Annotated in this window: 55 protein-coding genes and 1 pseudogene (1 of these 56 running past the window's edge); 17 read left to right on the top strand and 39 right to left on the bottom strand. The window is 64.5% G+C overall.

Translation table 11 applies throughout. The features are described 5' to 3' along the window. The 10 genes in view from A5695_RS09220 to A5695_RS09175 are tightly spaced (at most 49 nt apart) and all read right to left on the bottom strand, a layout consistent with a single transcriptional unit that may run on beyond the window. Positions 1–472, bottom strand: partial view of a hypothetical protein gene (locus A5695_RS09220; RefSeq protein WP_231974774.1) — the 5' portion only. Its footprint begins 179 nt before the window's first position; the window shows 472 of its 651 coding nt (coding positions 1–472); it begins with the start codon at positions 470–472; its stop codon lies beyond the left edge, outside the window. A 39-nt stretch (positions 473–511) separates the two neighbouring features. After that, positions 512–1,195, bottom strand: coding sequence for a hypothetical protein (locus A5695_RS09215; protein ID WP_068080194.1), 684 nt, complete (start codon positions 1,193–1,195; stop codon positions 512–514). 35 nt (positions 1,196–1,230) lie between these two features. Further along, on the bottom strand, positions 1,231–2,169 hold the full coding sequence (locus A5695_RS09210; protein WP_197515417.1) for an MlaD family protein: 939 nt from the start codon (positions 2,167–2,169) through the stop codon (positions 1,231–1,233). A gap of 11 nt (positions 2,170–2,180) precedes the next feature. After that, positions 2,181–3,176, bottom strand: a complete 996-nt coding sequence (locus A5695_RS09205) for an MlaD family protein (RefSeq protein WP_082945947.1) — start codon at positions 3,174–3,176, stop codon at positions 2,181–2,183. After that, on the bottom strand, positions 3,173–4,261 hold the full coding sequence (locus tag A5695_RS09200; protein ID WP_197515416.1) for an MlaD family protein: 1,089 nt from the start codon (positions 4,259–4,261) through the stop codon (positions 3,173–3,175). Before A5695_RS09200 ends, A5695_RS09205 begins: the two co-directional genes overlap by 4 nt. Then, positions 4,261–5,241: an MlaD family protein gene (locus tag A5695_RS09195; protein ID WP_068080192.1), complete on the bottom strand. Its 981-nt coding sequence runs from the start codon at positions 5,239–5,241 to the stop codon at positions 4,261–4,263. The genes A5695_RS09200 and A5695_RS09195 overlap by 1 nt, the downstream gene beginning before the upstream one ends. Continuing rightward, the gene (locus tag A5695_RS09190; RefSeq protein WP_068080190.1) at positions 5,229–6,233 is read right to left on the bottom strand and encodes an MlaD family protein; all 1,005 of its coding nucleotides are present in this window, start codon (positions 6,231–6,233) and stop codon (positions 5,229–5,231) included. Before A5695_RS09190 ends, A5695_RS09195 begins: the two co-directional genes overlap by 13 nt. Continuing rightward, positions 6,230–7,309 (bottom strand): MlaD family protein, encoded by a 1,080-nt coding sequence (locus A5695_RS09185; RefSeq protein WP_231974771.1) that lies wholly within the window; start codon positions 7,307–7,309, stop codon positions 6,230–6,232. Before A5695_RS09185 ends, A5695_RS09190 begins: the two co-directional genes overlap by 4 nt. A 49-nt stretch (positions 7,310–7,358) precedes the next feature. Beyond that, a complete protein-coding gene (locus A5695_RS09180) occupies positions 7,359–8,210 on the bottom strand; it encodes an ABC transporter permease (RefSeq protein WP_068080230.1) in 852 nt (283 codons plus the stop codon). Further along, positions 8,210–9,100: an ABC transporter permease gene (locus tag A5695_RS09175; protein ID WP_082945945.1), complete on the bottom strand. Its 891-nt coding sequence runs from the start codon at positions 9,098–9,100 to the stop codon at positions 8,210–8,212. Before A5695_RS09175 ends, A5695_RS09180 begins: the two co-directional genes overlap by 1 nt. A 964-nt stretch (positions 9,101–10,064) precedes the next feature. Between A5695_RS09175 and A5695_RS09170 the strand changes: the two genes are divergently transcribed. The 9 genes from A5695_RS09170 to A5695_RS09130 all read left to right on the top strand — a co-directional run bounded on the left by A5695_RS09170 (position 10,065) and on the right by A5695_RS09130 (position 20,856). Further along, the gene (locus A5695_RS09170) at positions 10,065–11,594 is read left to right on the top strand and encodes a PEP-utilizing enzyme (RefSeq protein ID WP_068080222.1); all 1,530 of its coding nucleotides are present in this window, start codon (positions 10,065–10,067) and stop codon (positions 11,592–11,594) included. Continuing rightward, entirely contained in the window at positions 11,591–12,508 is a 918-nt protein-coding gene (locus A5695_RS09165) for a hypothetical protein (RefSeq protein ID WP_068080188.1), read from the top strand. The genes A5695_RS09170 and A5695_RS09165 overlap by 4 nt, the downstream gene beginning before the upstream one ends. A 60-nt stretch (positions 12,509–12,568) precedes the next feature. Continuing rightward, complete coding sequence (locus A5695_RS09160) at positions 12,569–13,186, top strand: hypothetical protein (RefSeq protein ID WP_068080186.1); 618 nt, start codon at positions 12,569–12,571, stop codon at positions 13,184–13,186. Then, the gene (locus tag A5695_RS09155) at positions 13,183–14,697 is read left to right on the top strand and encodes a pyruvate, phosphate dikinase (RefSeq protein WP_068080185.1); all 1,515 of its coding nucleotides are present in this window, start codon (positions 13,183–13,185) and stop codon (positions 14,695–14,697) included. The genes A5695_RS09160 and A5695_RS09155 overlap by 4 nt, the downstream gene beginning before the upstream one ends. Then, positions 14,694–16,328, top strand: coding sequence for a PEP-utilizing enzyme (locus tag A5695_RS09150; RefSeq protein WP_231974770.1), 1,635 nt, complete (start codon positions 14,694–14,696; stop codon positions 16,326–16,328). Before A5695_RS09155 ends, A5695_RS09150 begins: the two co-directional genes overlap by 4 nt. Before the next feature lie 223 nt (positions 16,329–16,551). Beyond that, the gene (locus A5695_RS09145; protein ID WP_231974769.1) at positions 16,552–17,604 is read left to right on the top strand and encodes a TIGR03857 family LLM class F420-dependent oxidoreductase; all 1,053 of its coding nucleotides are present in this window, start codon (positions 16,552–16,554) and stop codon (positions 17,602–17,604) included. Continuing rightward, entirely contained in the window at positions 17,601–19,202 is a 1,602-nt protein-coding gene (locus A5695_RS09140; RefSeq protein WP_068080218.1) for a PEP-utilizing enzyme, read from the top strand. The genes A5695_RS09145 and A5695_RS09140 overlap by 4 nt, the downstream gene beginning before the upstream one ends. Continuing rightward, a complete protein-coding gene (locus tag A5695_RS09135) occupies positions 19,199–20,230 on the top strand; it encodes a hypothetical protein (RefSeq protein WP_068080181.1) in 1,032 nt (343 codons plus the stop codon). The genes A5695_RS09140 and A5695_RS09135 overlap by 4 nt, the downstream gene beginning before the upstream one ends. Continuing rightward, positions 20,227–20,856 (top strand): TetR/AcrR family transcriptional regulator C-terminal domain-containing protein, encoded by a 630-nt coding sequence (locus A5695_RS09130; protein WP_068080179.1) that lies wholly within the window; start codon positions 20,227–20,229, stop codon positions 20,854–20,856. Before A5695_RS09135 ends, A5695_RS09130 begins: the two co-directional genes overlap by 4 nt. A gap of 72 nt (positions 20,857–20,928) precedes the next feature. Here the strand turns inward: A5695_RS09130 and A5695_RS09125 are convergent, their stop codons facing one another. The 6 genes from A5695_RS09125 to A5695_RS09100 all read right to left on the bottom strand — a co-directional run bounded on the left by A5695_RS09125 (position 20,929) and on the right by A5695_RS09100 (position 26,738). Beyond that, positions 20,929–22,113, bottom strand: coding sequence for a DUF1214 domain-containing protein (locus A5695_RS09125; protein ID WP_068080177.1), 1,185 nt, complete (start codon positions 22,111–22,113; stop codon positions 20,929–20,931). 2 nt (positions 22,114–22,115) lie between these two features. Continuing rightward, complete coding sequence (locus A5695_RS09120) at positions 22,116–23,291, bottom strand: sulfotransferase (protein WP_082945943.1); 1,176 nt, start codon at positions 23,289–23,291, stop codon at positions 22,116–22,118. Next, positions 23,288–23,674 (bottom strand): DUF4286 family protein, encoded by a 387-nt coding sequence (locus A5695_RS09115; RefSeq protein ID WP_068080173.1) that lies wholly within the window; start codon positions 23,672–23,674, stop codon positions 23,288–23,290. Before A5695_RS09115 ends, A5695_RS09120 begins: the two co-directional genes overlap by 4 nt. A gap of 32 nt (positions 23,675–23,706) precedes the next feature. After that, the gene (locus A5695_RS09110; protein ID WP_068080171.1) at positions 23,707–24,837 is read right to left on the bottom strand and encodes an LLM class flavin-dependent oxidoreductase; all 1,131 of its coding nucleotides are present in this window, start codon (positions 24,835–24,837) and stop codon (positions 23,707–23,709) included. A gap of 65 nt (positions 24,838–24,902) precedes the next feature. Further along, positions 24,903–25,529, bottom strand: a complete 627-nt coding sequence (locus A5695_RS09105; protein WP_156749539.1) for a TetR/AcrR family transcriptional regulator — start codon at positions 25,527–25,529, stop codon at positions 24,903–24,905. Positions 25,530–25,733: 204 nt separating this feature from the next. Then, positions 25,734–26,738, bottom strand: a complete 1,005-nt coding sequence (locus tag A5695_RS09100) for a spirocyclase AveC family protein (RefSeq protein ID WP_068080166.1) — start codon at positions 26,736–26,738, stop codon at positions 25,734–25,736. A gap of 113 nt (positions 26,739–26,851) precedes the next feature. On the opposite strand from A5695_RS09100, the gene A5695_RS09095 reads away from it, so the two are divergent. The 4 genes from A5695_RS09095 to A5695_RS09080 all read left to right on the top strand — a co-directional run bounded on the left by A5695_RS09095 (position 26,852) and on the right by A5695_RS09080 (position 30,634). Next, positions 26,852–27,478 (top strand): TetR/AcrR family transcriptional regulator, encoded by a 627-nt coding sequence (locus A5695_RS09095; RefSeq protein ID WP_082945942.1) that lies wholly within the window; start codon positions 26,852–26,854, stop codon positions 27,476–27,478. A gap of 106 nt (positions 27,479–27,584) precedes the next feature. Then, on the top strand, positions 27,585–28,271 hold the full coding sequence (locus tag A5695_RS09090) for a TetR/AcrR family transcriptional regulator (RefSeq protein ID WP_082945941.1): 687 nt from the start codon (positions 27,585–27,587) through the stop codon (positions 28,269–28,271). Between the two features lie 73 nt (positions 28,272–28,344). Further along, complete coding sequence (locus A5695_RS09085; protein WP_068080165.1) at positions 28,345–29,496, top strand: acetyl-CoA C-acetyltransferase; 1,152 nt, start codon at positions 28,345–28,347, stop codon at positions 29,494–29,496. A gap of 1 nt (position 29,497) precedes the next feature. Continuing rightward, positions 29,498–30,634, top strand: a complete 1,137-nt coding sequence (locus A5695_RS09080; RefSeq protein ID WP_068080163.1) for an acyl-CoA dehydrogenase family protein — start codon at positions 29,498–29,500, stop codon at positions 30,632–30,634. Positions 30,635–30,670: 36 nt separating this feature from the next. Here the strand turns inward: A5695_RS09080 and A5695_RS09075 are convergent, their stop codons facing one another. The 21 genes from A5695_RS09075 to fabG all read right to left on the bottom strand — a co-directional run bounded on the left by A5695_RS09075 (position 30,671) and on the right by fabG (position 52,314). After that, positions 30,671–31,807 (bottom strand): acetyl-CoA hydrolase/transferase C-terminal domain-containing protein, encoded by a 1,137-nt coding sequence (locus A5695_RS09075; RefSeq protein ID WP_082945950.1) that lies wholly within the window; start codon positions 31,805–31,807, stop codon positions 30,671–30,673. A 59-nt stretch (positions 31,808–31,866) separates the two neighbouring features. Further along, positions 31,867–33,468, bottom strand: coding sequence for an FAD-dependent oxidoreductase (locus A5695_RS09070; RefSeq protein WP_068080159.1), 1,602 nt, complete (start codon positions 33,466–33,468; stop codon positions 31,867–31,869). Between the two features lie 65 nt (positions 33,469–33,533). Further along, a complete protein-coding gene (locus A5695_RS09065; RefSeq protein ID WP_068080157.1) occupies positions 33,534–33,722 on the bottom strand; it encodes a ferredoxin in 189 nt (62 codons plus the stop codon). Next, positions 33,722–35,098 carry an aldehyde dehydrogenase family protein gene (locus tag A5695_RS09060; protein WP_369830169.1) on the bottom strand — a complete coding sequence of 459 codons (1,377 nt, stop codon included), beginning with the start codon at positions 35,096–35,098 and terminating at the stop codon, positions 33,722–33,724. Before A5695_RS09060 ends, A5695_RS09065 begins: the two co-directional genes overlap by 1 nt. 12 nt (positions 35,099–35,110) lie before the next feature. Continuing rightward, positions 35,111–35,902 carry a coniferyl-alcohol dehydrogenase gene (locus A5695_RS09055; protein ID WP_068080153.1) on the bottom strand — a complete coding sequence of 264 codons (792 nt, stop codon included), beginning with the start codon at positions 35,900–35,902 and terminating at the stop codon, positions 35,111–35,113. A gap of 8 nt (positions 35,903–35,910) precedes the next feature. Next, positions 35,911–37,176 carry a cytochrome P450 gene (locus A5695_RS09050; protein WP_068080151.1) on the bottom strand — a complete coding sequence of 422 codons (1,266 nt, stop codon included), beginning with the start codon at positions 37,174–37,176 and terminating at the stop codon, positions 35,911–35,913. Continuing rightward, a complete protein-coding gene (locus tag A5695_RS09045; protein WP_068080149.1) occupies positions 37,173–38,711 on the bottom strand; it encodes an acyl-CoA synthetase in 1,539 nt (512 codons plus the stop codon). The genes A5695_RS09050 and A5695_RS09045 overlap by 4 nt, the downstream gene beginning before the upstream one ends. Before the next feature lie 8 nt (positions 38,712–38,719). Then, positions 38,720–39,124 carry an SCP2 sterol-binding domain-containing protein gene (locus A5695_RS09040; protein WP_068080146.1) on the bottom strand — a complete coding sequence of 135 codons (405 nt, stop codon included), beginning with the start codon at positions 39,122–39,124 and terminating at the stop codon, positions 38,720–38,722. Between the two features lie 175 nt (positions 39,125–39,299). Further along, positions 39,300–41,021 carry a class I adenylate-forming enzyme family protein gene (locus tag A5695_RS09035; protein WP_068080141.1) on the bottom strand — a complete coding sequence of 574 codons (1,722 nt, stop codon included), beginning with the start codon at positions 41,019–41,021 and terminating at the stop codon, positions 39,300–39,302. After that, entirely contained in the window at positions 41,018–42,622 is a 1,605-nt protein-coding gene (locus tag A5695_RS09030) for a class I adenylate-forming enzyme family protein (protein ID WP_068080212.1), read from the bottom strand. Before A5695_RS09030 ends, A5695_RS09035 begins: the two co-directional genes overlap by 4 nt. Positions 42,623–42,633: 11 nt before the next feature. Further along, positions 42,634–43,494 carry an SDR family oxidoreductase gene (locus tag A5695_RS09025; RefSeq protein ID WP_068080139.1) on the bottom strand — a complete coding sequence of 287 codons (861 nt, stop codon included), beginning with the start codon at positions 43,492–43,494 and terminating at the stop codon, positions 42,634–42,636. A gap of 12 nt (positions 43,495–43,506) precedes the next feature. Continuing rightward, positions 43,507–44,700: an acetyl-CoA acetyltransferase gene (locus A5695_RS09020; RefSeq protein WP_068080137.1), complete on the bottom strand. Its 1,194-nt coding sequence runs from the start codon at positions 44,698–44,700 to the stop codon at positions 43,507–43,509. After that, a complete protein-coding gene (locus A5695_RS09015) occupies positions 44,690–46,009 on the bottom strand; it encodes an OB-fold domain-containing protein (protein WP_068080135.1) in 1,320 nt (439 codons plus the stop codon). The genes A5695_RS09020 and A5695_RS09015 overlap by 11 nt, the downstream gene beginning before the upstream one ends. Beyond that, positions 46,006–47,214, bottom strand: a complete 1,209-nt coding sequence (locus A5695_RS09010; protein WP_068080134.1) for an acetyl-CoA C-acetyltransferase — start codon at positions 47,212–47,214, stop codon at positions 46,006–46,008. Before A5695_RS09010 ends, A5695_RS09015 begins: the two co-directional genes overlap by 4 nt. Then, positions 47,211–47,447 carry a hypothetical protein gene (locus tag A5695_RS09005; RefSeq protein ID WP_068080131.1) on the bottom strand — a complete coding sequence of 79 codons (237 nt, stop codon included), beginning with the start codon at positions 47,445–47,447 and terminating at the stop codon, positions 47,211–47,213. Before A5695_RS09005 ends, A5695_RS09010 begins: the two co-directional genes overlap by 4 nt. After that, positions 47,448–47,978, bottom strand: coding sequence for an aromatic-ring-hydroxylating dioxygenase subunit beta (locus A5695_RS09000; RefSeq protein ID WP_068080129.1), 531 nt, complete (start codon positions 47,976–47,978; stop codon positions 47,448–47,450). It abuts the gene before it with no gap. Then, entirely contained in the window at positions 47,975–49,225 is a 1,251-nt protein-coding gene (locus tag A5695_RS08995) for a Rieske 2Fe-2S domain-containing protein (protein WP_068080127.1), read from the bottom strand. The genes A5695_RS09000 and A5695_RS08995 overlap by 4 nt, the downstream gene beginning before the upstream one ends. Then, positions 49,222–50,016 carry an enoyl-CoA hydratase/isomerase family protein gene (locus A5695_RS08990; protein WP_068080124.1) on the bottom strand — a complete coding sequence of 265 codons (795 nt, stop codon included), beginning with the start codon at positions 50,014–50,016 and terminating at the stop codon, positions 49,222–49,224. The genes A5695_RS08995 and A5695_RS08990 overlap by 4 nt, the downstream gene beginning before the upstream one ends. After that, positions 50,013–50,816 (bottom strand): enoyl-CoA hydratase/isomerase family protein, encoded by an 804-nt coding sequence (locus A5695_RS08985; protein WP_068080122.1) that lies wholly within the window; start codon positions 50,814–50,816, stop codon positions 50,013–50,015. Before A5695_RS08985 ends, A5695_RS08990 begins: the two co-directional genes overlap by 4 nt. Next, a complete protein-coding gene (locus tag A5695_RS08980) occupies positions 50,813–51,583 on the bottom strand; it encodes an enoyl-CoA hydratase/isomerase family protein (RefSeq protein WP_068080120.1) in 771 nt (256 codons plus the stop codon). The genes A5695_RS08985 and A5695_RS08980 overlap by 4 nt, the downstream gene beginning before the upstream one ends. Next, complete coding sequence (gene fabG / locus A5695_RS08975) at positions 51,580–52,314, bottom strand: 3-oxoacyl-ACP reductase FabG (RefSeq protein ID WP_068080118.1); 735 nt, start codon at positions 52,312–52,314, stop codon at positions 51,580–51,582. The genes A5695_RS08980 and fabG overlap by 4 nt, the downstream gene beginning before the upstream one ends. A gap of 109 nt (positions 52,315–52,423) precedes the next feature. Here fabG and A5695_RS08970 point away from each other — a divergent pair, with 109 nt between their 5' ends. Beyond that, on the top strand, positions 52,424–53,221 hold the full coding sequence (locus A5695_RS08970) for an SDR family NAD(P)-dependent oxidoreductase (protein WP_068080117.1): 798 nt from the start codon (positions 52,424–52,426) through the stop codon (positions 53,219–53,221). 54 nt (positions 53,222–53,275) lie between these two features. Here the strand turns inward: A5695_RS08970 and A5695_RS08965 are convergent. Further along, a pseudogene (locus tag A5695_RS08965) lies at positions 53,276–53,665 on the bottom strand (TetR/AcrR family transcriptional regulator); the annotation flags it as partial. A gap of 390 nt (positions 53,666–54,055) precedes the next feature. Between A5695_RS08965 and A5695_RS08960 the strand changes: the two are divergent. From A5695_RS08960 to A5695_RS08950, 3 genes are all read left to right on the top strand, one after another. Next, complete coding sequence (locus tag A5695_RS08960) at positions 54,056–55,213, top strand: acyl-CoA dehydrogenase family protein (RefSeq protein WP_068080211.1); 1,158 nt, start codon at positions 54,056–54,058, stop codon at positions 55,211–55,213. Positions 55,214–55,495: 282 nt separating this feature from the next. Beyond that, complete coding sequence (locus A5695_RS08955; RefSeq protein WP_068080115.1) at positions 55,496–56,113, top strand: TetR/AcrR family transcriptional regulator; 618 nt, start codon at positions 55,496–55,498, stop codon at positions 56,111–56,113. Further along, positions 56,110–56,760 carry a TetR/AcrR family transcriptional regulator gene (locus A5695_RS08950; protein ID WP_068080113.1) on the top strand — a complete coding sequence of 217 codons (651 nt, stop codon included), beginning with the start codon at positions 56,110–56,112 and terminating at the stop codon, positions 56,758–56,760. The genes A5695_RS08955 and A5695_RS08950 overlap by 4 nt, the downstream gene beginning before the upstream one ends. A gap of 296 nt (positions 56,761–57,056) precedes the next feature. Here A5695_RS08950 and A5695_RS08940 read toward each other — a convergent pair. Continuing rightward, positions 57,057–57,671, bottom strand: a 615-nt coding sequence (locus A5695_RS08940) for a phosphotransferase family protein (protein WP_231974768.1), incomplete at its 5' end; no start/stop codon positions are given.

Below are 57,671 nucleotides of genomic sequence, written 5' to 3'. Positions count from 1 at the left end.
AACTCTGCGCCTGAGTCAGTGAATGCACCCTCGGTCCCAGGAAGTCGACGGCTTGGCCGATGTTGCGCGAGACGATGTCGACCTGCTGTTGGACGTTGCCCCTGGCGTAGTTGTAGTCCCTGTCGTCCGGACCGATCCGGTTGAACTGCAGCCGGTCGATCTGGGAGCGAAGGGCTGCGTATTGAGCGGAGTACCACTGACACATCTCGCCCATCGCCGTGATGTCGGCACCGGTGACCTCGTCCTTGATCTGGTCGTAGGGAAAGGGATACCTCGGGGTCCAGTTCGACGGCGTGGGCGTAATGACGGGCAACGGAATGATCACGGCGCTATCCGGCGGGATGTCGGGCAGCGGGATGTCATCATTGGGATCCGCCCCCGCTGGAGATCCCGTCAGAATGCCCATCACCCAGACGATCATCACGGCATATCCCGCGACCGCGATGCGGCTTCGTATTCCAGCGCGTGACATCACGGTCGCCGCCTCGATTCGTTCGGTGTCGACATGGTGTTACTTGGATCCGAGCGCGGAGCCGATTCCGCCGACATCGGTGATCTGCCAGTTCTTGTTGCTGTCGATGGTCGTGCTGTAGGTGGCCGTCGATTGCAACGCTTCGGGCGCTTGCACGGTCTTCGTTTGCACGCTGACGAAGCTGTCCACGACGTAGATGCCGCCGTTGACGGATCGGACCTTGGCGACCAACGGCTGCGCGGTCGAGCTCCACTGCAGGGGCACCAATACCTGTTCCATGGAGGTACCGGCGTCGGAGAGCTTCTTGCTCAGCTCAGGGCTGGTGCCCGCGACGAGTTTGACGCGCCAGGCCTGCAGGTCCTTGAAGTCCATGGTCGCCGCGTTCACCGCGTAGTCGAGCGCGACCTTTTCGGCATGGGCGGCGTTATCCGCTCGGGCTGCCTGAACGCTGAGCTGATGCTTCGCGTCCACATACAGCCAACTCAACGCGCCTATGGCGATCAGCACAGCGGCGACGGCCGCGGCGCTGACCAGGCCGCGCAGGCTGATCGACACCGACTTCCGCCCGGGTTCTGGCCGATCACCTTCCCCGGCGTCCTTGACGGATTTCGCCTGCGCCTCGGTCGTTTTCGTCTCGTCTGCATCGGTCTCGACGGCGGCCTCTGGGGCGTTGTCGACGTCGGTTTCCGACGCTTTCCTTGTTTCAACGTCGTTGATGGGCACTTCGTAACCTCTCTTCCTGTGTTCCTAGTGCCGGTTCACGGTCGGACGTGCAGCGTGATGATTCCCTCGGCGGGCACTTGTTGGAGGAAATTGTCCAGGATCTGCCCGCTGTCGAGATTCATCAGGGTGGCGCCGATGTTGTTGAGCTTCGGCTGAAGCGCCTCGCCCAGCACTCTCAAGTCACCGCCGCTGATGTCCAGCAGACTTTGAATTCGTGCCACGAGATTGTTGAGATTCCGCATCCCCTGGGGCATATCGCGACTGAACAGCATCGGTAGCTGCTTGAAGAAGTCTTGCCAGTAAATTCCGGTGTCGACGCCATTAGGGATGATCGCCAGCAGATCAGGGTTGACCCATTCGGCGTTCTTGATCAGTGTCTGGAAATTGCCGAGCAGCACGCGCCCTTGACCATGCATGTCTTTGATCATGTTGTTGAACAGAGTGCTCGCCCGTGACAAGTTGGGCAGCACGACATTCGGGTCCGGCAGGGCAGCGTCCGACTCGTTGATGATGCGCCCGATCGCGCCGGGCTCAAATTGATTCAGTACCCGGACCACGCTGGTGGCCAACTCCGAGATCGACGGCGGCTGAACAACCGACTTGCTCGAGATGTGTTGACCGTTTTTCAGCATCGGCCCGCCGGCGCGCCGCGGCGCCAACTCTATGTACGACTCTCCCAGCGCCGACAGGTTGTCCAGCCGTATCTCGGTGTCCACGGGTATCTGGTAGCGCCCGTCGACCCAGAAGCCGAGGGTCGCGGTGTCAACGGATGTCCGGGTCTCGGTGACTTTGCCTATCGGCACGCCCCGCAGCAGAACGTTCGATCCGGCGACTATGCCGTTCGTCTCGGGCACGTCCATGGTCAGATTGGTTCGGTCATCGGGCGGATTGACCTGCAGTCCGAGGGACCAGAAGTACCCCAGCACTACCGCGATGATGACTCCGAATGCCGCATAGGACACGACGTCGCGCATTCTCACCGCATTCACGGCGTCGCCCCCAGGATTCTCAGTACGTCTTGGACGTTTCCGGATAGTTCACGCCCGTCGGGCCCGATGATCGACTTGATGTTGATGGCCGGGTATTTGTCGACGGGAAGGAAGTACTCGGTGAACAAGCGCCGGTACTTCGGTATCTCGGCTTCGCCGGCCACCTTCGACTCCTGCAGCGCCCCCGAGGAGTCCGCCAGCGACTTCAGCAGGGGCACCAGCCAGTATCCGCCGAGAGTGATGCTGCCGAATCCCGGAAGCACGGTCGCAATGTAGTTCCCGGTGTCGATGGTGAAATCGAAGCCGCGTTGCCCCGTCGGCGAGAACCAGTACTGCAGCTGCGGAATATGATCGTTCTCGACGGCAGCGGTCTTCGACACCCCATCAAGCAGCTCATCAACTCTGTCGATGTTCGCCGACAGCGCGGACAGATCGGTGTTGACACGTGCGGTCAGCGTTCGAACCTCGTCGCTGGACGGCACGATCTGATTAAGCCGGATGATGGTGTTCTGGGCCCGCTGAATTGATCCGCTGGAGATGAAGTTCGCGAGACTGGCAATGGTGTCCTCCAACTGGGGAGGGGATGTGGTTTGGGCTAACGGGATGACAGCGCCGGGCTTGAGTGCGGGCGCCGGCGTGCTGCTCGCGGGCGGTCGTTCGAGGGCCACGTAGATGTCGCCGAGCACCGTGGCCTGCTGCAATACGGCATGGATGTCGGACGGGACGGTCACCCGTTTCGCCACTCGTGCGGTGACGTCGACGCTGTCCTTGGTGAGCTTCATCTTGGACACGACGCCGACGGTCACGCCGTCGAGTACCACCTTGGCTCGTTCCGGCAAATTCAGGGCACTGGCGAAGCGCATGACTACGTCGTAGCCATCGTCGTAGGACGCGCCCGGGGCTGGGATCTTGTTGACGTTGAGGGATGCGCACGATGTGAGTACGAGCGCGCAGGCGGCAGCGGCGATGGCCGGTCGCAATCGTGACCTCATCGTTTCGCCGCCATGGTCAGCACGTATTGCAACAGGGCGACGTCTACCGCGTACGGCGTTCCCTTGACGTCCGCGCAGCTTCCCGGCACCGAGGCATTCATGATGTTGCACTCAGCGATTCCGTTGGGTGTACGGAGCCGATACATCGGCGGGCGGTAGTACGTGGTGAACTTGTGGTTGTTGCCGAGGTTGATGATTCCGTTGACCACGCGAGGTACCACATTGAGCAGGCTTGCGTAGTAGGGCGCGCGCGGGCTGAACTTCCTGAGCATGACCGAGAGCGCGTCGAGCAACTGCTGAACTTGTGGGCCGAGTTCCCTCTCGATGGCGGATGCGGCGTCGATGATCGGTCGGAGTCCGATGAAACAGTCGGTCATGGCCTTGAACGAGTCGGCCACCTCTCGCGATACGGAGTTTGCGCCGTCGTCGAACACGCCCTTGAGCGTCGGTTCGAGGTCGACGAGCGTGGTCGTCAACTGGGTGAGGTTTGCGGATATGGATGCCATATCGCCGATGGCCTGGTCGGGCGAGTCGAGCACCGACGACGCGGTGGTCAGCAATTTGTTCGCGTTCGGGCCCTGGTTGCGTACCGCCTGATCGACGCCGGCGACCACTCCGCCGATGTTGCGCGAGTCCGCGGGGTTGATGGAGTTGATGAAGTTGGTCGACGATCCGATGACTTCGGACAGGCTTTTCGGTGTCAGCGACCGGCTGAGCGGTATGCATCCTCCGGGGGCCATGTGTGCGCCGGCTTCGTAGTCGCCGACGAGTTCCAAGGCGCGGTCGGCGAGGATCGTCGTCGACCGGGTGACTGCTTTCGCGCTTTCCGGGATCGCCCATTGACTGTCGATGGTGAAGTCCACGCGGACCGACAGTGCTGCCGGGGTGATCGCGGAGACTTTGCCGATGGGGTAGCCCAGGTGGGTCACCGGGTTGTTCACGTAGAGCCCGACGCTGTCGGGCATGATCGCGCAGTACCCGACGGACCGCGACTTCGTGGACGTGGTGCACGAGCCGCTGCTGAGCGCCACCGAGATGACGACGGATGCCAGCAACGCGCGCCGGATGGTCTGGGGTATGGACATCAGCACGCACTCCCCGGGACCGGAACGCAGAGGTCGGTCGCCAGTAGCCCTGGTGGCGCGCCTTGCGCGTTCAGGACCCGGTCGAACAGATTTTGAACATGTCGAAGGAAGCGGATCGTCACGCCGTTGTGTTCGATGAACAACCGACCCCTTTCGAGGAAGTTGCGCACCTTCTCCATGAATTCGAGGACGTGAGCATCGTAGAAGTCGCCGAGTGGTTTCAGCGCAAGGAGGACGTCGCCGAGACCCTGGACCGTGTTGGAGAAGCCGTGGTCGTAAATCACCAGGGTCTGGGTCAGAATGGCCGCCTTCCGGACCAGCTGAGCGAACTTATCGCGGTAGTTGGACAACGCCCTGATGTATTCGTCCGACAGATTGAGAATGTTCGTGATTTGGCCGCGCTGTCGGTCAATGGTGGACATCAGTGCGTTGCCGGCATCGATGACGGTTGAAATGACCTGTGTATTCGCGCCCGTCAAGCCCTGTGAGAGCTGGTCGAGAGAATCGTGGATGGCCTTCGTGGAGACGTTGTTGGTGATCTTCGTCGTATCGGTGAGTACGCGAACCAGGCTGTACGGCATGGTCACCCGAGAGAGCGGAATGGTTTGCGCGCCCAAGGGCCGACTGCCCATCGAGGCGATATTGACGTAATAGCCGCCGACGACGGTGAGCATCCGCACGTCGACCTGCGATTGATCGCCGACGAAGGCATGGTCATCGATCTTTGCCTTCACCAGCACCCGGGCGGGCTCGAGTTTGAGATCGCTGACCGTCCCCACCTTGATCCCGGCCATCCGCACCTCGTCTCCAGTACGGAGCGAGTTCGCGTCGTCGGTGTAGAAGGAGACGACCTTGCTGGTTCCCGGGGTGTTGTAGTACACGTACGCCAACACCAGCGCCACGACGACGGCACCGGCGATCGCACCGACGCCCCAGGCAGTCGGGCTGCCCCCAAACCTTCTCAAGTTCAGCGATTGCACAGCATCACCCGCTGTCCATTTAGCAACACGTCCATGGTCTCCGGTAGCTGAAATCTGCCACGTGAACAGGGCTCGACAGCTGTTCCGTCGTTGCCGGGCGGGGGGATCTTGTCGTTGATCACCGGCACCAACTTGAACGCGTCGAAGAAGTTGCTGAGATTGTCGAATGCGCGGTCGAGCGATTCATCAACATTTACTCCGTTCCTAAACCCGAGGTTGTGGAGCAATTGAGTCGTGGGATCAAAGAAGTCCTTGCTGTACACCAGGTCCTTGCGGAACTCGTCGAGGATGGTGAGTGCGCCATCGATAGGCTCGTTCGCCAGGTCGAGCAGGTGGATGAACTTGTCGGATGTGCCGCCGATGCCCTTGGCGAGGTTCGACAGATTCTGGATCAATGTCGCCACCACCTGCTGACGGTCCGAGACGAATTCGGTCAGCCTCCGGATGCTGTCCAGAAGCGGCTTCAGTCCACTTCCGTCGCCGGTCAGGACTGCTGCCGCGTTCGCGGTGAAGGTGTTGATCTCTTCAGGACTCAAGGTGGCGAGCACGGGTTGCAACCCGTTGAAGAGTGCGGTCACGTCAAACGAGGGCTGTGTCATCGTTGTCGGTATCTGCGTCACGACGTCGCTGGCGCGGTAACCCTCTGCGGGGTTGGTGACGTCGATGTAGCGGACGCCGGTGAGGGCCTGGAATTTGATGGCCAACCGCGTGATGGCCACGACGGCGTATTTGCGGTCCAGCGTCATCTGGACCCGTGCGACGTTCTGTCCACCGACTCTCGCCAAGTCGACCGACTTCACCTTCCCCACCCGAACACCTCGAACGCGCACGTCGCCGTCGGGATGAAGCCCGGACGCATCCGTGAAGTTTGCTGTGTAGGTGCGCGTGTCGACCGCGACTGGATTGGTGAGGGTATTGCCGAGCAGCACGAACAGGACCACCGCAACGGCTAGTGCCACGCCTATGCGCCAAGCTGTGGCCAACGGTTTCATGGCTGTCCCTCCATGGTGACTCCCACTGCCGCGGCGACACCGGGAAGGCTGTCCAGCACGAGCCGAACCGAAACCGCTCGCTCGGTCCCGTTTCCCTCGTAGAGTTTCTGGAACCGATCCCGCAGTTCCGCAAGCTTCTGGGCGACGTCCGCCGGCCGCAGCAAGACAGGCCCCGTGTCGGTGATGGCTTTAATTCCGCCGATCAGCGGTGTCAAGTCAGCGACGTGGCTGCCGACGAGTTTGCCGACTGCGGCGAACAGACCGTTCTGAATGAGATCCAAAGTGACCTTCCAGTGATCGTGGAAGAACGCCGGAGACAGGTCGCCGATGTTGGGCGTCTTCACGTTCTCCACGTAGGGCCGCTCCAAGGGCGCGACTTCGGAGGCCGGGTCCTGGGCCGGATGCACTCTAGTGGGGTAGTAGTCGTATTTGTCCACGCGCGTACCCGCCTCCACCACGGTCTTGGTGAACTCCGGGAAGGCGGCGAACGCACTCGACAGATTCTTGAGGAGCTCTTCACTGGGAACCGTTTGAACGGCATCGACCGCTCTGGTCACCGTCACCGCCGTTTCGATGGTCGGGTTGAGCGCATCGGTGTAGCGGGTGACGCGATCGATGACGCTGATGAGCTGCGGGGTAAGGGATTTCGCGGAGACCTCACCCAGTTGATTGAGTAGCTCCGACAGAGTGAAGTTCCCCTTCGGTTGCAGAGTGAGCTTGCTTCCATCGCGGAGTGCCTGCCCTCCCGAGCTCGGGACGATATTGATGCCGGGAACGCCAAAGTAGTTGATGGGCCGGAAATCAATGTTCATGGCATCAGTAAGCCCGCGTGTCGGCTGGGTCAGCAGTTGCGTCGCGAGTTGGACCCGTCCGCCACCGGTATTGGTGACATCGGTGACTTCGCCGACCTTGACGCCGTGAAGGACTACCGCGGTTCCGGCCTGCACGCCCTGGCCGACGTACGGTGTCGTGATCGCCACGGCGTAAGTGCCTTCGGGACGCCCGCCAAATGGGTTCGTGACGAAGAGCGTGACTGCCACGGCGATGCACAGGATGCCGGCACCGCCGACCGTCATCAGTACCCGCTGCTGACGCTGTTGGGATCCTCTTAGCATCATTTGGCCACTATCCTTTGAATACGTACACGGGCTTGATGCCCCACAGCAGGACGGTTGTGAGGAAGTCCAGGACGACGATCGTGACGAGACTCGCGCGCACGGCACGTCCGGACGCCTCCCCGACACCAACCGGTCCGCCCGACGCGAAATAGCCGTAGTAGCAATGGATTAGGGTCACCGCGACGCAGTAGGTACTCAACTTGAGCGTCGAGTAGAACAGGTCGATCGGCGTCAGGAACTGAACGAAGTAGTGCGTGTACGTACCTCCGGGCAGACCGTTGAAGACGACGGCGACCATCTCCATGGTGGCGAAGACCCCCATGAGGGTCAGAAGGTAGCCGGGCACCACGGTCGTGAGCGCGCCGATCAACCGGGTGCCGACGACGAATGGGATGGGCCGCAGGCCCATTGAGTCGACGGCGTCGATCTCCTCTGAGATGCGCATGGCGCCGATCTCGGCTGTCATCCGCGTCCCGGCCTGCGACATGAACGCGATGCCGGCAACGATCGGTCCGAGAATACGAACGGCGCCGATTCCTCCGATGATGCCCGCCAGCGATCCAAAGCCCAGGATGTCGAGAATTGCCAGCGCTTCGATAGCCAACGAGGCTCCGGTGGTGATACCCAAGATGAGCAGCACACTGATCGTTCCGCCGTCGACGATCAGCGATCCCCGACCCCACGCCATGTTCAGCGTCGCCGCCAACGTCTGCCGCGAGTACCTGCGCACCGTCAACGGCAGGTACCAGAACACTTGCGCGATGAATATGAGCCACTGGCCGAACCCGGACAACGGCTTCTGGACCGACGCCACGGCACCTGACCGCACGCGTCCTCCCAACGTAGAGGGAGCCGACATCACGCCACCGCCGTGGGGAAGAACATGGTCTGTATCTGCGTGATCACCAGATTCGCTAAGAGGATGAGGACGACGTTGATCACCACGGCTGCGTTGACGGCGTCGGCGACGCCGCGTGGGCCGCCCTTCGCCTCCATTCCCCGCATCGACGAGATGACCGCCACAATGGCCGCGAAGACGAGCCCCTTCGCGATCGCGAAATAGACGTCGACCATCTTGGCGAAGGTCCCGAACGAGTTCCAAAAGCTACCTGACGCAACGTCACTCACTGTGACCGACAGCAGATAGGACGCGGCCGTGCCGGACGCGATGATGACAAGGGTCAGGATGGGCGCGATGAGAAGCAGCGCGAGAAATCGCGGCACGACCAGACGCCGGACGGGGTCCACGCCGAGCACGCGCATGGCGTCGAGTTCCTCCCGAATGGCGCGCGCCCCGAAGTCCGACGCGATCGCCGATGCCGCGGCACCGCCCATCAGCAGTCCTGCGGTGACGGGCGCCCCTTGCCGGAGCACACCTACTCCACTTGCCGCACCGAGGAGTGCGGTCGCGCCCACTTCTGCCACCAGTCCCGACGTCACGACGGTGACGATCCCGCCGATCGGTATGGCCATCAGGACGGCCGGGGTCGCGGTCACCTTCAGCAAAGTCCACGTCTGCCAGAGGAACTCGGGGACGGGCAGGCGGAGGGTGAAGGTGTCGAGCACTGCGTAACGGACAACCGAGGCAGCGAGTTGGATACCGCGTCCAGTCGTCGCCGCGGCTCGCCCCGGCGCGGACGCGACTTCGGCCCACCTGCGGCCGGCGATCAGTCGCGAGACGGGCTTCCCGGCTTGCCGGCGACCGCTCGGCCGGCTCGAGGTCGTCGGACCGTCTGCAATGTCTACCATCCGGCGGCCCCCGACGTGATGGTTGTTGTTAGGGGCGGGTGTAATGCCATCCGGCGCCGCGCGATTGACGCCGAGCTGGCGTAGGCGAACGTCGCTTGAAAATCTTCTTCTAAATTAGAATAAATAATGTTCTTAAAAAAAATGTCGACATAGCCGGCTTCGCGTATCCCAGCCTTCGGATGAGCCGACAGTAACGGCTTGCCCATTATTGCGCGCTTCCCATCATCGACTACAGACCCTCCCTCTGGACAGGACACCGCTTCTCGTCGCGCTCGCCCCGTGGTGGACTCGCGCGCATCCCGAGTTGCCCCCGGCACGCTATCGCACGAGTTGTTCTGCCCCACGATCGCGCCAATAGTATGAGCTAAGTCACTCAGGGTCAACCACGTGTGCGTGGGCTCTACCTGTGCGTCATTGCGACCGCTGTGTGCCAGCGGAACTCCCCGCGATCGAGCGATGGGTTCTCGGCCCTGGATTTCGCGTCTACCGGACATCGGTCATTCGTCTACGAGACATCGGCCATGAGGAACCGATCCGAGCGCGGCGCGGTCATTCATCGGCTGGTCGACTTCGCGGCCGTCGACCATCGGGCAGTGCATCGTCCAAATCCCGGGGCGGCTTCCGCGTAGGCGATCTACCCCGTCCCACGTACCGGCACGACATTCCCTGCGCAATAGAGCGACCGGCCGCGTCGCGAGTTGGTACTAGTCGCGAGACGGTCCTTCGGTCGAGGTAGCGACGACTCCCGGGCAGCCGCTTGCGGAGCGGAAAGTACACACCGTAGACTTCGTATTTAATTTTCATTCGAAACGTGACCGGGGTCTCGATGCACTCATGTTCGGGGTTGGATCACACCGCGCCCAACCCGTTGCACGCGATGTCGTCTCCGACGGCAACCTGGAGCTCCATCAACCTGGCCGAAGCGGTGCCCGGCGTCATGACACCCCTGTCCGCAAGTGTGTGGATTCCCGCCAGTGAACTAGGCCTCCGACAACCATTCGTAGCGATGGGCGCGTTGCCCGCGTCAAAGGGAGGCATCCCCCACCGTCCCGACGAGCGCATCACCAACGCGTTCTTCGGACGGATGGCGGTCCGGGTGGACTTCCTCTGCGAGATGGGTGACCTCATTCCCGGACAGTCGGGCGCGGCGCTGTCACGGGATTTCTTTGGTTTCGTCCCGGAGAATTTCAGCAGCCGTCCCTCCGCACGGAGATTGCCGTTCATCGCGGCACGGTATCCGCGGACTCTCTTGACAATTGCTCGCCGGATAAGACGGCTACGGGCCCAGACGGACACCTGGTGGCGCACCCAGACGACCCGACTTCCCGACCTCGACCTCGACCTCCGGGGTACGCAGACGGTGGCCGAGGACGCGCGCAGGCGCTTCTTCGACGCGCTCGCCGCGCAGGCGGTGATCTCTGCGACCTTGATCCAGCCTGTACAGGAGCAGCTCTCGGCGCTGTGCGCGGCCGCAGGGATAGATGCCGCCGTACTGCTGCGCGGTTCCGCCCACGAAGAGTGCCTGGTGCTAGATGACCTCTGGGCCGTATCCCGAGACACACTCACGATCGAGGCATTCTTGAGCCGGCACGGATACCACGGTCCGGGCGAGGGCGAAGTGGAGACGCGGGTCTGGCGTGAGGACCCCTCGGCCGTAGCCAGCATCGTGCACCGCTATCGAGAGAAACCCGACTCGGACTCTCCGCGGCGCGATGCCGCCGAGCATCGAGTCCGTCGCGACCGCGCCGAGGCCAGGCTGATGTCACGGTTGCGCCCGCTCAGCCGGGCACGGGCGCGCATCGTGTTGGGACTTGCCCGGCGCTACATCCCGCTTCGAGGCACGGGAAAGGTTTCGTACCTGCAGAGTCTTGACGTCTTACGCGCCGCGACCAGACACATCGGCGCGCTGCTGGTTGAAGCGGCTCGGCTGTCGAGCCCGGACGACGCCTTCTATCTGACCATCGATGAGCTGATCGGCGCGCCCGCCACGGACCCCTCCGTCGACCTGCATCAGATCGTTCTCGACCGTCGCGCACTGCGGCTGCAGTATCAGCAGCTGGCCGCACCCAGCGCGTGGACCGGGCAGCCCGAACCTATCGTGCCGACGAAACACCATGACGAGCCGATCACCCGACTGTCGGGAGTCGGGGCGTGCGGCGGTGTTGTCGAGGGACGGGCGGTCGTGATCACCGAGCCCGCCGACGCCGACATCGACGACGGCGACATTCTCGTCGCGCACACGACGGATCCCTCGTGGGTGTCGCTGATGTTCTTGAGCGGTGCGCTCGTCGTCGACATCGGCGGGCTCATGAGTCATGCCGCCGTCGTAGCCCGTGAGCTCGGAATTCCGTGCGTGATGAACACGGGCACCGGAACAACCGACCTACGCACCGGCGACGTCGTGCGCGTCGACGGCGCCGCGGGAACTGTCGAAGTAATCGCCCGAGACATTCAACCGACGTCAACGATGCCCGAAGGGACAGATCGCCGATGACCAGATCCCTCGACAGGGCCGCATCACCTGATGCGGGCGGCACCGCCGCCTGGGGTCCGCTCGCGACCGCCGTGCACACCGACGCCGCCGGCGCCGACGATCCGACATGGAAGGACAACGCCTACCTTTCCTTCTGGGACGTCGAGGCGAGCGTCTACGGCACGATTCACGTCTCCACCTCTCCCAATGATGTGAAGGCTCGACGGGCGCGATTCTCGCTCTATCTCGATGGTCAGACCGTCGAGATCATCGAAGACCTCCCGATGGGGTCGTTCGTCAGCGAGTCGATCCAATTCGGGCTCGATGGCACCATCACGGTCGACCACCCCGAACTCGTAGTTCGGGTAGGCAACGCACCGCTGTGGGCACCTGCCGACTTCAGCCTCAACGAGCTCATCCCGCCCCTGGTACCCGGTAAGCCGCTACAGCACTTTCAACAGGCGTGCAGCGTCAAAGGAGCCGCGCACCGCGACGGGCACACTTGGACTTTCGACGCCACCGGGATGCGCGACCGCACATGGGGCTTCCGGGACGAGGCTGCCCAGTGGCTCGAATACGCCGGCCTGGTATGCGTCATCGATGGGGCCTTCGTCTCCGCGATGAAGTTCCTCGGCACCAACGGGGACCTGCGCTCCGACGGCTACTGGGTCGACGACGCGGGAGCGGTCCTGATCACCGACATCAAATTCCGGCGGAACGCCGCCGCGCAATTCCTGGCGAGCACACTGACCCTCGCCGACGGCCGCGTCAAGACAATCGGCCTGATCTCGCGGCGTGCCGGGTTCTTCGTACCGATGGGCCGCGACACCGACGGTCCTGCATTCGGCACCTACGACGACTTCATGACCCTGACCTGCGATGGTAAAGACGGCGCCGGATTCGTCGAGCAGGGCGTCGTACACCGCGTGTGCTGATATGCCGCTACCGCAACCGATATCAAGCACACCTATATATATATATAAGGAGAAAACTCGATGGGCGAGGATCGCCTTCGCGTACTGCAAGCGCTTCGCTTGAAGGGCCGCCTGCCGGCGGCCGACTTGGCGGGCACCACCGGCCTCGATGAGAACACCGTCGATGAGATCGCTGCGAGCCTGACCGCGAACGGTCTGGCCGAGGAAGTGCGCGGGCGGCTCAAGCTGACGGCCGCCGGCCGCGAACAACTCGAAGAGTATCTCGCGGCAGAGCGGCGGGACGTCGACCGACAAGCGGTGGTCGCGCTCTACGAGGAGTTCGGTGAGCACAACATCGCGCTCAAGACGTTGATGACGCGCTGGCAACTCAGGTCCGACGACACCCCCAACGATCACACCGATGCGGCCTATGACAACGCCGTCATCGAGGATCTGGGCCACCTCGACGAACGGTTCCAACCCCTGCTCAGCCGCATGGTCGCGGCGGTGCCACGCCTTGGGCATTACCCGTCCCGATTCAGCGCCGCGTTGGCCCGTATCGAGGCCGGCGACCACTCGTGGTTCGCCAAGCCGTTGGCAGACAGCTATCACACGGTCTGGTTCGAACTCCACGAGGACCTCATAGGACTGGCGGGACTGTCCCGCGTCGAGGAGGCGGCCGCGGGGAGGGCCGAATGAGTCCGCCCACCGAGACCGCGACCGCCCGTGTTCAGCCACTGGTCAAAGGTGGCCTGTTGACACGAGATCAAGTAGGTGGCAAGGCCTGGAGCATTCAGCACATGGTGTCGCTGGGCATCCCCGTCCCCCCAGCCTTCGTGGTGACGACCGCGGTCTGTCGCGAATACCACGCTAGTGGCCGCGTCCTACCGACCGGCGTGCTCGACGAAGTGACGACCGCCATGAGGGATCTGGAGCGCCGCACCGGACGCAACTTCGCCGCCGACGATCGACCCCTGCTGGTCTCGGTTCGATCCGGGGCGGCGACGTCCATGCCGGGAATGATGGACACGATCCTGAACCTCGGGATGACCGCCGCCATCGAACGCGCACTCGCCGACGAAACCGGCGACGCCGGATACGCCGCCGATACGCGGCGCAGGTTCGACGAGCAATTCAACAAGGTCGTCGGTGTCGCACCGCCCGAATCACCTTGGGAACAGCTCGAGTTGGCCATCCGCGCGGTTCTCGACTCGTGGAATTCAAAACGCGCTATGGCCTACCGTCAGGCCCGCGGCATTGCCGACGACGGCGGAACTGCGGTCACCGTGCAGGCCATGGTCTTCGGCAACCTCGACGATCGTTCCGGGACGGGCGTGCTGTTCACTCGAGATCCGTTGAGCGGCAACCCCGAACCGTATGGTGAGTGGCTCACACGCGGGCAGGGCGAGGACGTCGTGTCCGGGCGGGCAGACGCCCAGCACCTCGACGATCTGTCGGCGGCCATGCCCTCCGTGCATCGCGAGCTGCTCGCCGCGGCCAACGTCCTTGAGCGCCACGGACGCGACATGCAAGACATCGAGTTCACGGTGCAATCGGGCACCTTGTGGCTTTTGCAGTCCAGAGCTGCCAAACGAACACCTCAGGCCGCGCTGCGGTGCGCCGTCGGGCTGGAGCGCGAGGGCTTGATCACCAGCGCCGAGGCTCTCGATCGAGTGACCGTGGATCACGTTCGGGCCCTTCGGCGTCCCGTATTGGATCCGGCGGCCGTCGCGGCCGCTCCCCCGGTCGCGTCGGGAAAGCCCGCGTCCCCTGGCATCGCGACGGGTGTCGTCGTGACGGACGCGGACAAGGCCGAAGAGATGGCGGACGACGGCACGTCGGTGATTCTCGCTCGCCCCACCACCGATCCCGATGACGTCGCTGCCATGTCGGCGGCGGTCGCCGTCCTGACCGAGTTGGGCGGCTCGACATCGCACGCCGCGGTTGTCTGTCGCGAGATGGCTATTCCCTGTGTGGTCGGCTGTGGAATCGACTCGGTGACCGCACTCGCTGGGACGGTCGTGACGGTGGACGCCGACAACGGCACCGTGCACGCCGGTGCTCTCCCCGTTCGTCCCGCGGTCGGGACCGACGACGCCGACATGCGCCAGCTGGAGGGCTGGTTGCGCAACGAGCTCGACGACCACGATCCCGCGACCGAGGTACTCACCTTGATCCAACGGCGACTCGAGCGGCGGAAAACTCGATGACCACCGTGGAGGCGATGCTCGACGCGTTGGATACGCCGTCCACTCGCGGACATCTCACCTGGACCACGGGCAATGTTGCCGAAGCCTTTCCCGGTGTCTTCACCACGCTTGGACTCAGCTTCGTCTTCGCGCCGATGGAGATGGCCTTCCGACGGATGTTTTACGACCTGGGCATTTACTCGTCGGCCGAACTTCGGGTTCCACGCGATGTCGAGGACTGCTTCTGGTCGGTCTTCGACGGATGGGGCGCCGGCAACATCGACAAGTTTCGCGAGATCGCGAACCGGATGCCGGGCACCACCGCCAGCGCCGTGGAGCAACAGTTGTTCGGTTACGTCCGACCCGAGACCGTCGATGCCAATACGGTGACGCGGTATCCGTTCATCTTCGCGAAGGCCCCGCGCTGGTTGTGGCGAACGCCGAAGGCTCACGACGCGATGTTCGCCGAGTTACGGGCCTGGCGGCAAAGCGAACTCGCGAACATCGACACGCTCGACGAGCACGCCTGCCGGGCCGCGCTAGTCGATGCCAGACAGCGTTTCGAAGACGTCATGAGCATTCACATGGGCGTTGCGATGGTCAGTTCGTCGATGGCCGAGAAGGTAGCCGCGGTCGCCAGGGATGCCGGCCACGCCGGTCTCGAAGCCGCACTGCTGTCCGGTGTCGGCTCTGACGAGAATGAGGTCGCCCACGACCTGTGGGCGTTGGCGCACGAGCGAATCACCGAGCGCGAGTTCATGGATCGGCACGGGTATCACGGCCCCAACGAGGGGCAGCTCTCCGGGGTCACCTGGCGAGAGGACCCCGCTCCGATCCTGGCCCGGATGGCCGACTATCGCGCCGTCACCGCCGACAGTCCCCGTGCCCCGCGTGCACGCAGTGCCGCGCAGGCGGAGCTCCGAGACCGGGCCCTCCTCACGCTGACGGCTGAGATGCCCACCGCCAAGCGCGCGGCGGTGCGCACCCTTATCAAGGTGGCCGCGCGCTACCTTGCCTTACGGGAGCAAGGCAAGGCCGGATACCTCATCGCGTTCGATGTCGCTCGCGCGGCTTCGCGCAGGCTCGGCCGGCTCTACGCCGACCGAGGACTCTTCGCCGACCCGGAGGACGTCTTCCACGTCGGCTACGACGATCTGATGCGCGGAATTCCCGGTAATTCAAAGGAACTCGTCAGCGAACGCGCTGCACAGTATCGTCGGCGGCAAGCGCTGCGGCTACCGAAGTCGTGGACGGGACTCCCAGAACTCGTATCCGTCACTGCCGGGTCCGGGACGCTCCTGGCGATGGGTGACACCATTTCCGGGGTGGCCGCGAGCGGCGGTGTAGTCGAGGGCCGCGCCCGCATCGTGCAGGATCCCGACGAGATCGAGCTCGACGACGGAGACATCCTGGTGTGCGAGACAACCGACCCCGCATGGGTGCCCTTATTCCTCGTGGCCGGCGCCGTCGTCACCGACCACGGTGGACTGCTCAGCCACGGGCCCATCGTCGCGCGCGAACTCGGCATTCCGTGTGTCTGCGGGACCGAAGAGGGGACCAGGCGTATCGCCGAGGGGCAGCTTATCCGGGTGGACGGCAATCTAGGCACGGTGACGGTTCTCGAGGATCATCCGACAGTAGTGAACGGCTAACGGCAACAAGCCATTCAATCGCCGCAACGGCCGCTCGGCAGTCGCCGAGGCGGCTCACTGGCTGTTCAATTAATAAGCAACACAACACTTTTCGGAAATTGATTCGCTCGCAACTCTTGACCCAACGAAGTACACGTCGTATACATAGCTCATGAACTACGAAAGACCAAGCCCGGTAGACGATCTCAGCGCGTACCTTATCGCCGGGCGCGTGGTGTCCCACGTGCCCGACAATTCAACCGACGATACGGGTGCACGAACCGTCGCCCAAGGCATCGACGACGGCGTGGAGGCAGAGCGTCTCGGCTTCGCCAACGTCTACTTGTCCGAGCGGTGGAATCTCAAGGAAGCCGGCGTGGTGTTCGGCGCCGTGGGGGCCCGTACGTCCCGGATCGGGTTGGGCACTGGTCTGGTATCACCTGCACGGCGCCATGTGCTGCACATGGCTGCTCTTGGTGCGACGCTGCACGCGGCGGTGGGACCACGGTTCCTGCTGGGCCTCGGCCGCGGCGATCACGCATACCTCCGTCACGAGGGTCTGAAGACGGCGGGCTTCGACGGCGTCGTCGATTACGTCAAGATCCTGCGCCAACTCTGGGCCGGACAGGTCGTCACCTACGACGGCCCCGCAGGCACCTATCGCAACATCAAACTGGGCGATGTCTATCAAGGACCCGCACCCAAGGTGCTGTACGGCACCTTCGGACTTCCGAGAGCCGCGACGGCGGTGGCCGAGGCATTCGACGGCGTGATCCTTCCGCCCATGATGACTCCCGAGGCGACTGCGGCGTCGGTGGCACGACTGCGCCGGGCTTGCGAGGTGATCGATCGTGACCCGGCTTCCCTGCACATCGTCCAATGCATAGTCACCGCACCCGATCTCGGCGAGCAGGAGGCACGCGCGCTGGCACATGCCCGCGCAGTGACCTACCTGCAGGCGCCCGAGTACGGCGCGGCTCTGGCCAAGGTCAACGGCTGGAGCTTCACACCCGTCGAACGACTCCGCGCCTCGCTGGAGGAAGCCCTTCGTGCCAGCGGAGATGCGATGGCGGACACGGCCTTTCACCGAGTACAGCTGATGGAAGCGGCCGCCTTGGTCCCCGATGAGTGGATGGAACAGTCGTGCGCCTTCGGCAGCGCCTCCCGGTGCGCGGAAAAGCTGCGCGAATACAAGCACGCCGGCGTCGACGAGATCACCACCTACGGCAGCACACCCGGTCAGAACGCCGGGTTACTTGCCGCATGGCGCGGCACACGCGCGGAGAGCGCTCGATGAGCGTGGACATTCATGCGCCCAACCCGATGCACCGGATCTCGGGTCCGGACGACGCGTGGTCGACGATAAACACTCGAGAAAACTTCCAAGGTGTGATGAGCCCCCTCGGGGCCACGCTGTGGCTGCCGGTCAGCGACCTCGCGGTCAACGGCACGTTTCACGATCTCGGCGTGCTCCGCAAGAGCGAGGTCAGGGCCGCGAGGACACCGGCCGAGTCGTCGTCCACGGTCTTTTACGGCCGGTACACGGCCAGCATCAACTACTTCCGCCGGATCAGCGACCTGATTCCGGGCCAGTCCGGCGCCGCGTTCGAAGAGCAGATCTTCGGATCGTCGCGCAGCGGCATGGCGGACACGGCGTCGAAGCGACGCTACCCCGTGGTGGCCGTGAAGGCTCCGCTGGCCATCATCGCCCTGCCGTCACGCATTCGGAAGATGTCAGCGGACGTCGATGCGTGGTGGCGCTATGCGATTTCGGCCGCCGGGATGGCCCGCCCCGTCGATACCCAATTCGCCGAGGCGTTGCAGAAGCTCGAGTACGCGATGCGGGTCCACGTCACCGGAACATTCGTCGCGCAAGGCATTTTCGACGCACTCCGCAAGCTGGCTGATTCGGTCGGACGTCCGGGCTTACACCTCGAACTGTCCACCGGCTACGGCCAGATGGTCGAAACCCAATTCGTAGCGGCGCTCAACGACGTCGCGCAAGGCCGCTCCACGTTGCCGCAGTTCCTCGCCGAGTACGGCTTCCGGTGCGCGGGCGAAATCGAGGTGTCCAATCCATCGTGGCGCGAACGCCCAGACTTGGTGCAACGGGTGGTGGACAAATACAAGGCGGCGCCCGAGCGCCAGGACTTGGGTGCGGCGGCCGCGGCACGAACGGGGGCTCGAAGAAAGGCCGAGCGCGAGCTGCTCGACGCGATGCCGAGGTGGAAGCGTCCCGCCTGCCGCCTGATTCTCAAGTTGGCCGCCACCTTCATTCCGCTCCGCGAAGAGGGAAAGGCAGCGCTCGCACAGGCCTTTGACGGGGCCCGCGCGGCATGCGGCGTACGGGGACGCGAACTGGTGGCCGCAGGCGTCCTGGACACCCCTGAGGACGTCTTCTACCTCACCATCGACGAGATTCGCGGGACACCACCGGTGGACGCGCGCGAACTGGTGGCTCGCAGGCGTCTGCTGCGGTCCGCCTACGAGCAGATCGACGTGCCGGACGCGTGGGTCGGCCCGCCGGTGCCCGTGCAGGTCGAACGCACCGACGACAATCGAGTGGGGTCGGTGACCGGGGTGGCGGCCGCACACGGCATCGCCGAGGGACCGGCGCGAGTTCTGGCGAGCGCCGACGACCTCGACGACCTGGAACCCGGCGAGATCCTGGTTTGCCGCACCACCGATCCGTCGTGGGCGTCGGCGTTTCATCTCGCCGCCGGGGCCGTCATCGACATCGGGTCGACCTCCTCGCACGGCGCGATCGTCGCCCGAGAGATGGGCATGCCATGTGTGATCGGCACCGGCAACGGGACGCAACTGCTGCGCACCGGCGATCACATCCGTGTCGACGGCGGGACCGGCGTCGTCACCATTCTCAGGGAGGCGCAATGAGCGAGAATACGTCCTATTTCATGAACGCCCAAGTGGCCGACTCCTTCGGCAGCACGCACCCCGGCGACGAGGGCATGCACCGTCTCGAGCGTGACCGGATATCCGACCCCGCGCTGGTCGAGACGGTGTTCTGCGGGTTCAGCGTCCCCGAGGCCGACATTCACTGCCTCAACTACGTCTGGCTGCACCCGAATCTGCGACTGATGAGCGGCGGGGCGTGGGTGTGGAAGGGCATCAAACAGACGCAGCTCGAGGCCGAACTCTTCGACATGCGCGACTTCGTCCCCGACCGATCGATCACTGACGACGGCGGTGACCTTCTCGACGTGACTCTGCCCAACGGTTACCGTTACCAGGTGCTTGAGCCGCTCGAACGGATCCGGATGAGCTACGCGGATCCTCACCGCGGCAACGCTTTCGACGTGACGGCGACGGCGGTGATGCCGCCGGCCATGCTGCCTTCCAACCGACACTTCGACCAGATGATGCGGACGTCGGGCACAGTGACATTGCGTGGTGAGGAACTTCGCGTCGACGGCTACTCGATCCGGGATCGGTCCTGGGGCGAGGCCCGCACCGAGGACCCAACCGGGCTTTCTGGGATTCACTGGTTGGTGGCGATGTTCGGCGACGACTACGCCGTGCACGTCACCGGCCTCGAGGACCCGTCGACCGCGCAGTGGCGCAACCGATTCGACGAGGACGCGGGACTGTCGCAGAAGATGAATCGCGGCTGGGTGTGGAGGGACGGTCGCTTGCTCACCGTCACGTCGGCCCGCATCGAGACCGAGTGGGACACCACCGGACGCCGGCAGGCGGCACACCGCGTCGTGGTCATCGACGAGACCGGAGCCGAACACCGGTTGCACGGTGAAATCAGGGCTGCGGCCCCGTGGCACACCTGGTCCAACGTGCATATGAGTATTGGTCTCGCCCGATGGGAGTGCGACGGCCGCGTCGGTCACGGTGACAGCCAGGTGGCGATGTGGACCGACTTCGTGCGGGCCGCCTTTGGAGACTCCGCTTGAACGAATCCGCCGAACGCGGCTACCGCAACTTCCTGAGCTTGGACGCCATCGTCGCCGAAGCCCGGGCCGTCGCCGACGCCGACGGGCTCGAAGCCATCTCGATGCGAGTGCTGGCAGACCGCCTCGGCTGCACCCCTCGTGCGCTGTACCGGCACGTGTCGGACAAAGAGGAGGTGCTCGAACTACTCGCAGACCGCGCCTTGGCCGACCTGCCCATACCCCCGGCCGATGAGGAATGGCAGACGGCATTGAAGCATTTCTACACCGCCATGTACGAATTGCTGGTGACCTACCCGGCGGTGACAACGATCGTCGCGCAGCAGGCGGTCGCCGGGCCGCAATTCCGCACCCACGCTGACCATTTGGTGAGGCGACTGCTTGCGTCGGGTTTCGCGCCCGACACGGCCGTCGAAGCCGTGGTCACCCTAGCTCAATTCACCTTGGGAGCAGCACTTCCCGGAACATCGCAGCGTCTACACGACATCTATCAGACACGACCGCTCGACACCGCGCAGGGAGAGCTTCCTGCGCTAACCCATGTCCAGGCGCACTTCGCCAAAGACAACGCACGCGGAAGGTTCCGCACAGCACTTGCCCGCCTCATCCACGCCTACGACGACGCCTAGCGTCGGACGGCCGGACGGGTTAGCCAGAATGTCATCACCACCAGAAGCGTTGTGCCGCTTCCCCAGGCGGCGTCAGACCCGACGCCGCCACACCGATCTGGCTCGGCGCTGGATCGACTGCTGACGCTCAGCAGGAGACACCGTTTTGGTTGCCGCGGGTAACTCATCGGCCAGCGATGCCAAAGGGACTGTGCGGATGGTCGGCAACGGCACTGATTCGGCCTTGTAATACCGCGCGGTGATCAGACCGACAGTGTGGCCGCCGGCGTCGAGCCAGTTGGCGTAGCCGGGATCCTGGTGCGCGATTACCGCCCGGAACACCCCGTCGTCATCGAGCACCGCCTGGTGTCCGTTAAGCGAAGTCTGGCGCAGGTTCCAATCGAGTGCTTCCCAGAAATGGGACGTCAGCTGATACTGCCAGTAAGGCGCATTTGGCGGCGTCACCTCGATGATGACCGCCTCGTCAGGCTGGCAACGATAGACTCCCTTGCCGTACACCAAATCTGCCCACGCAAACTCGATGCCGACGAACTTCAGGGTGTCCGACGGCGCGGTGAAATACTCGTCTACGGAGTGCTTGCACGCAGCCGGGACATTGCGGATCCAGTCGATGAGCAGTTGCAGACGATCGGCCGACTCGACGGAACGAAGCGGCGGTGGTGGATAAGACACCCCGTCCCTCTCGATGACGAGATCTGCGGGTTCTTCGGTGTCCCAGTCGTAGTAATACTGCCGCACGATGATCGAACCGGGCCCCTCGGCGATCTTCAGCCAGTTGCCCGGCTGTTCGGTTGCGGAGAGCACGATCTCGATGGTGCCGTCGTCGGCTACGTCGAATTCGCTCTTGCGATCGACGACGGTCCACTGGGCGAGGTGAGCAGTGTGTCCGCTGCGGGTCTCCACGTCGAACAGTCGGGCGCCGCCGCGCGAGCCGCGGATGCGGTACACGCCGTCACCGTGTACCGCTGCGGTGTGATAGCAGCAGTCGGTCGCCGGAATGCCATACTGCATATAGGGACTGATGAACTTGATCAGCCACGGGTAATCGAAATCCCACCCCTCGACGGTCATCATGATCGCGGACTGCATCAACCGGGTGAGATACCGGATTCCTTCGGCCCGCAGGAGCGGCGTGTCGACCTTGTCGTTCTGATAGACGAAGGCGCTCAGGTCGGCAACTGCCTCCGAAAAGGCCTGCCACAGTTCGCCTTCTGCGATCCTCGGGTCGTCGATGGTGTCGGTCTGTTCAATCGTCATCGTCATGCTCCTGTCGCGGTGGTGCGGCCGAGTTCGGGAAACGCCTTCTCGTAGTCGCCGAAGTGCTCAGCGACGAGTTCCCGGGTCACGCCCCATCGACTCGGGTCGTAGTCATGGGTTCCGAAGTGCCCGGGCGGTCGGCGTGCGTCGTACTGTTCGAAGGCGGCGCGAGCAGCCGGCGTGACGGTGCGGCCGGCGCGCGAGTAGATCTCGTCGATGACGCCGTGAATGTCGTCGCGGATCGACTCGAAGCCGACGTCGTACAGGTTCAGGTCGGGGATGGCGGCACGGGCGGCGAGGTTCTGCGCCGTATACCGCCCCCAGAATGCGGCGAAGTCCGGCCCGAGCGCGGTGAGGTCGACGTGGTCGGAGTTCATCGCGCGGGCAACCTCGATCAGTGAACAGTACGAGCCGAGCACGGTGTGAATGTCGCGGTGGCACTGGATGAACAGCGCACCGGGGAACAATTCGTGCAGCAACGCGACCTGCCCGATGTGCATGGGCGACTTGAGCACCCACGGCCGTCCCCGCGACCCGCCGTCCTGCCATTGCAGGTACTGCAACATCGTGCGCATGTACGAGTACGCGAACCGCTGACGGTCGGCGATCCACTCGCGGTGCTTGGGCAGATGCAGTCGATGGGATGCGACCGGGGCGTCGAACGTGAGCTCCATGAGCCAGAGGTCCTCATCGGGCTCACGGGCCTCCATCGGATGCCTGGCCATGAACTCGGGCACTTGGCGCAGGGCTTGTTCGAACTGCTCGCCGATGGCGATTCGGGTTGCTTGGTCACCCATCACCGGCGAAGGGTTGAGCAGCCGCCACACTTCGAGACGTTGCATGCCCGGGTCGGCGGCGATGGTGCGCTGCAACTTCGACGTTCCCGTGCGAGGCATCCCGAGAATCACGATGGGCGGCTCGATCACTTCGTCGAGGATCTCCGGATGTTGCGCCACGTCACGGCTGAAGCCGAGTCGGTTGATCAAGAGCCGCAACAGGTCTTGTACCTGGGCGGCTACGCCGGCCTCGGTGAGTCGGGCGCTTTCGCGCATGTCGGTGATCAGGACATCGAGGCTGTCGATGAAGTTGGTGTCGCTTCCCCAGTCGTCACAGCCCGTGACGGCGGTCGCCGCCGCCATCAGGGCGTCACGATCGAGGGGAGGCAAAGCGGTTGTCATGCGGGAGAGGTCTCCGTCGTGGCGGCCCGCTCCAGCCGCTCAGTGAGGGGCAGACACAGCGATGCGCCGAGGCGCGTCATGTCCAGATGCACCGAGATGTCGGCGGTTCCGTCGGTCAGAGCGTTGCGCAGCGTCTCGGCGAAGGACTCGAGATCTGCGTCCGTTTCACCCTCGATCTCGTAGATCGCCAGATACTTCTGTTCAGGTCCTCCGACGCCGGGCAGGGTTTCGACGTCATGAGCGATCTCGTACCGCGTGGCAGCGATCACGCCGGGGATGGTCACCAGATCGCGAATGTGCTTGTTCGAATACCAATCGTTGAAAGCCTCCTCGGATTCCGGCGAGGTGGGTTGGGTGAAGGCCAACATGATGGCGTGCGGCATTGCACTCTCCTGTATTGATTTTGCTGGTTTGGTTACTGCGCCTTCAGACGACGTGCGACGTCGAGCACCCGGGCCGTCGACGCGGGAAACTCGGCCGCCCCGGTGTGCAGCGGCATGATGTCGAGCAGCCCCACAAACGTCGCGCCGGCCGCGATCCAGTCCCGACCCACTTTGGCGACCTGCTCGGCCGTGCCCCAGGTCGCGGAGCGTTCGCACATCGACTGCGGCACGCGCGCAACGATGTCCTCGGCCTCGCGCGCAGTCATAGCGAACGGCATGTAGTCCCGCGAGTAGTGCCACGACGGGGGGAAGACGCTCTGCAACCCCTCCTGTTCCCACTCGGCCTGGTTCATGCGGCCGTAACTGGCCGAGTACCACTTGATCTGGGGGCTGTTCTGCGCCGCGTCGATGACACCCGGATCGTCGTGCAATCCGCAGGGCAACCAGACGCCGAAGCCGAAGGCGTCCGGGTCGCGGCCGTTGCGTTCGACGATCTCCCGGATGGAATTCACCCTGCTCGCAAAGACGTCGAGATTGGGCACGGCGTTCGGGAACGACGCCTCGATACCGTCCGCGTATTTGGCGCACAACTCGGTGAACTTGGGGCCGCCGCCCAAGCCCCAGATCTCCGGGCGGGAGGGCCGGTAGGTTCCGATGTAGCCATTGTCGATCGTCCACCGCCTGCCCTGGTAGGTGAACGGGCCGTCGGCGTCGAGGAATTTGCGGGTAAGGCGCAATACGTCCTCCAACCGCCCTACCGCCTGACCGACAGGGTGACCGAAGGGGGCGAGATGCCGCGCCTCCCCCAAGCCGACGGCGCAGGTGACGACACCCTCGCTCGCCGATGCCAGTGACAGCAATGTGCGTGTGAGTTCTGCAGGTCGTGTGCGCACGGCGTCTGTGGTCATCCGAACCCCGATGGTGGAGCTCGCCGCCAGGGCGAACGCGCACTCGATGAAGGGGTCGTGGGTGGAGTGCGCATCTGGCTCGGGCTGACCCTCCGGAACGCCGAAACCCTGTGGCGCCCAACCAGTCAACTCATCCCACACCCAGAACTGATCAACGACGCCGGAAGCCTCGAGTGCACTCACGAAGTCTCGGATGCCGGCAAGCGGCGCGGTGCGGTGGTTCGGAAAGGCCGCAGCGATTCGCGGAGAGCGCATGATCGCGAACGCTAAGGGACTGCCAGTCCCTTGTCAAGGGACTGGCAGTCCCTTGATGTCGACCGCTAAGACGGCGACAACCGCGCTCCGTACAGGAATAGGCGGGTGACGTGGTCCACGATCTCATCGCGGTCAAACGGAACTTTCTTGCTGAAGATGATCGGACGATCGAAGATCACGATTGCGGCGATGCTTCCGAAGAGGACGCGCATCGTATGCTCGAGGCCCGACTGTGGCACCCAGCCGCGACGTTCGGCCTGAATCGCAGTCGTTCGCATGATCTCGTCGAAGAATCGGTCGAACTGCTCTTCCAGCCTGACCATGGTCACGTCGTCGAGGTCGTCGCCCGCCACAGCGATTCGAGCGATGGCGTGACGATGCACCAGACAGCTGTCGTAAAAGAGTTCGACGATCGTCCGCGTGATCTCGTAGTCACCCCATGCGGGGTTGTTGGTGTCGTAAGCCAGCCGGTAGTTCTCGAGAAACTCGACGAAAGGTTGCAGTACCGCTGCACCGAATAGATCGGACTTGTCGTCGAAGTGCCGCCAGATCGCGGACCGTGCCACGCCGGCTTCGGCGGCGATGTCGTCGGCGGTGGCCGCGGCGAATCCCTTGTCGCTGAACACGCGCTCAGCCGCAGAGATGAGAAGTGCGCGTACCTCGGCAGTGTTTCGTCGGGAACGCTCCGCCATGGCGGCCGATCCTAGCGAACACCGCAGACTGCGGGCGTGCCGTGCGGCGGGCGTCACGTCCGCGGCCGTGGTGCACCGTTCGCCCCGCACGATCACGGCCACGTTGACCGCCCAGGCCCATAATCGGCAACCTCGTCGACGGACGGTCCGGGCGCGGTCAACCTCGACGGACCGCCCGCCGTACGGGGCCGGCCGCCGGCCCCGTCAGCCGGGGAGTAAGTAGCTGGGCAGCGCGGCGTGCGAGGTGCCGATGAGGCCCAGCCAGTTGAACGGCAGATGGTAGACGAAGCAGAGCGTCACCATGCAGAACCCCAACACTGCGAAGTCGCGAACCCAGGGCTGCAGGGACGGCCGCCACCGCTCCACGCCGATCTCTATGGGCGACTGACCGACGGGGCGCTCCTCGGCCTCCATTCGAGCCCACGTGAACACGCAACCAACGAACGCAACCAGGATCGACTCGTAGATCGGGAATTGGTGCACTTTGCCCGCCCACAGCGTGAGTGGTTCGTAGGTCTTGGCGAACGCGTAGGCATGCGTGGTGCGGATGACCACGTTCTCGACGATGAAGTCGAAAAGAAACTCGAAGATGAAGACGCACACGAAAACCGTGAATTTGCTGTCCAATTGGGGGAAGCGCAACCGGAGCCGGTTGGCCTCGTAGCAAGCGACGATCGCCACGCCCGCGCAGAAGTAGATGTACATCGGCGGGCCCCAGATCAACGACTCTGCGTACCGACTCGGCGCATCCGGGTTGTGGAATGGCAGGAATTTCACCCACACACCCCGGTTGACGTTGGCGCTGTTCCACGCGAACAGGTATTGCTGCACGTTGAGGAATGCATCCGCCACGAAGCAGACGATGCCGCCGAGGACGAACTTGCCGTCAAGACTCAGGCGCCCCGTCTTTCGCAGCGGAACGACCACGCAGTACCACACGAAGGCCACCATCACCGCGAGACTGATCACCTCGAACACTCGCAGCGAGACCATCCGCCATGGTTCCATCACGTCCGGGCCGATCCGGGGAGCCGGCTCGAACTTCTCCCCCGAGGTCACCCACCGCACGATCACCTCGACGCAGATGGCGAACCACACCACGCCAATCAAAGCCAGAAATGTCGCCGGTCCCTGACGTCCCAGCGGTGCCGGCCGCGCCTTCTCGGGGTGGTCCGCAAGTGCACGGTCCGGCTTCATGGTCAACGACATAGCCACACTCCTATAGTTTACAAACGAGCTATTTTGTAACCGTTCGAGTGAATTTGACAACGTATTGCGAACTTTGTCAACGCCGAGGTGGTCTGCAGAGGTAGGCTGCCTGCGTGACGCGATCGTCTCGCTCGGAGTTGCGACTGCGCATCGTGGAGTCGGCCCGGATGTTGTTCCGCGCCAAGGGGATGCGCGGCGTGACGATGTCCGATGTCGCCGACGCGGTCGGCTGTACCCGGCAAACCGTCTACAAAGTGTTTTTCGACCGTCGCGAGCTCGTGCTGGGGGCCGCCGTGGAGCGCATCGTCGAAATCGCGGATGCCGCTGCGGCGCCGGTGTCCGGTGGCTCGTTCACCGAGGCGTTCGTCGAACTGTCGGTGACCGTGATCGAGACGCTGCGCAACGATCCTGAACTCACGGCTCTCTGGGGAGAGGGCAGCCCGGTGTCGGCGCACGAGACTCTCTGGGCCCCAGAGCTGATCGAACGCGCGCTCCTGTTCTGGCGGCCGTGGCTGGACTTCGGCCGCAGCAACGATCTACTCCGAGACGACCTGTCGAACCGCGATCTCGCCGATTGGTTGCACACGGTGTACGCGTCCATCATCCTGCGCCAAAACATTCCTCGGCAGGAGGAGCGAGCGATGATCGAGCGCTTCGTCGTTACCTCGCTGACCATGGCGAGCGGCCCGGAGTCCCACACACGCTCTGCCGGGGCGCCCATTCCGGTGTCAAGCCCGTAGTCGCGTCTGTCGAGACAAGGCGACGCTGAGTCCCGTTCTGTTCGGCCAGCTGTGGGTGAACACCGTGCTCGGCGACTTACCGCCCGTCGCCCCCTATTATTGAATGATGGTTAAGCGGGCTGCGTCCACAGGTGTGCGAGCGGAAGCCGCCGACTCCAAATCGCAGCGAACTCGCGCGCGCATCCTCGATGCCGCCGCACACGTGTTGAGCGTCAGAGGATTCGCCGGAACCCGTCTGACCGACGTGGCGGAGTTCGCGCAGCTGCAGGCACCCGCGATCTACTACTATTTCCCCTCCCGCGAGGATCTCATTGAAGAAGTGATGTTCTCCGGCATTAGCGAGATGCGCCAGCATCTGCAAAAGACCCTCGACGATCTGCCCGACGGGACGCCGGCGATGGAGAAGATCATGGCCGCCGTCGAAGCTCATCTGCGCCACGAACTCGAGTTGTCCGACTACACCACTGCTTCGATCCGCAACTCCGGACAGATTCCGGAGCACCTGAGCACTCGACAGAAAAAGGAGGAGTCGACCTACGGCCGGATCTGGCAGCGCCTCTTCACCGAGGCCGTCGCCGACGGCGAGCTTCGCGACGACGTCGACCCTCGGATGGCCCGCCTACTGGTGATCGGCGCACTCAACTGGGCAGCGGAGTGGTGGAATCCCTCCCGGGGATCCGTGGACGCCGTGGTGTCAACCGCGCAGACCCTGGTTCGCACCGGCCTGACTGCCGATAAGAAGGTGGCACCGGTCGAGCGCAGCCGCAAACGCTCACCCTCCAACAGCGCATAAGCCGCTTTACTTCGAGTCACCTGGCCAGCAGCCGGCATTTCTTACAGTTTTGATTCTATGTTAAATTAATCTCGTGGCTGAGGCATACATCATCGACGCTGCTCGCACTCCCGTCGGTAAGCGCGGCGGCGGCCTGGCCGGTGTACATCCGGCCGACATGGCCGCACATGTCATCCGGAGCGTGGTGGCTCGAAACGACATCGACCCCGAGACCATCGACGACGTGATCCTCGGCTGCCTGGACAACATCGGATCCCAAGCGGGCGACATCGCGCGCACCGCCGCGCTCGCCGCAGGGCTGCCCGAGTCGGTGCCCGGGGTGACGATCGACCGGCAGTGCGGATCAGCCCAGCAGGCAGTACATTTCGCAGCGCAGGGCGTCATGAGCGGAACGGTCGACCTTGTGCTGGCCGGTGGTGTGCAGAAGATGAGCCAGTACCCCATCCTCTGCGCGTTTGCCGCAGGAGAGCCGTTCGGCTCCAACGACCCGTGGACGGACTGCGTGGGTTGGCGCGATCGGTATGGGGATCAGGAGATCTCGCAATTCCGCGGCGCGGAGATGATCGCCTCGCAGTGGAAGCTGTCACGCGAGGACAACGAACGCTTCGCGCTGTCGAGCCATCAGCGCGCAGCGGCGGCGATCCGCGCGGGATATTTCGACACCGAGATCCTGCCCTACGTCGGCGTCACCACAGACGAAGGCCCGCGGCCGGACACCACACTGGAGAAAATGGCCAAGCTGCCGACCCTGGTCGAGGGCGGTGTGCTCACCGCGGCGGCGGCCAGTCAGATCTCTGATGCCGCTTCGATCCTGTTAGTCGCCTCCGCTGATGCGGTTGAGCGCTTCGGGTTGAAGCCACGAGCGCGCGTGCACCACATGTCCGTTCGCGGCGCCGACCCGGTGATGATGCTCACCGCGCCGATTCCGGCTACCCAACACGCACTCAAGCGAACGGGAATGTCGATCGACGACATCGACGTCGTCGAAATCAACGAGGCGTTCGCGCCCGTGGTGCTGGCGTGGCAGGCTGAACTCGGCGCCGACCCTGCGAAGGTCAACCCCAATGGCGGCGCCATCGCACTCGGCCATCCCATCGGCTGCACTGGCGCGCGGTTGATGACGTCGATGCTGCACGAGCTCGAACGCACCGGCGGTCGCTATGGCCTTCAGACGATGTGTGAGGGCGGCGGACAGGCCAACGTCACCATCATCGAGCGGCTCTGACGTGCGACGCCACCTTTATACCGAAGACCACGAAGCGTACCGCGAAACCGTCCGCGAGTTCCTCGAGCGAGAGGTCGTTCCACACCACGAGGAGTGGGAACGGAACCGTTGGATCGACCGCTCGGTATTCGCGGCGGCGGCCAAGGCCGGTCTCTATGCGCTGGAGATCGCCGAAGAGTTCGGCGGTGCCGGCGAACCCGATTACCGCTACCGAATGGTGGTGTGTGAAGAGGTCGCCCGCGCCAACACCCTGTCGTTCGGCGTGACGCTCAGCCTCCAAGACGACCTCGTCCTGCACTACCTCGCCGATCTGACCAACGACGAGCAAAAGCACCGGTGGTTGCCGGGTTTCGCAGCAGGCGAGTTGGTCGGCGCTTTGGCCATGACCGAACCGGGTGCAGGCAGCGACCTGCGCGGCATCCGCACCACCGCGCACCAAGACGGCGACAGCTGGGTGCTCAACGGCCAGAAGACGTTCATCTCCAGCGGCATCATGGCCGACCTCGTCGTGGTGGCGGCACGCACTGGCGACAAGCTCAGCCTGTTCGTCGTCGAGCGTGACACCCCGGGTTTTGAACGCGGCCGCAAACTCGACAAGATCGGCCTGCCTGCCCAAGATACCGCCGAGCTATTTTTCAACGATGCGCGCGTCCCGCGGGAGAACCTGCTCGGCGTAGAAGGCGAGGGACTGCGTCACCTGATGAGCCATCTGCCGCGAGAACGGCTCGGGGTAACCGCCGAAGCGATGGCCACCACGCGAGCGATATTCGACGTCACCGCCGAATACTGCCGTCAGCGACAGGCTTTCGGCGCACCGTTGACCGATAAACAGCACATTCGGTTCGAACTCGCAGAGATGCTGACAGAGATCGATGTCGCCCAGACGTTCGTCGACCAATCCGTGATTGCCTACAACGCGGGCGAACTGACGCCGGTGGATGCGGCCAAGGGCAAGTGGTACATCAGCGAACTCCAGAAGCGGGTCGTCGACCGCTGCCTTCAACTGCACGGCGGATACGGCTATATGACCGAATACCCTGTCGCCAGAGCCTATCTCGACACTCGGGTAAAGACGATCTACGGCGGTACCACCGAGATCATGAAAGAGATCATCGGCCGCGACATCGCCAAGTCCTGACCGGTCTGGTCGCCGTAGTCGTGGCCGTCGTCAGCTTCAGGCGGCGGCTTCGAAGTGCCGCGTGATCAGCCGTCGACGCTGATCCCAGTCAGCGGAGCGTAAATCGACCGCGCCCTGCTCGGTGACGATGACCTCGACATCGTAAGCCGGCGTCGACGCCGGCCTGCTGAGCCGCTCCACAAAGGTGGACCGTTCTCCGAAACGAGATGGCACCGCGATGATCGACAACCCACCCCGGCTGAGCCTGGCGGCGTTGCAGTAGTCGGGGTGCCCCCCGATGCCGCCGACGACTCTGTCGTTCACACCCTCGACGTTGATCTGGCCGTAGCAGTCGATTTCGATGGCCGTGTTGACCGCGACGAAGGGCATACCACGCGAGAGCCGGGTCTTGTCGTGGCTGTAGTCCAGGCCTCGCAGAATCGGCTTTCCGTCGGCCCACCCGTTGAGCAGACCGCTACCTAATAGATAAGTGGCAGAGGGTGTTCCAGCGAGCAGACCTCGTCGGTCGAGATCGACGACCGCGTCTGTCAGCAGACCGGTGTCGATCTGTAGGGCCACCTTGGTGCGGCGCAGGAGCGCGGTTCCCAATTGTCCCGGGCCGTACTGAAGCCGCACGCCCGCTGGTACGAATCTCAGCACCTGATCGGCGAGAGCCTCGTGGATGGGCTCGGGCTCTCGAGGCGCGAGTTCCCAGGGTCCACGGGCGGTGGTGGCGATGACCGTGACCCGCTGCTGCGCGACAGGCGCCTCGGCGCTCGCCGCGGGCGAAACCTCATCGACGACCGCCCATACAGGCACCCCGTCCTCGAGCAGCATCTGCTGCCAGGACACTTCGGTGCCGAATTGCAGGGTGCCGCCGCGTCGCACCATCCGAGTGATGAGCAAGTCGGGCCGGAGTGGACCAGAAAGCACACTGGGTACGGCGGCCAAAGAGGTAGGCAGCATTATGGCGTTGCTATCGTTCGCCACTGCCCGCACACCCCAGCCCGGCATCAACGCCACGACCCGCCGGAATGCCCTGGGATCGATGCCGTTCAGCGGTGCGGGCGTCCACCCGAGAAGAAGGGTGACATCGCCGCGTTCGCGGGCGAAGACGCTGAGCGTCGCGCCGACCGAGGTCCCGTTGTCGCCGCCGGTGAGTGCTCCGACTCCATCGCCGAAGGCGACCACCATATTGGGGCGCGCGATGGAATGCAGGCGAGCGGCGAGGTGCGGGTCGACCTGCGGCTCGCTCACTGCCGGGCCGCTGCCAGCAGAGCATCGACCCTGACGAGTTTTGCGCGCGGCCGCGATTGCGCTGCCCCAGCACGACGTTCGGCTTCGTCGATGCGCTGCCAGCCCTTCCAGTCGATGACGTCTACGCCGCGCTGCCGCAATAGCTCGTCGATGTCCTGCGCGGAACTGGTTGGCGCGCAAAGGGTACCCTCGCGGAAGTCCTGCAGCACCGCGGCAACAGTCTGCTCGGAACAAGCGCGATTGGTGCCGATCACGCCGCGCGGTCCGCGCTTGATCCAGCCCGCCACGTAGACCCCGGGGATCGGTCGTCCGTTGTCGAGGACCCGGCCGCCGTCGTTGGGTACGGTGCCCCGTTCGGCGTCGAACGGCAGGCCGGCGATAGCCGTGCCGTGATAGCCGATGGATCTCAACACCAGTGAGGTCGCGGTCAATTCGTCCGCGCCGCCGCCGCTGTCCGTAGGCGCCACGCGTACGCCGGCGACGCGGGGCGATCCGACAATGTCGGTCGGCATCGCACCGAAGCGAAACACCAACCGCTTGGTGCCCGTCCGCCGCTCGCGCCGTGATTGTTCGACAATGGCGTCGTACTTCAGCGCCGCTTCGAAGTCGCCGGTGGGCCGGTCTCCCAGCGGCCCTTCGACCACGACGTCGACGCCGGGCAGCTCGCTGAGCGCGAGGAATTCGCCGGCGGAGAATGCGGCGTCGCCAGCGTGGCGACGTCCTAGGATCACCACTTCCTCCACACTGCTGTCGGCGAGAGCGCGTAGCGCGTGTTCGGCAATATCGGTAGCGCCGAGTTCCTTTCGGTCGGCGAGAAGCACCCGCGCGACGTCGAGCGCGACGTTGCCGTTGCCGATGATCACGACTCGCGGTGTGTCCAGGTCGAAGTCATCGTCGGCGTGATCGGGGTGGCCGTTGTACCACGCCACGAAGTCTGAGGCCGCTCGGCTGCCGTCGAGGTGCGCTCCCGGGATCTGGAGGTCCTTGCTTGTGGAAGCTCCGACAGCGTAGATCACGGCGTGGTAGCGTGCCCTCAGTTCATCGTGGGTCAGATCCCGTCCGACGGTGACGTTGAAGTAGCAGCGCACTGCGGGGCTTGCCAGGGCAGGTTCGAACACGGATATGACGTCCTTGGTGCGCGGGTGGTCGGGGGACACACCGGCGCGGATCAGACCGAACGGGGTTGGCAGCCGGTCGAATAGCGAGATCCGAACTCCGTCGATGCGTGCCAGCTCGGCGGCGGCATAGCAGGCGGCCGGCCCAGACCCCACGATGGCCACTCGCAGCGAATCCGGCTCCACGTCCAAGGGGAGGGACTTGGTGTCGGCCGAACGGACGGCGAGCGGGTGCTCGGCGAAGTAGGCGGCGTTGATGTCGAGGAACGCCTTCTGGTTCGCCGGCAGATCGTCCTCGTAATAGATTGCCCCAACCGGGCATTCGACCAAACAGGCTCCGCAGTCCACACAGGTGGCGGGATCGATGTAGAGCATCGTGCGGTTCGGGTCCGCCATGGTCGGTACCGGGCGGATGCAATCCACCGGGCAGACCGGGACGCAACTGGCGTCGTTGCAACAGTTTTGGGTGATCACGAATGTCAACGGGGTACTCCTATGTCGAGCGCGTCGGCGGGCGCGCCAACGGGTGAAATCTGGCTCGGTCTCGGTCAGTCGATCGACAGCGCACCGGTAGGGCACTCGGCGATTGCCTGCTCGGTCGCTACGAGATCGTCACCCTGTGGGTCGGGTTGGACGACATGAGCCTGACCGTCGTCTCCGACCTCGAATGTGTGGGGAGCAACCATCTCGCACATGCCGATTCCCGAACAACGCGTGGTATCGACCCGGACAGCCATCAGAACATTCTCCTCATCAGATTCAGCGCGGTCCGCGAGTAAGGCGGATAGATCAGCGACGGGTCCGGTCGGCTGGTTTTGGCCAGCACCGCGCGACGATGCGACATCGTCTCGAACCCCCACCTGCCGTGATAGTCCCCCATGCCGCTGGCCCCGACGCCGCCGAAGGGCAGTTGGGGCACCAGGCAGTGCATCATCGCGTGGTTCACGACAACCCCACCCGAAGGGACTTGGTCGATGATCTGGCGCGCCGAGTCCGTCTTCTTGGAAAAGACGTACAGGGCAAGCGGTTTCGGCCTCCCGTTGACGTATCGGCACGCGGCGTTCGCGGAGTCCACCGCAACAATCGGCAGGATCGGCCCGAAGATCTCTTCGGACATCACCGGCTCCTCAGGTGTTGGGTTGACGATGACGGTCGGTTCGATACGCAACTGCGCCCGGTCAGAGTTCCCGCCAAGGACGATGTTGCCGTTTGTTTGTGAGATCAGCGCGACGAGCCGGTCGAACTGCCGTTCATTGACGATCGGAAGGCTGGGCGCGCTCTGGAAGCGTTCCACATAGCGGCAGATCCGCTCAACGAGTCTTTCGGAGACAGCCGATTCGACGAGCACGTAGTCCGGAGCGATACATGTCTGACCAGAATTGATCAGTTTGGTGTAGGCCAATCGGCGCGCCGCCACTTCGATGTCGGCGTCGGCGGTCACGATCGCCGGGCTCTTTCCGCCGAGTTCGAGCGTCACCGGTGTCAGCGTCGGCGCTGCCGCGGCCATGATCTTTCGGCCGACTTCGGTGCCGCCGGTGAAGAAGGCGTGGTCGAAACCGGACGCCAGCAGTTGCTGAGTCGTCGCGGCGTCGCCTTCGACAACGCGCACCGCGTCGCCGTCGAGGTAGCGCGGTACCAGATCGGCGATGAGCGAGGACGTCTTGGGCGCCAACTCAGAGGGTTTGATCACGACGCAGTTGCCGGCCGCCACCGCGGCGACCACCGGCGCCAGCGCGAGATAGAACGGATAGTTCCACGGCCCGATCACCAGCACGGCGCCCAGCGGCTCGTACTGCACCCAGGCCCGGCCGGGAAGTTGGGCCATCGGCACCGAGACCCGTTGCCGGCGCATCCATTTGCGCAGATTCTTGCGCGCGAAGGTGGCCTCAGCCTTGGTGGACGCCACGTCGCCGAGCCATGCCTCGAACGGGGTGCGACCAAGATCGGCCGCCAGCGCCTCGGCGATGTCGGCCTCGCGCTCCGCACACAACCGCTCGATTCCCTCGAGCTGGTGCCGACGCCAGTCGAGCGAGCGGGTCCGTCCGCTGGCGAAGACGTCCCTTAGGTCGGCGAGAACGGTCGATGAGTCCGCCGAAACAGCGGGTGTGCGCACGCTGGTCACGACCTAGATCTCCGGGGCGGGAACGACGCCCGTGATGACAGCACCGGTGACTCCGCCGTCGATGGCCAGTGCCTGGCCGTTGACCCACCGGGCGTCGTCAGAGGCCAAAAACAGGATCGCCGAGGCGATATCGTCGGGCACTGCATGCCGGCCGAGCAGTTCGCGGAGTCCATCCAGGGTGTCCTTGCCCATGGTTTCTTCAAAGTCTGCCAAGATCGGAGTTTCCACGGGCCCGGGCAGCACGGCGTTGATCCGCAACCCCATCTCGTGCAGCGCCAGTCCCATCGACATGGCGTAGACGGAGGTGACCTCTTTGGAGAAGTTGTACGCATTGCCTTGCTGCGGATGGTCTTTGAACCATGCCGCGCCCTCTTCGAAGGTGTCGGTGGCCAACAGATCTCTGATGTCGTCCAGCCGTTCGGCCCACCCGAAACCCGCCGTGGAGGACACGATCGTCACCGAGCCGCCCGGGACGAGCCGATCCAGGAACGCCTCGGTCAGGTGCCGGACGGCGAGGCTGTTGACGGCCAGCACCAGTTCGGCGGGCGCGGTGCCGGGGATTCCCGCTACTTGAATCAACCCGTCGTAGGGCCCGTCGAGCTGTTCGAGCGCCGCGTCGATGCTGCGTGGGTTGGCCAGATCGACCTCGACGTGCCGCGTCACCGCCGCGGTCGGAGCGTTGCGGTCGAGGCTGACCACCTCTGCGCCGGCGGCGAGCAGTTGTTCGGCTACGGCGTGTCCGATACCGGAGGCGGCACCGGTCACCACATAGCGCTTGCCTGAGAAGTCGGCCATGGTTCCTCCTAGTCGAGGGTGTAGGGCAGGTGCTTGACGGCAGTGATGAAGTTGCCCGTCAGGTATTCCGGCTCGCCGACCCGCAGATTCGGTGCGCGGAAGATCAATTCGCGGAAGATCGACTCCAGCTGCATCTTGCCCAAGAAGGCGCCCATGCAGAAGTGCGGCCCGCCGCCGCCGAACGAGACATGCGGGTTCGGAGCGCGGGTGATATCGAATTCGTTGGGCCGGTCGAACACCCGCTCGTCGCGATTGGCCGACGAGTACACCATCGTCACCCAGTCCCCCTTACGGATGTGCTGACCGCGCAGCTCGGTATCCTGCGTCGCCGTGCGCCGGAACGTCATCACCGGCGTGGTCCAGCGGACGAACTCCTCCATGGCGGGCTTGATGTGTCCGCTGAAATCCTTCTGCAGCAACGCTTTCTGCTCCGGGAAACGGTCCAGTGCGATAGTGGAGAACGTCGTCGTGGTCTTTGTGGTGTCATTGCCGGCCACCGACAGCAGGACGAAGTAGGGGCCCAGCTCATCATCGGTGAGCTGCCGACCGTCGACCTCCGCCTGTACTAACGAGGTCATCAGGTCGTTCTCCGGCTTCTCCCGGCGGGCCTGAGCCAGGCCGATCCCGAGGTCGAGCAGGCCGACCAGTGAGTCGGTTAGCACCTCGCCCGGTTCGCGACCGGCCGCCACGTCGGGGTCGGCCCACGACACCATGCCCTCGGCGAGACGTGCCGCTTCGTCGCGCTGCTCCTCGGGCAGGCCGAGCATCTCGTAGATGGTCCACATCGGCAGCCGCTTGGACACCTGCTCGACGAAGTCGCCGTCTTTGGTCTTGAGCAGGTCGTCGACAATGGATTTCGCTTGGTGCTCGATCTGGTCTTTGATTTTGGCGACCTGCCGCGGGGTGAAGACCGAGCTGACGAGCCTGCGCAGGCTCGAATGCGCCGCGCCGTCCATGCCGAGGAACGATTGCGTCGCGTCGAGCATCTCCTCTGGCACTGCCTCGAACGTGATTCCCTGTCCCGAACAGAAGATTTCGGGATTCTTGCTGACGTAGCACACGTCCTCGTGCCGGGTGACGACCCAGACACCGTCGATCTCGGGTTCCATCATCGAACCCTCGATCGGGCGGTGCCAGCTGACTGGGCGTTCGTCGCGCAGGATCTTGAACGCCTTCTCCCGCTCGTCGAAGCTTTGCGCCCAGAAGTCCAGCGACGAAATGCTCACCGGGTCATAGGGTGGTCGGTCGACCTCGCGGGCTGCCTCAGTGGTCATGCGCTTGCCTCCAAATAACGTTCTCGCAGTGTTCTTTTGACGAGTTTGCCGGTGGCCGAGCGCGGCAACTCGTCGACGAAGTCGACCGACTTCGGTGCTTTGAAGTGCGCAAGGCGATCTCGCACATAGGCGATCAGCTCGGCGGCGAGATCGTCGTCACCGACGATGCCATCGCGTAGCTGGACCACGGCCTTGACCTGTTCACCCATTTCGGCGTCCGGCACGCCGATCACCGCCACATCGAAGATCTTCGGATGCAATGTGAGCACGTTCTCGATTTCCTGGGGATAGATGTTCACCCCACCGGAGATGATCATGAACGACTTGCGGTCGGTCAGAAACAGGTACCCATCCTCATCGAGATATCCGAGATCACCAACAGTGGACCAGTTTTCGTGCTCCGGGTGGCGCGAGCTCGCCGTCTTCTCGGGATCGTTGTGGTAGACGAACGGCACCACGTCACGCTCGAAGTAGACAGTGCCCACCTCTCCGGCGGGCAACTCACGGCCGTCGTCGTCACAGATGTGAACGACGCCCAACACGGCCCGGCCGACCGACCCGCGCTTGGTGGGCCATTCGGCCGCGGTCATGATCGTGGTTCCGTGCGCCTCGGTGGCGCTGTAGTACTCCACCAGAATCGGTCCCCACCACGCCAGCATGGCGTCCTTGACCTCCGGTGGGCACGGTGCGCCGGCGTGTACGGCGAGCCGCAGCGACGAGGTGTCGTACTTGAGGCGTGTCGCTTCCGGGAGCTGGAGCAATCGCACGAACATCGTGGGGACCATCTGGGTGACCGTGACGCGGTAGCGTTCGATCGCAGCGAGTGCATTCTCGGCGTCGAATTTCTTCATCAGCACCACCGTGCCGCCGAGCGCCTGGACAGCGGCGCAGTACTTCAGCGGAGCCGCATGGTAGATCGGCGCGGGAGACAGGTAGACGTCGTTATCGCTCAGCCCGAATACCTTGCCCAGCATCGCCGAAAGCGGGTCACCGGGCTCGTCAACCTGGATTGGCAGGAGGTGCGGCTTGATGCCTTTGGGCCTCCCGGTTGTCCCCGATGAGTACAGCATGTCGGAGCCACGGGGTTGATCGGCCAACCGTGGGCCCGCGTTCGCCACTAAGTCCTCATAGGATGCGTAACCCTGGAGTGCGGCCCCGTAAGCGAAGCGGTGATCCACATCGGCAATCTCGCTGACCACCTGCACTGCCAGGTCGCCGACGCCCGCTGACGCGAAGAGGACGCGAGCACCGCTGTCGTGCACGATGTAGGCCACCTCAGCAGCCGCCAGGTGACGATTGATGGCGGTAACGTAGAGTCCCGAACGCAGTGCTGCCCAATAGATTTCGAATGCCTCAGCGACGTTGTCAGTGAGCATCGCGATGACGTCGCCACGGCGCAGGCCGAGCTCGTGCAGCGCGGCGGCGAGGCGAGCCGATCGATCATCGAGCTCGCCGTAGGTGAGTACCTCATCGGTCTCGGCGATGATGACAGCCGGCCGCTCAGGTGCGGCGGCGGCGTGGGTGCCCGGGTACATCGGCGGCCCTAGACCAGCAGATCGTCGCGGCCGTCGTCCTTCAGCCGCTGAATGTAACCCGGGTACAACTTCTTGCCCAGTGGAGCCAACTTGAGCAGGCTGGCGACATTACCCTCGACGCGGATCTTCTTCTTCGCCATAGCCAGCGGCAGATTGACCTTGCCCTGCCAGTAGGCGTTGCCCGTTTCGGCGGTCATCGACATCGTGGCCATCGGCGGCGCTCCGCCTTCGAGGCCCTCGCGGACGGATTTGTTTGCCATGTCAATGACGACGAGCGCCTCCGGGTCGGTGAAGTCGAAGGCCACCACCAATCCGGTACCCACCAGCTTGGGCCCGATCTCCGCGTCGTCGAAAGCGGTCTCGAAGATGCCTCCGATGTATTTCGCGACCTCCCCCGAGTTGTTGAACCCCACTGTCCTCACTCCTTAATCTGCGTTAAAAAACCTGTGACGGCGACCATACTCGCCGCCAACGGCGGACAAGTCAACATTGCCGGCCGGGTCCGGGGCGCCGGATGCGGCCGGGGCCGACACCAGTCACTCCGTCGACGAGCGACTGCTACCAACCGTACAATATTTTTTATTCTTGTTAAATTATTTCGCTGGTTGTGTGTTCGTCAACGGGCTGCTGTTGGAGCTCGGCGGCCAGTTTGAATTTCTGCACCTTCCCGGTTGGGGTCAGTGGCAATGCCGCAGGCTCCCGGAAGACGACGCGCTTGGGGACCTTGAAGTTGGCCAGTCCGGCGCGGCATCGGGAGAGCACGTCGTCCGCACTCAGGATCACCCCTGGAGCCGGAACGACAACCACGCAACCGATCTCGCCCCACTGCCGATCGCGCACCCCGACCGCATAGGCCTGGCTGATGTCGTCGCAGCTGGTCAACAGATTTTCGATCTCTACGGGCATGACCAGTTCGCCACCGCTCTTGTAGAGCTCTTTGCTGCGGCCGGACACTGTCAGGTAGCCGTCGGCGTGGACGCGGCCGATGTCTCCGGAATGCACCCACCCATCCCGCAGCGTCTCGGCAGTCTGCTCGGAGAGGTTCCAATAGCCCAACATCGTGGCAGGTCCTTGCGAGACGAGTTCGCCCTCACAGCCATCCGTCAGCGCAGCACCGGTCTCCGGGTCAACGGTCCGATACGTGCACAGCGCGTCGGTGTCGGGCACGCCGGCGACGCCCGCAAGCTTCGGCTTGCCGACCGTGCGGGCAGTAACGGCGAGGTCGTCCTCGGGCAGCGTCAGGGTCATGCATCCCCCGGCCTCCGTCATGCCGTAGCCGGTGACGATTTCGCCTACGCCGAAGGTGTCGGCAAGCTGAGTCCACAACTCGACAGGTCCCGCGGCCGAGCCGCACAGGATCGCGTGCCACGAGCTCGAGTCGCGGTCGTGTTCGTGCCGAACCGGACTCTGCAGCAAAGCCAGCGCCATAGTCGGCACACAGAGAATGTCGTTGGCCTGATGCCTGGCTACCCCGCGAAGATAGGCATCGGCGTCGAAGGACGTGTGCAGGATGACTGCGCCCCCGACAAACATGACGGCCAGCAGGCCCTCGACGTAGCCGAACATGTGGTAGCACGGCAGGGAGAACAGGACTCGGCGGCCGTCTTCGAAAGCTCGGGTCAGAGCCGAGGCGAAGCCGGTGCGCAGCACCGCATCATGGGTCAGCACAACCCCCTTGGGAAACCCGGTGCTGCCCGAGGTGTACAGGATGTCCGACGGCGTCGTCGGGCCGACAGCCGGCAGCGGGACTTCGGCGCCGAGCGTGTTGACCCGTTGCGCCGTCCAGACCCCGGGTCGCGCGGCGATCCCGTCGGTCGGCACCACGACGACGTGCCGCAGCTCAGGCAGATCTGCGCGGGCCCGCGGGATGTGCTCCCATGACGGTACGACCTCATCGAGCAGTTGTTGGTAATCGGTCTGTCCATGTGCGCTCATCGTGATCAGCACCCGGCATCCCGAATCGCCGAGCACGTAACGCAACTCGTCGCGGCGGTACAGATAGTTGAATGGCACCGCGATCGCCCCAAGGCGTGCTATGGCGAACTTCACCGTCACGAACTCGGGATGGTTGGCCATCAGCAGGCCCACCCGGTCGCCGGGACGAACTCCGAGCGTCGCCAGGCCACGCGCGAACTGGGAAGACTCGGCGGCCACGTCGCGGTAGCTCATGGTGCGCTCATCGGTGATGACCAGCGGTCGCGAATCGTATTCTGCGGCGCACACCTCAAGCCAGTCCCCCAGCGAATGCAGGTTCCAGTGCGAAAACCGCGACCGGATCGCGGCCCTGCGCTCCCTGATCGCGGGCGTCATAGCTCGGTCAGCTCCCCACGCAGAATGGCCTCCCGCAGCACGAAACGCTGGACCTTACCCGTGGTGGTACACGGCACCTCGTCGGCGACGAACCAGCGCTCCGGGATCTTGTGCGGCGACGTACGCGACCACAGCAAATCGGTGAGCTCGTCTTTGAGGCGCGCGCCCGGCATCTGCGTACGGATGACCGCCGCGACGATCTCCCCAAGCCGTTCGTCGGGCAAGCCGAGCACCACCGCCTGATCGACGCGCGAATCCCGATCGAGGAGCCCCTCGACCTCGGCCGGTGAGACGTTCTCCCCGCCGCGGATGATGAGTTCCTTGAGTCGGCCCGTGACGGTGAGGTAGCCGCGCTCGTCGATCATGCCGAGATCGCCGGTGCGCACGAATCCCTCATCGTCGAGCGCTGCAGCAGTGGCCTCGGGATCATGCAGATATTCGAGGAATTGTTGATACCCGCGCGCGCAAATCTCTCCGACCGTGTCCACCTCGGCGACCTGGCCGTGGGCGTCAACGATCTTGCACTCCACCTGCGGCAGCGGCCGTCCTACCGTGGTCAGCCGATCGTGACGCGTATCGCGGGGGCGCGTCAGCGTCAACACGGGGGCGAGTTCGGTTTGCCCGAACAGGTTGACAACCGTTCCGCCAAAACAGGATTCGGCAGACAAGATCAGCTCCGCCGACACGTTCGAGGCTCCGCCGAGCATCAGCCGCAGTTGCGGCGCAGGACTTTGACGGCTGCGTTGCGCGGTCACCAAGGCCGACAGGATCGCGGGCACGTAGAACAGCACCTCGATGCGCTCGCGGGCCAACGAGTCCAGTACCGGGTCGGGACTGAACCGCTCCACGAGCACTACCGTTCCAGCGCTCCACAATGGGCCCAGCGTCGAGATGACGCAGCCGGCGGTGTGAAACATGGGCAGCGGGTTCAAAAAGCGCGTGCCGTGGCCGGCGTCGACCGCTTCCAGCGTCAGCTTGGCGACGTTGACGATCGCGCGGTGATTGAGCAGCACGCCTTTCGGACGCCCGGTAGTGCCCGAGGTGTACTGCAGCATGACGGCTTGGCCGGCGTCGCGGGTCTCCCGCTCGCGCAACAACGAATCGTCGACCACGTCGGCGCGCCAGCGCGTTCGTTGCGACAGCGAAACCAGCTGCAGCTGCGGCAAATGCGCGCCGACCTGTTGGGCCACGTCGGCCGTCGACCGATCTCGCACACGGTCGGCGTACACCAGGACTTTCGCCTGAGAATGGGTCAGTGCGTAGTGCAGTTCTGCTTCGCTGAGCATGGGGTTGAGTGCCACGAGCACCACGCCGGCCATTGCCGCGCCGTATTGCACCAGCGGCCATTCGGCCATGTTCGGCGCCCAGATCGCCACATAGTCGCCGGGCTCGGTCAGCTTCGACAACGCGGCGGCGACGTGCCGCGACTCCTCGTAGAGCTCGCTGTACGTCAGCCTGACTGCATGACCGTCATGACCGACACCGACAAGCGCTTCGCGGTTGGGGTGGCAGGAGGCTCGAGCGCCGAGTAATTCGCCGACGGTGGTGTCGATGACCGTCGCGCTGGTGTCGGCGGCGACGTGCGCGCTGGGCCGACGCATCGAAGCCCCGCTCACACGGGGTTGACACCCGGCTTTGCTGCGGTCATGTCGCTGATCTCGGCCCACTTGTCGGCGATCTCGTCGAGTGACGGGGCCTCGCTGAACGTCACCCCATCGTTTTGGAACTGTGCGACCCGTTGGACGAGTCCGCCGCCGACGACGAACACCGAGCCGGTGTCCGAGTTCTGTGCCGACACCAAGTAGCCGACCGCGGGAGCCACCAGCCGAGGGTCGAGCTTGTCGAGCACCTCCTGCGGCGCGATATCGGCCGTCATTCGCGTTGCAGCCAACGGTGCGACCGCGTTGGCGGTGATGCCGTATTTGGCGCCCTCGATCGCCAGCGTGTTGATCAGACCGACCAGACCCGCCTTGGCCGCACCGTAGTTGGCCTGCCCGAAGTTTCCGTACAGCCCGCTGGTCGAGGTGGCCACGACGATCCGCCCGAACTTCTGCTCGCGCAGGTGCGGCCACGCCGCGCGGAGGACGTTGTATCCGCCGTAAAGGTGGACCTTGATCACCGAATCCCAGTTCTCCGACGACATCTTGTGGAAGGCGCCGTCCCGCAAGATGCCCGCGTTGCTGACCACGCCGTGCACGGCGCCGAACTCGGTGAGTGCCGAGTCGATCACCTCGGCCGCACCCTCTTCGGTGGCCACCGACGAGTAGTTGGCTACGGCGCGGCCGCCCGCGGCGCGAATCTCCTCCACCACGGTGTCAGCCATCGACGTTCCCGATCCCGATCCGTCCCGGGCACCGCCCAGGTCGTTGACGACGACGAGAGCTCCGTTGGCGGCGAGGAATTGGGCGTAGGCCCGTCCCAGCCCACCGCCGGCGCCGGTGACGACGATGACTCGGTCTTGAAGTCCTGACACGTGTGCTCCTTACTAGCTCGTGCGATCGCGAGAGACGACCGAGACGAAGGACACGCATCCTCCCGGCCGTCCACCGAGGTTGTGGGTTAAGGCGAGATGAGGGTCATCGAGTTGCCGGTCACCGGCCTGCCCGCGGAACTGCAGCCACGCCTCGTAGAGCATCCGCAGACCACTCGCTCCGACCGGGTGACCGAAGCTTTTCAAACCTCCGTCAACATTGACCGGAAGCCGTCCGTCGCTGTCGAATTCGCCGGCCAGGACGTCTTTCCATCCCTGCCCGCGGTCAGCGAACCCCAGATCCTCCATCAGCACGATCTCGGTGGGAGTGAAGCAGTCGTGCACTTCGGCGAGGGACAGCTGCCTGGCGGGGTCGGTGATCCCGGCCTGCGCGTAGGCGTCTTGGGCGCTCTTGACGACTTCGGGGAAGGTGGTGAAGTCGTAGCCGGCGTCGACGCTGCCGCGCCCCGAACCCGCCACCAATGCCAGCGCCTTGACGTACATCGGAGCCTCGGTGTACTCGTGAGCGCGGTCCGCCGGCACGATCAGCGCGCATGCGGCGCCATCGGAGACTCCGGAGCAGTCGAAGACACCGAGCCGCCCAGCAACCTTTGCGGCTTTGTCGATCACTTCTTTGTCGACTGGTGATCGGAACTGCGCCTTGGGATTTCGGGCACCGTTGGCATGGTTCTTCCAGGCGACGTGGGTCATCGCCGACCGCATCTCGTCGGGATGGACGCCATGGCGGGCGCAGTAGGCGGGGTCGAGCAGCGAGAAAGCCGCCGGTGCGGTCATCGACAGCTCCGAAGCGGTGCCGTCGCCCGGCGGGTCCTGACGCAGCAGACCGGAATAGCCGGAGTCCTTGAGCTTTTCGACACCGACGGCCATAGCGACGTCGTAGGCGCCGGAAGCCACCGCGTAGCAGGCGTTGCGGAACGCCTCCGACCCAGTCGCACAGAAGTTTTCGACACGCGTGACCGGTTTGTCATCGGTTCCGATGGCGCGGCTCAGGGTGAGCCCGCCCAGGCCGGAGCTCAACGTGCCCAGCCAGTAGGCGTCCACGTCCTCGCGTGCGACCCCGGCGGTCTGCAGGCATTCCTGATACGCCTCGAGGATCAGGTCGTCGCTGGAGGCATCCCAGCGTTCCCCGAACTTGGAACATCCCATTCCCACAACCGCGACTTTTCCGGCGATCCCGTTACTGGCCATCGAGTAGTGCCGCCTTCCAGAAGTAGTCGTGCACGTCGCCCGCGGTGAACAGGCGGCGGAACGTGAAGCCCACCCGCGCGCCGACGGTCAGTCGCTCAGGTTGCGCATCGGCGACCTCGAGCGTGCACCGGCCGCCTCCGTCCACGTCGACAGCCACCTGTACCACCGGCGGTGACGGGGAGTACGCGAGATGGTCGACCGTGAAGGTCGCGACAGAGCCGCGCAGTGTCGCCGCCGGTGCGGCCACCATCGCGTCGATCCTGCCGCAGGATCGACACGTCCGGGCGGGCGGCATGTGTACGAATCCGCAATTGGCACAACGCGTTCCGACGAAGCCAAACTTCCACGAGCTGTTGCGGCCCGCCGGCGGTGCGGCCGCGCGTTCGGGCTCGGGTCGACGTGGCGGCTCCAACTCGAGCAGGCCACGCCACGACAGGTACGTCAGCCGGTCGACGGCGATTCCCCCACTGAGTTGCTGGGCCACCGGGCGTGGCTGGCGGCGCTCGGCCAGCGCGGGGCACACGCGCAGCACCAAGGCGTCACAGCCGTCCGTGGCCGACAGCAAAAGGATGGTGTCACCCGGTTCCGCGGTATCGAGCGATGCGCACAGCGCCAGTGTGGCGTCCGCGGCTCCGCAGAATCCGATCGGCGGTGTGACGACCGACTTCTGACCCTTGACCAGGGTGGCGGCGCGCTTGACGACCGCGGAGTTCGGGCATGCCAGGGCAACGTGATCCACGTCAGCAAGACCTGCGGCCTGTAACGCCTCGGCGGCACAGTCGCGGATCAACGTTGCGTAACGCTCGAATCCAAACCGCTCCTCCCACTGCTGGCCAAACGAGCGGGTTGGCAGCCGCCAGCGATCGAGGAACTCCGCCGTGCGCGTGGCTGTGGCAAGCGGTTGGGCGATCGGCTCGCCGTCGCCGAATCTCAGTGCCGCCGCACCGTCGCCGCCGCGCTTCTCATCGGCCGATCCCGCCCGGCCGATGCGCACATCCGCGGCTACCGCCGTGCCGCCGCCAGACGCGGCGGCACGGATGGCGGCGAAGGCGCTGCGGCCGGTACCGCACAGGTCGGTGGCAAACACTGCAGAGTCCAGACCCAGGGCGGCGTGGACCGCGCAGGCATTGGTCTTGTCGCTATAGGCCGGCGTGCTGGTCGAAAAATACAGCGCCGTCGACTCGTCCGAGCTGATTGCCGCAGCCGCTGCGACCGCCATGGTGGTGGAGTCCTCATCGAAGCCGGCCACCACGCGCTTGCCCACCCGATGGGCAGGCAGGTACGCGGCGTAGGCGAGCAATGGCTTCATGCGACTCCCCGGAACACCGCGGCAAGGCCCTGGCCTCCGCCGATACACATCGTTTCGAGCGCCAATCCCCCACCGCGCCGCTCCAATTCGTGCAGCATCGTAGTCAGAATCCGCACCCCCGTCGCCCCGATCGGATGGCCCAGCGAAATTCCCGACCCGTTGACGTTGAGCCGGTGATCGACGTCGTCGAGTTTGACACCCCAGCCTGACAGCACGGCAAGCACCTGAACCGCGAACGCTTCGTTGATTTCGATCAACGCAAGATCATCGAACGTCAAACCCGTTCTGCCAAACAGCTTTTCGACTGCGCCGACCGGGCCGATACCCATCCGCGACGGCTCACAACCGACGGCGGCCCAAGCTTCGAGAAAGCCCAAAGGTTGCAGACCGAGCGGATCCAGCATCTCCTCTGCAACCACGAGGCAGGCCGCGGCGGCGTCGTTCTGCTGGCTGGAGTTCCCAGCAGTGACCGTGCCGCCGCTGGTAATGGGCTTGAGCCTGCTCAGCGACTCCAAAGTTGAGTCGGCGCGCACGCCTTCGTCCCGATCGACGACGACTGGATCCGCGCGTCGCTGGGGAACTTCTACTGCCACCACCTCTTCGGCGAAGAGTCCCGCGTCCCACGCGGCAGCGGCCCGCTGATGGCTGCGCACCGCGAACGCGTCGGCTGCCTCACGATCGATGCCGTAGTCGAGGGCCAGGTTCTCGGCGGTCTCGATCATGCCGCTGATGACACCGAATCGCCATGCAGGCTGCGACATCTCGCGGCCACGATCGAGCCGGTCGTAGAGCATCTGGTTGCCCGCCCGACTCCCCCAGCGCGCGCTGGTCGTGTAGTGCTCGATGTTGCTCATCGACTCCACGCCCCCGGCGAGCACCACATCGGCGGCACCGGTCTGCACCGTCATCGCGGCGGTGATCACGGCCTGCAGTCCGCCCCCGCAGCGGCGGTCGATCTGAAGGCCCGGCACGGCGGTCGGCAGGCCCGCATTCAGCGCGATCCAGCGGCCGATGCACGGCGCCTCCGAGTTGGCGTAGGACTGCGCGAAGACGACGTCCTCGATCAGCTCGGCCGGTACGCCACTACGCTCGATCACCGCCTTCACCACAGGCACGGCGAGGTCCTCGGCGCGCACCGGCCGCAAACTGCCCCCGAAGGTGCCGACCGCGGTGCGTACCGGAGCGACGATTGCCGCACGCCTCATGACTCCCCCCGCCATCTGCTGCGGGACGGATCCATCAGCGCGGTCAACGTCGGCTCAGGCAACCAGACCAGGGTTTCCAGTTCCAGCGCATCGAGGAAACGAACCCGCCCGGTTCGCAGATCTTCGAGTCGAAGACGCCGCGAGTTCGCTTCGCCGTCAACGGAGACCGATACCTCGGCGAACTCGCTCCCGATGATCGGCGGCAACCCCTGGTCGTCGAATTGGATACCCATTCAGATCAGGAACCCCAGGGTGGGCAGCGGCTTGTCGTTGTCGACCAGCACCACTTTCTTATAGGCCAGGCGCAAGCCGGATTCGGTCCGTCGAATTCGATAGGTGACCCGACCGCCCCACAGGTGGTTCGCGCGCGCACGCGACTCGAGCAACAGGAAGTTGGCGCCCACCTCGAGGTCGGCGCCTCCGTCCGGCGCCTCGCGGGTACCGAGGAATTCGATGTTGGACAACGACCGGCGCAAGTTGGACACCGGTGCAGCTGCGTACCGCCGCCCGGTACGAGCCTGTTTGAGCCGCGTGCGAATACGACTCCGGTTGTCGTAGATCACCGACATCTGTCGGAGCGGATCGGAGTCCGCCTCGTTGGCAGGCACCCAGTACAGGGCGTCATCGGTCCACAGCGCCTCCCAGGCGTCGTAGTCACTCTCGTCGGCGTAGCGCGCTTCGCGGAACAGGAACTGTTCGACCTCGAAGCGGTCGAACCCTGCGGGCAACGGCGACAGCGTGGCATCCGGCACGGTGGCAGTCATTTGTCCTCCATCAACGTTCGGTAGTGCGACCAGAATCCGCGCATGCCCGTCTCGTCCGTCGGGCCACCGATGGTGAAGCCCTCGGCATCGACCCGCTCCCGGTTCAGTCCTCGCCGCACGTCCAACCACTCGGGGCTCAGCGCCTCCAGCCCGCGCTGGTTGCGTTCGTACATCTCGGTGTCGTCGGCCAAGAGCATCCCCGCCGGCCCAACAGAACCGATGCACTGAGACACCATGCGCCGGTTGAGTTCCGGCGCACCGACTAATTGGACGGCCGTCGAGTACTGCACGCACTCGTTGACGGCGACGGGTTGAATATTGAACACCTGTATCTCGGCGATGAACAGGTTGGGAAAGATCATCACGTGCGGGGCGCCCTCGATGAGGATCTGTTCTGCCTCGGCTCCGTATTTGGCGCGCATCGCCGCGACGTAATCGGGCACCCGGGACTCGGTGGTGCCGAACCAACGCATCGGCTCGGCGAATTTGCGGAATTCGGGCCGCAAGTCGTTCTCGCTGTGACCGCCACCGAGGTCGCGGGTGACGGCGGTCGAGGAATCTCCGTAGAGTGGTCCGATGGTGCTTCCGGTGACCCCGAAGATCGAACCGTGCACGAACTGCGGGTGATATCCGTCGGTTTCGTTCTCGGCCAACAACTTCCAGTTGGCGCGGGTTTGGTGTTGTAACCAGCCGGCGTTCAGCGCGACCTTGCCCTCTGGCGAGAGCCGGGTGAGGCGGTCGATTTCCCCCGCGGCGGCACCGAGGTGCTCGACCAGGCTGGGACCGTCGGGGGCGAAGCTGCCGAACACGAAGCCGCCGTAGCTGTCGACGCGCGGCACGCGTCCCAGCGGCATGTCGAGCTGGCGTTGGCCGTAACCCTTGAAGAAGGGGAATCCGACGAGTTCGCCGGTGTTGCGGAATGTCCACCCGTGATACGGGCAGCGAAATGTCCCGGAGTTGCCTTTGGCGTCGTCACACACCTGGTTTCCCCGGTGAGAGCAGCGGTTCAGCAGCAGGTGGATTTGGCCGTCGCGGTCGCGAGTCATGATGACGTCCTGCCGGCCGAGCTGCTTGCGCACGTAGTCGTTGGGCTGAGCGACCTCACTTTCGTGGCCCACGTAAACCCATGTGCGGTACCAGATTTTGCGCAGTTCCTCGGCGAAGATGTCGGGGTCGGTGTAAAGCGAGCCGTGCACGCGCTCACGCTGGATCAGCCGGTCGAGGCGGTCGTTGAGCACCGAAGTCATGATGGCACTCCTTGGGGTAGGTCTGTGCGGCCGAACCGCGGGGTGCGCTTCTCCTGGAAGGCGGCGACACCTTCAGCGAAGTCGTCGGAGCCGAAAAGTTCGGCCTGTTGATTGGCTTCGAGATCCAAGACGTCAGTGCCGGACAGTCGCGGCGCTTCGGCGAGCATGCGTTTGATGGCTCCCAGTGCCTGCGCCGGTCGCGCGGCAAGGGCACGCGCATCCTCTAAAGCCGACTCGAGGCAATGGCCCGGATCGGCCAGGTCGTCGACTAGACCCTGGGCCAGTGCCGTGTCTGCGTCGACTGGCCTGGCCATCAACAACATCTGGCGGGTGCGCGCCACCCCGATGCGGGCCGGTAGGGAGGCGTAGGCGCCCATGTCGCCTGCAAGTGCCACATTGAGGAACGTGGTCGCGAAGCGGGCGTCCTTGGCGGCGACGACCCGATCGCAGGCGGCGGCCAGTGCCAGACCGGCGCCCATCGCGCCGCCTTCCACCGCCGCGATCACCGGCTTAGGCGTATTCCAGATGGCGCGAATGACACGCTGCGCCAACTGGGCCCGCTCCAGCGCCTCGGTGGGCGACATTCGCTGCATCGTGGAAATGTCACCGCCCGAACAGAACATCGGACCGGCTCCCGTGAGCACGATGGCTCGCACCGTTGCGTCGCGGTCCGCAGCTTCGAGTGCATCCGCCAGGGCCAGTCGAAGCGGAATATCAATGGCGTTGCGAAGCTTTGGTCGATTGAGCGTGATCGTGCGGACTGCGCCCGAGTGCTCGGTCAGTATCGTCATCGGCCGACGAACCTCGCAGGTCGTCGCTCGATGACCGCGCGGAGCCCTTCGAGAGCGTCGGCGGTGCCGGACAGCTCCGAAACGGTACGGGCCTCCTCGGCGAGGCGCTGCTCCACCGATTGCCCGACCCCGCTCCACACCAGCCGCTTGGTGGCCGACAACGCCAGCGGCGGCAATTCGGCGAGTTGCGCGACCAGCTCCTCGGCGCGCCAAGTCAAAGCATCGTCGGGTACGACTTCGGTGATCAGTCCGATCTCGAGGGCCTCAGCGGCGGTCAACGTGGGGTTCGTCAGAAGGATGCGCAACGCTTGGCGAAGGCCGACCAACTGGGTCAGCGTCACCGACGAGCCGCCGTCGGGTGCCATCCCCACCCGCACGGCGCCGGAGAAGAACTTCGCTGACTCTGCGGCCACCACCAGATCGGACGCGCAGACCAAACCCATGCCGCCGCCTCCAGCGGCGAAACCCTGTACGGCCGTCACCACGGGCACCCGCAGCTGTATCAACGCGGCCGTCGCCAGTTGCAGCCACGCCGTGGCCTCGCGCAGATAAGCGGGCAGCTCTTCGCCCTTGGATTCGAATGTCTTCACATCGCCGCCGGCGCAGAAATTACGCCCTGCGCCGGTCAGCAAGACGACGCGAACGTCGGGGTTTGCATGGCACGCCAGGATCGCCTCGTGCAGGGCACGCAGCAGCGGCACGTCGAGCCCGTTGGACGCCTCGGGCCGGTTGAGTTGCAGCCGGGCGACGCCGCCGGCGCTCGTCTCCAGTGCGACCGGCACGTCGATCGATTTGGTCATCTGTGCACCTTCGTTCCTGATCTGCCGGCGAACCGGTCTGCGCCGCTACCGCCGGCGATGATGTGTTCGACGACAGCGGTCTGCTCGGCGTCCAACGCCTCGTGCAGCGGCCGAGCAGCGCCCGAACGCACCAGCCGTTTGATCGTTACGACGGACTCGCGCTGCCGCGTCGCCAACTTCTGCACGAAGCGGTCGACCCCGGCATCGAATTCGGCGGCGGGAAGACTCCGGTAGGCCAAGCCGAGGTCGACGGCCTCCCGGCCGGATATCTGATCACCCGACAGCAGCAGACCCAGGGCCCGCTGCGTGCCGACGATGCGCGGCAGTCGCGCGGTACTCCCCCCGCCGGGGATCATGCCGAACTTCACATGACTGTCAGCGATGCGCGCGTCATCGCTGACCAGGACGATGTCGGCCGCCTGCATCAACTCGAACCCGCCGGCAGCGGCCACACCTCGAACGGCCGCGACGATGGGAACCTCGGCAGCCGCGATGGCGTCACCGGCGGCGCGAAAGGCGCTGAAGAGTTCGCTCAGTGCCGCGGCGCCCTGCGCGCGAAGGCGTTCGACTTCGTCGAAATCACCACCGGCACAGAAGTTCTCGCCGGCGCCGGTGATGACGACTACCCGCACCTCGGGATGGGTGCCCAACTCGGTGACCGCACCCGCGAGTTCGCGCGCCATCGAGGTTGTGATGGCGTTCAACCGATCCGGCCGGTCGAGGACGATCGTGGCGACGCCAGCGTCGACCGCGTGCGAGATGCTCACATGTACCTCCCACCGCCGACCTCCAGCACCGCGCCGGTGATGTAGCTGGAGAGGTCCGACCCGAGGAAGACAACTGCGCCCGCGACCTCCTCGGCGCGCCCCGCACGCTTCATCGGGACCGCGGCCTCACGTTCGGCGAACACCTCGGGGGGCATCGCCTCGGTCATCGGAGTCCGGATCAGCCCGGGTTGAATCGCGTTGACGCGCACGTTGTGGTGCGCGACTTCCTTGGCGGCCGCCTTGGTCAAGCCGACGATGCCCGCTTTGGCTGCGCTGTAGTTCGTCTGCCCGGGGTTGCCGGACTTGCCCGACAGCGACGAGATATTGACGATGCTGCCGTACTTCTGCTCGCGCATCACCGCCGATGCGTGCCGGACGCCCAGCCATGTCCCGCGAAGTCCGACGGTGACGACGGCGTCGAAGTCGGCCACGGTCATCTTCCGCATCGACGCATCGCGGGTGATGCCGGCGTTGTTGACGAACACGTCGAGTCGCCCGTGTTCGGTGACGGCTCGCTCGACGAGCTGCTGCACATCTTCGTCTGAGGTGACGTCGCACACCACTCCGAGGCTGTCCAGATCGTCGGCCGTTGACTTCACGGCGGCCTCGTCGAGATCGGCCAGTACCACCTTGGCGCCGTGCGCCCGGAGCAGGCGGGCGATCTCGGCACCAATACCGCGGGCGCCGCCGGTGACCACGGCGACCTTGTCGCTCAACAGCGGCTCAGCCACGCGTAACGCCCCGGAGAGCCTGGTGGTCATAGACAAATTTAAACATAATTTCTAATCTAGGTTAAACCAATTGCACCACTCAACCAACCCCGCCCAAGGAGGGATCATCGTGGATCTGGGACTAGCGGGCGCTCGGGTCGTCGTCACCGGCGGAGCGTCGAACATTGGCCGGGGCATCGTTCATGCGTTTGCCGCCGAGGGTGCGCGAATCGTGTTGAACGACATCGACGAACCGCAGGCCAAGAAGGTGCGCGACGAAGCTCTGGACCGCGGTGCCGCAGCGGTTGAGTTGGCGATCGCGGACCTTACCGAGGCCGGCGGCGGCGAGGCCGCCATCGGCGCGGCTGTCAGCGCATGGGGCGGCATCGACGTTCTGGTGAACAACGCCGGCTGGAGCGTGCCGGGATTTATAGCCACCGACACCGATCGCGACAAATGGCAGCGCACGATCGAGATCAACCTATTCAGCGCGATCGCCGCCACTCAAGCCGCCATTGAACCGATGAAGGACGCCGGCGAGGGTGCGATCGTCTTCATTGCCAGCGAAGCGGCGTTCGGGCAGATCCGTCAGGGGGTTTACGGCGCTTCGAAGGCGGCGATGGTGGCACTCGCGCGTACGACGGCGCGAGAGCATGGACGGCACGGTGTGCGCTCCAATGTCATCTGCCCCGGCCTGGTGATTCCGGACGGCCCCGACGCGGTGGGCGCCGCCAGCCTCTGGTCGGTCGGGCAGGAAAACGTCTTCAATGAGAAGCAGATCGACTACATGCTCAAGGACACCCCACTGCGGCGACTGACCACCGCCGATGACATCGGTCGTGCGGCCGTCTGGTTCGCCTCCCCTACTGCTGCGAGACAGATCACGGGGCAACTGATTTCGGTCAGCGGCGGCTACACCATGCCGTGACGGCGCTGCCGGCGCGGCGGCGGTCGCTGTGAATGCTCAGCCACCGCCGCCGCGTCACCCGTAGAGCGCGCCGTGCCACATCGCGATGAGTGGCCCGAGAGCCGATTCCTCGTCGGGCAGCGAAGGATCCACCCCGAGTCCTGCGATGTAAAGGACCCGCTCGGTCCCCCAGAACAACGTCGCGGCCAACGTCCGACTCGACTCCGCCGATGTGACGAGGCCGGCGTCGCGTTGGCGGTCTATCTCCGCGGCGCCGGCGCTGACGAACCGCTCCGCAATGCTCAGCCACAAACTGTGTAGGTCGGGATCGGAATGCCCGTGGTGAGCCGTCGCCCGCAAGACGACGCGATGCCGGTGCCAGGCCTGCGTGACCTGCGTCAGGCTTCGCCTCAGCGCTTCATCGACCGAGTCCTCATCCGACCGAGCCAGAAACGGCTGCACGGTGTACCGCCAGCAAGCTGCGAGCCAACGATGGCCAACAGGAAGTTAATCCAAATTCAAATCGGCCATACATAGTGTATGAACACTGTGTATAGTGTGAGCCAGTACACAACGGCCTCACGCGGACGGTCCGGCCGTTTCTCGTCAGATGCGTGTGAATTCTGCAGGCCACCCGCGACGCGTTCGGCCAGTGCGGTTGGCCCACGGCCACGTTCCAAGCCGTCAACCGCGTCAACGGCACCGGGTCACCCACGGCCGCGCTGACGGTGGCGGCGCTTCTACCATTGGCAACGGGACTGATGCCGTCTCCGCGCACTTGGATGCGACACCCTACTTAATCTATATTAAAATTTGCCGCCGCTCCGCAGGATAGCTAAAAGGAAGGTGCTCGCGATGCACACAGGACTGTCGGACGAAGAGACGATGCTGGTCGACACCGTGCGCAAGTTCATCGATCGCGACGTCAAGCCGACGGTTCGCGAGGTGGAGCACGCCAACTCATATCCTGATGAGTGGATTGACCAGATGAAGAACATCGGCATCTACGGGCTCGCGGTCCCCGAGGAATTCGGCGGTTCCCCGGTATCGACCCGTTGCTACGTACTCGTCACTCAAGAACTCGCACGGGGTTGGATGAGCTTGGCCGGCGCGATGGGCGGCCACACGGTCGTCGCCAAGCTGCTCGCGAAGTTCGGTACCGAGGAGCAAAAGCAGCGCTACCTGCCGGCGATGGCCACTGGTGAGCTTCGGGCCACCATGGCACTCACCGAACCCGGCGGCGGATCCGACTTGCAGAACATCTCGACGCTCGCCATCGCGCAGGGTGAGGACTTGAATATCAAGGGATCCAAGACGTGGATTTCCAACGCCCGCAGGTCCGGTCTGATCGCGTTGCTGTGCAAGACCGACCCGAACGCTCAACCCAAGCACGCCGGTATCTCTGTGGTGTTGATCGACAACCCCACGGCGGGGCTCACGATCTCGCGGGACCTCCCGAAACTTGGCTACAAAGGCGTTGAAAGCTGCGAGCTATCGTTCGACGACTGTCGGGTTCCGTCATCAGCGATCCTGGGAGGCCAACCGGGCCAAGGATTCTCACAGATGATGCGCGGCCTCGAGATAGGCAGAATTCAGGTCGCGTCACGCGCCCTAGGAGTCGCGAGCGCTGCGCTCGAAGATGCCCTGACATATAGCCAGCAGCGAGAAAGCTTTGGTAAGCCCATCTGGAAACACCAAGCCATCGGACACTATCTCGCCGACATGGCGACCAAGCTGATGGCAGCACGTCAGCTCACCCTCCACGCCGCCGACCGCTATGACAGCGGAGACCGCGCTGATATGGAAGCCGGCATGGCGAAACTGTTCGCCTCGGAGGTCGCCATGGAGATTGCGCTCGATGCGGTGCGCATACACGGCGGGTACGGCTATTCCACTGAGTACGACGTTGAACGCTACTTCCGCGATGCTCCCCTGATGATCGTGGGCGAGGGCACCAACGAGATCCAGCGCAACGTAATTGCCGGTCAGCTGGTGTCACGAGGCGGAGTCTGAGTTTCTCCCCGGACCCATCCTGCCGTTCACGCTAGGGCGTGTCGATGCTCGCCGCAGGCCTCCCACATCCTTCCCGGCGTCGGTCACGTCCAGATGACTGATGACCCCGCGCTGGTGGTGCGCATGCCGGACGTCATCGCCAAAGCCCACTAGCAAGGACGCGCCGCGGGTCGAGGTGCGGTCGGGCGAGCTTGATGATGACACTGCCACCCGCTCATATGCCGTCTGACGTGTGCAGACCCTCCCCCTGTGCGAGCGCGGAGCCGTAGAATCGCAAGGAACATGGAACCGGCAGCCAGCCTCGCGGATGACCGCCGCGCGCAGTACACCAGACGTATCAGGGCCGCTGTGGAGCGGCTACTCGAGCAATCGTCATTCACCAGCCTCAGCGTCGAAGACATCATTCGGGAAGCTCGGATCGCCCGCTCGACTTTTTACGTCTACTTCGCCGACAAGGGACAGATGCTGGGTGCGCTCACCGAAGACCTGCTCGACGACGCGCTGGTCGCTGTCCAGGGGTGGTGGGAGCTGCCGCCCACGGCCGAGTACGCGCAGCTGCGCACAGCGATGGCCGGGTTCATCGGCTTCTTTGAGCAGCACAGCGCGTTGCTCAAGGCGGTGATCGACGCGTCGGCCTACGACCCGGTCGCGGCGGAGGGCTTTGCGCGGATGGTGCAATCTGGACAGGACGGGATTGCCGAGCACATCCGAGCCGGACAGCACCTGCACGCTGTCTCGCCCGATATCGAGCCGGACGTCGTCGCACGTTGGCTCGTCCGACTCGTCGAACAGGGGCTGTACGACCAGATTCCGGCGGCCAGCCCACAGCGGCACGAGCGGCTGATCGACGCGATCAGCATGATCAGCTGGAACGTGTTATATCGAGGGGCACGCGGATGAGTTCGGTGACGCGCAAATCTCGCAGCGTGCGCGGCCGACGCCGCGAGGAGATCAGCGAAAAGATGATGACAACCGCCGAAACGCTGTTGTCGGACGGCGCCAATTTCATGCAACTGTCGATGGGCCAGCTCTGCGGTGCCGCGGAGGTGCCGCGCTCAACGTTCTACCTACACTTCGCAGATCGAGCCGAACTCTTAGCCGACTGGTTGGCTGTCATCTCCAGCCGGCTAGAGCAAGTGGGTGCGGCCTGGTGGCAACTCGACGGCAGCGCGGTTCGCGCCGATGTCGAGGCGGCCCTAGCCTTCCTCGTCCACACGTACCGCCCACACGCGGCACTCATGCGCGAGCTGTACGCATCGGCGGCGTATGAGCCGATCCTACGAAAACAAGTCGACGTCATCACCAGGCGCAATGTCGAAAGGCTGTGTCGGCACATCGAAGTCGGGCAGCGAGAGGGCTTCGTGTGTACGGACCTACCGCCGATGGAGACCGCCGCGTGGCTGATGGCGATGGCAGCACGCGGTCAGCACACCCTGGTCGCGGGCGCCTCCGAACCCGAGGTCGACCGACTGGTTAAAGGCTTGGCGGACATTGTGTGGCTCAGCCTCTACGCGTACGCGCCATCACGCACCGGCGACAGCGCATAATCTCAGCTTCGGTTACCGATGAAGTATTGCGAGTCGCCAGTCGGCGCGTCGGCACCGGTGACTTCGGCCAGCAGCCGGGTGGCGGAGGTGCGCGACGGTGAACCCGGTGAGTTCCTCGTATCTCGAGACCAGCTCGCAGCGCGTGGGGAACCCCTGCGGCAGCGGGATGTCGATGGCATCGCTGAACAGCCGAAACGTGCCCAGCCACCAACCGAGGTCGAGTTCGGGGGCTACCAAGGCTGACCGCTTCCCAATCGATGATCCCGGAGACGGTCAGGTTCTCGGCGAACACGATGTTACCGATGCGCGCGTCCCCCCCAACTGATGACGCGCGGCTCGGACACGCGGGGGCGGTTGGCGCGAACCCACTCGAAACCCGCCGCGACTCCAGGGTTCGCCGTGCCGTCGGTGGCCCAGTGAAACGCCTTCTCCCAGTGGTCGATTTGAGCGCCGAGAGTGTCCCCGTCTACTGGGCCGTACCGACCGATGTCGTTCAGCCCAACGGCGGCGGGATCGACCCGATGCAATGACGCCATCGCGGCGAGTCCATTGTCGAGAGCGATCCTCTTGCGTTGCGGCGAGAGTCCATAGAACCAGCCCGTCGTCGTGAACGGCGGATCGTCGGCAGGTGTGGTGCCCGTCAACCGCTCCATGATGAAGAATGGCGCGCCGACGGCGTCGACATCGCCCACGTAGCAGAGCACTTCGGGTATCGGCAGGTGAGCGAGACGGCGCAGTCTGTTCATCACCTCCGCTTCGAGATCGAGGTCGTAGCTGTAGAACATGCCGCGGCCGGCGGGGGCGACACGTGCGACCAGATCGCGCCGTACGCGCACGCCGTCTGCGCGCCACGTCGCGGTGAACATCACAGTCTCGGCGGATAATCCGCTCGCGGTGCAGATGTGGACATC

The sequence above is a fragment of the Mycobacterium sp. E1747 genome, assembly GCF_001667775.1.
GTDB lineage: Bacteria > Actinomycetota > Actinomycetes > Mycobacteriales > Mycobacteriaceae > Mycobacterium.
This window is presented reverse-complemented; position numbering and strand designations above follow the sequence as displayed.

Bases quoted from the DNA above. Each gene is read 5' to 3' on its own strand.
- A5695_RS09050 (WP_068080151.1), bottom strand. From the start codon at position 37,176: ATGACCACTGAGGCAGCCCGCGAGGTCGACCGACCACCCTATGACCCG.
- A5695_RS09205 (WP_082945947.1), bottom strand. From the start codon at position 3,176: ATGAGGTCACGATTGCGACCGGCCATCGCCGCTGCCGCCTGCGCGCTC.
- A5695_RS09015 (WP_068080135.1), bottom strand. From the start codon at position 46,009: ATGAAGCCATTGCTCGCCTACGCCGCGTACCTGCCTGCCCATCGGGTG.
- A5695_RS09045 (WP_068080149.1), bottom strand. From the start codon at position 38,711: ATGTACCCGGGCACCCACGCCGCCGCCGCACCTGAGCGGCCGGCTGTC.
- A5695_RS09180 (WP_068080230.1), bottom strand. From the start codon at position 8,210: ATGTCGGCTCCCTCTACGTTGGGAGGACGCGTGCGGTCAGGTGCCGTG.
- A5695_RS09125 (WP_068080177.1), bottom strand. From the start codon at position 22,113: ATGACGATTGAACAGACCGACACCATCGACGACCCGAGGATCGCAGAA.
- A5695_RS09100 (WP_068080166.1), bottom strand. From the start codon at position 26,738: ATGTCGTTGACCATGAAGCCGGACCGTGCACTTGCGGACCACCCCGAG.
- A5695_RS09005 (WP_068080131.1), bottom strand. From the start codon at position 47,447: ATGGGTATCCAATTCGACGACCAGGGGTTGCCGCCGATCATCGGGAGC.
- A5695_RS09210 (WP_197515417.1), bottom strand. From the start codon at position 2,169: ATGCGCGACGTCGTGTCCTATGCGGCATTCGGAGTCATCATCGCGGTA.
- A5695_RS09140 (WP_068080218.1), top strand. From the start codon at position 17,601: ATGAGCGTGGACATTCATGCGCCCAACCCGATGCACCGGATCTCGGGT.
- A5695_RS09090 (WP_082945941.1), top strand. From the start codon at position 27,585: ATGGTTAAGCGGGCTGCGTCCACAGGTGTGCGAGCGGAAGCCGCCGAC.
- A5695_RS09065 (WP_068080157.1), bottom strand. From the start codon at position 33,722: ATGGCTGTCCGGGTCGATACCACGCGTTGTTCGGGAATCGGCATGTGC.
- A5695_RS08990 (WP_068080124.1), bottom strand. From the start codon at position 50,016: ATGACGATACTGACCGAGCACTCGGGCGCAGTCCGCACGATCACGCTC.
- A5695_RS09055 (WP_068080153.1), bottom strand. From the start codon at position 35,902: ATGGCCGACTTCTCAGGCAAGCGCTATGTGGTGACCGGTGCCGCCTCC.
- A5695_RS09105 (WP_156749539.1), bottom strand. From the start codon at position 25,529: ATGGCGGAGCGTTCCCGACGAAACACTGCCGAGGTACGCGCACTTCTC.
- A5695_RS09075 (WP_082945950.1), bottom strand. From the start codon at position 31,807: ATGGTGGTCGCCTTCGGCGATGGAGTCGGAGCACTCACCGGCGGCGAC.
- A5695_RS09000 (WP_068080129.1), bottom strand. From the start codon at position 47,978: ATGACTGCCACCGTGCCGGATGCCACGCTGTCGCCGTTGCCCGCAGGG.
- A5695_RS08950 (WP_068080113.1), top strand. From the start codon at position 56,110: ATGAGTTCGGTGACGCGCAAATCTCGCAGCGTGCGCGGCCGACGCCGC.
- A5695_RS09120 (WP_082945943.1), bottom strand. From the start codon at position 23,291: ATGACAACCGCTTTGCCTCCCCTCGATCGTGACGCCCTGATGGCGGCG.
- A5695_RS08985 (WP_068080122.1), bottom strand. From the start codon at position 50,816: ATGACCAAATCGATCGACGTGCCGGTCGCACTGGAGACGAGCGCCGGC.
- A5695_RS09110 (WP_068080171.1), bottom strand. From the start codon at position 24,837: ATGCGCTCTCCGCGAATCGCTGCGGCCTTTCCGAACCACCGCACCGCG.
- A5695_RS09030 (WP_068080212.1), bottom strand. From the start codon at position 42,622: ATGCGTCGGCCCAGCGCGCACGTCGCCGCCGACACCAGCGCGACGGTC.
- A5695_RS09160 (WP_068080186.1), top strand. From the start codon at position 12,569: ATGGGCGAGGATCGCCTTCGCGTACTGCAAGCGCTTCGCTTGAAGGGC.
- A5695_RS09135 (WP_068080181.1), top strand. From the start codon at position 19,199: ATGAGCGAGAATACGTCCTATTTCATGAACGCCCAAGTGGCCGACTCC.
- A5695_RS09175 (WP_082945945.1), bottom strand. From the start codon at position 9,100: ATGGTAGACATTGCAGACGGTCCGACGACCTCGAGCCGGCCGAGCGGT.
- A5695_RS08960 (WP_068080211.1), top strand. From the start codon at position 54,056: ATGCACACAGGACTGTCGGACGAAGAGACGATGCTGGTCGACACCGTG.
- A5695_RS09190 (WP_068080190.1), bottom strand. From the start codon at position 6,233: ATGAAACCGTTGGCCACAGCTTGGCGCATAGGCGTGGCACTAGCCGTT.
- A5695_RS09020 (WP_068080137.1), bottom strand. From the start codon at position 44,700: ATGGCCAGTAACGGGATCGCCGGAAAAGTCGCGGTTGTGGGAATGGGA.
- A5695_RS09200 (WP_197515416.1), bottom strand. From the start codon at position 4,261: ATGTCCATACCCCAGACCATCCGGCGCGCGTTGCTGGCATCCGTCGTC.
- A5695_RS09155 (WP_068080185.1), top strand. From the start codon at position 13,183: ATGAGTCCGCCCACCGAGACCGCGACCGCCCGTGTTCAGCCACTGGTC.
- A5695_RS09115 (WP_068080173.1), bottom strand. From the start codon at position 23,674: ATGCCGCACGCCATCATGTTGGCCTTCACCCAACCCACCTCGCCGGAA.
- A5695_RS09010 (WP_068080134.1), bottom strand. From the start codon at position 47,214: ATGAGGCGTGCGGCAATCGTCGCTCCGGTACGCACCGCGGTCGGCACC.
- A5695_RS08995 (WP_068080127.1), bottom strand. From the start codon at position 49,225: ATGACTTCGGTGCTCAACGACCGCCTCGACCGGCTGATCCAGCGTGAG.
- A5695_RS08955 (WP_068080115.1), top strand. From the start codon at position 55,496: ATGGAACCGGCAGCCAGCCTCGCGGATGACCGCCGCGCGCAGTACACC.
- A5695_RS09150 (WP_231974770.1), top strand. From the start codon at position 14,694: ATGACCACCGTGGAGGCGATGCTCGACGCGTTGGATACGCCGTCCACT.
- A5695_RS09185 (WP_231974771.1), bottom strand. From the start codon at position 7,309: ATGACGGTCGGCGGTGCCGGCATCCTGTGCATCGCCGTGGCAGTCACG.
- A5695_RS09035 (WP_068080141.1), bottom strand. From the start codon at position 41,021: ATGACGCCCGCGATCAGGGAGCGCAGGGCCGCGATCCGGTCGCGGTTT.
- A5695_RS09165 (WP_068080188.1), top strand. From the start codon at position 11,591: ATGACCAGATCCCTCGACAGGGCCGCATCACCTGATGCGGGCGGCACC.